We start from the raw sequence: 52,772 nt of genomic DNA, 5'->3' as shown, positions 1-52,772 counted from the left end.
CTGCCGGTGACGGCGCTGGTCGACCAGTTCTACAAGGACGTGCAGAACATGGGCGGCGGCCGCTGGGACACGTCGTCGCTCTTTGCGCGGCTGCGCAAGCTGGGCTGAGGGCTTTCGCCGGGCCTCCGGCCCGCCGACCCGCCGGGAGAGGCTCTGCCTCCCCCGGACCCCCTCCGAGGTACTTGAACCAAGATGAAGGGCGCTTGCGGCGCGGCGGCGATGGCTGACCGGCCCCGTGAGTCTTTGACCTTCATCTTGGCGCAAATACCTTCGGGGGTCCGGGGGCGAAGCCCCCGGCGTGTCGGCGCGCGTCAGCGCGGCGAAACTCAGGCGGGCAGCGCCTTTGCGATGACATCCTCGAAATCCGCGGCGGTCCGGACGCCGGACATGTCGGAGGCGTCGACGGTGATGCCCCATTTGGTGGCCATGCTCTCGTAGAGCGGCTGGCGGTGGGCCAGGGCCTGCGCGTAGGTCCAGCGGATGAAGGCGTCCGGGTCGACCCTGTCTTCGCTCTTGCCGGTTTCCCCGAGGTAGCGCGTCCAGGCGCCGGCGAGGAAGTCGGGGCGGTAGGCCATGGGTTTCGGTGCGCGGTCGAAGCGGCGGATGAGGTCTTCGGTATGGGCGTCGGAGCCACGGACCCAGACCATCAGCGCAACCGAGGAGAGCGCGGTCAGGATCGGGTCATCGGCATCGTCCGGGTCCACCCATTCGCAGATCGAGCCGCCGGTGTCGCAGACGAAGTGCGGGTAGCCGTAGAGGTCCTGGGCGCGGTCGATGAAGTACTCGGTGTCCAGCAGCGCCAGCCGTTCGGCGCGTTCGAACTGGGCCTGGCGGCGGACGTATTCGTGCATGGGCAGGCCGCCGCGTTCCGCATTGCCGGGCTTGCCGAGGTAGGTGGAGACCGGCGTGAGGTTGTTGAACGAGATGTTGGAGCCGATGTAGATCGAATCCGACAGCAGGAGGTCGCGCAGGAAGGGCACCTGCATGGCGTGCCGCTTGGCGTTGTCGACGATGTATTCGCCCATGTAGCGGGTGCCGATGCGGTAGTCGACGGAGTAGTGGAACCAGCCGCCGTCCTGCCTGAGGATGTTGGACACATGGGTCTTGCCCAGGCCCGACATGGCGAACAGCACGACACGTTTGTTCGGCGCGTCGCGCCAGGCCTGGGCAGTGGGGTAGAGCATCGTGGGTCCTTCGCGCCGGTGTTCCGGCCCCGAGGCTTACGCGCGGCGCGAGGGCGCGTCAAACCCCAAGACCCTGCCGTCCAGCACCATCAGCCCCGCCGCGAGAAGGCCGAGGCCGGCGTAGGCGGTGGGGGCCAGGGTCTCGTCCCGGGCCCATGCGCCGAGGACGATGGCCACGGGCGGGATCAGCAGGGTGACGAGCAGGAGGTTCCCGGCGCCCGCCATGGCCAGCACGCGGTAATAAAGCAGGTAGGCGAAGGCGGTCGCCACCAGCGCGTAGTAGAGCACGCCGGTCCAGCCTTTCGCGGTGAGGGCGAGGTCCGGCATGCCCTCGGCGGCGAGCGCGAGCGGGCCCATGACCAGCGTCGCGCCGGTCAGCATGCCGCAGGCGTTGACCAGCGGCGGCAGCTTGCCGAGCCTTGCCCGTGCCCAGGCGGACGCGCAGGCGTAGGACAGCGTGCCCGCCACCACGGCCAGTTGCGCCAGCGAGCCCGGGTCGATCTTCAGCAGGTCCTGCGGGCCGATGGCGGTGACGACGCCGGCGAAACCCAGGGCCACGCCCGTGGCCTTGCGCGCGGTCAGCCGTTCGTCGGCAAAGACCAGTGCCGCGACGAGGACGCCGAAGATCGCGGTGGTGGCGTTCAGGATCGAGGTCAGCCCGGTGGGGATATGCAACTGCCCCCAGGCCATCAGCGAGAAGGGGATGGCGTTGTTGAGGCAGCCCATGACCAGGAGCGCCCCCCAGGTGCGGGCGTTGCGCGGCAGCGGCAGGCGGCGCCAGAGCACCACGGGCCAGAGCACGGCGGCTGCAAGGCCGGTGCGCAGGAGGACGGAGGTGAGCGGTCCGATCTCGTCCAACGCGGTGCGGATGGCGAGGAAGGAGCCGCCCCAGATCAGCGCGAGGAGCAGGAGTTCGGCCCATGCGCGGGTGGAGAGGGAGGTCTGGGTCATGCCTCCTGCCTAGCGGCAGGCGGGCGTGGCCGCGATCCGAAGCTTGCTCAAAACGGGTATGACCGGGGCATGCGGTCGCGGGGATCGGGGCGCCTGGTGTCTGGTTGCTGCGGTTTTTTGGGCCAGAGGCAGGCGTTGTGTGCGGAGGGGTGCGGTGACGGTTGAAGGGGTGCGTTTGCATTGGGGCCTTGGTTCTTTTTGGCTGTGCTCTGTTGGGTGCGGCATCGGTAATCGTGGAAAAGGAAAGGAGAGACGCTTGAGTGAGAGGTTCATCCTGCTGACGGGCTGTTCGGGCGGCGGGAAGTCGACGCTGTTGGACGCCCTTGGCGAGGCGGGTTTTGCGACCGTGCCGGAGCCGGGGCGGCGCATCGTGGCGGAGGAGATGGCGGGCGACGGGAGGGCCTTGCCCTGGGTCGACATGAAGGCCTTTGCCGGGCGGGCGGTGGCGATGGCGCGGGCCGACCTAGAGGCCGCGCGCCACCTCGACGGGACGGTCTTCTTCGACCGGGGGCTGGTCGACGCGGCGGTTGCGCTGGCGCATGCCGGCGGTCCGTCCGTGCGGGAGACGCTGGGCGACGCGCAGGCCTATGCGGAGCAGGTGCTTGTCGTGCCGCCCTGGCCGGAGATCTTTGCCGGAGATGCCGAGCGCCGGCACGGGTTCGATGCGGCGGTGGCGGAACATGAGCGCATCACCGGCGCCCTCGGCGATCTTGGGTACAGGGTGCTTGAGGTGCCGCGCGTGCCGGTGCCGGAACGGGTGGCGTTCGTGCTGCGGGTGTGCGGGGCGGATCAGGAGTGAGCTGCCGGATGTGCCGCCTTGGGACCGGGCAGATACGGGCGTGGACACGCGTCGGACGCGAACCCGATCCGGGGGCGGACATGAGGAACGTCCCCGGCAGAGGCGTGGCGCAAAAGGAAGGCCCGGAGCGCGGGACGCTCCGGGCCTTTTTCATGTGCGTGACATACCGATCAGAAGGTCAGCTTGGCCGAGATGCCGATGCCCACCGCGTGGTTGTCGGAGAAGTTCGCCACGGGACGGCCTGCGACCTCTGCGGTGGCGTCGCCCAGCCAGGAGTAGTTGACCCCGCCCGAAACCTGCAGCGCGCCGTCGGTCCAGCGGCCGCCGAGCGAGATGCCCTTCAGCCCGTTGGTCGGCCCGAGGGGGGAGACGAGGTCTCCGGTCTCCGGTTCGTAGATCAGCGTGGCGGAGCCCGCCAGCTTGTCCGAGAAGCGGCGCGCGACGCCAAGGGTGTAACGCTCCTGGTCGTCGAGGTTCACGAGGTCGGACTGCAGGAAGGTCGGCACGAGATCGACCGCGGAATACTCAACCCAGCGGTAGGAGGCGGTCAGCAGCGTGCCTTCGGCGATGCCGGTCTGCGCCTCGAGGTTGAAGCTGCGCGGCGTCACGAATTCGACCGTTCCGTTGGTGGTGATGCCGTAGACGCTCTCCACCGTGTCGGCCTCGTGCTCGGTCTCGAAGCGGTAGGTGCCGGAGACGCGCAGGCCGATTTCCGGGATCTCGTAAGCGGCGCCGATCAGGTAGTTCGGCTCCGTCGTGGCGTCCATGTCGAAGCTGTAGCCGCCGGTGGCGTTGAAGCCGCCCACGGCGGAGGCGAAGCTCGACACCAGCGTGTTGCCGGCGGTCGGGTTGCCGGTGGCCGCGTAACGCGCGTTGAGCGCGGCAATCGGCGCGAAGTTCCCGGCGTTGGCGGCCGCGGCGGCGCCGCCGACCTCCTGTGCGGTGACGGGCTGCAGGCCGGTTCCGGCGATCGCCCCGTTGAAGACGCGCGCGGTCCCGGCGGCAGAGATCGCCTGCGCATAGGCCTGGCCGTTCAGGTCGACGGAGGCGTCGATGCGCTGCACGCCCATGCCCGCGAAGACGCTGATGCGGTCGCTGATCTTGTAGCGCCCGACGAAGGTGGCCGCGACGGAGTTCAGGTCGGCGGTGGTGCCGCCCAGCATCGTGGTCAGCGGGTCGCTGTCGTAGTCGATGTCGACGCCATACGGATGATCGAAGATCACCGAGAAGTTGAACTTCTCGCCCGCGTCCTTGGTGAAGGTGACGCTGCCCTGCGAGTAGGTCACGCCGGCGTCGTAGCTGCCGCCTCCGGAGATGTCCTTACCGGACAGGTGCGGTACGACGACGCCGAAGCTGAGCGTCGTGGTCCCGTCCGCGTCGAAGATCGACGAGATGCCCTGGTTCGAGCGGTCGAGTCCGGCTGCGTATGCGGATGTGGTGCCGAGGGCCAGCAAGGCTGCCCCGGTTGCGAGTGTTTTCATGTGTCTCCTCCTCCCAGAGTGCGGGAAGTCCCCTGTGAAGACGGTAGTCAGGGGGGGAGCCTTCAATCAATCAGTGACGGAACGTCACATAATCCGTGGCGCACGCAGCGTCACGAATATGTAACAGGTCCGTGGGTTGAAAATCGTTAACGGCGATGGCGCAAAGGGTTAACCGGGGGCGCGGCTCACGGCCTCGGCGCGGTTGGCGCGCGTTTCGTAGCGGATGTTGAGGTAGTTGGCGCTGAAGATGATCGCCGCGCCGATCAGCACGAAGGGATCGAGCGGCTCGGCATAGAGCAGCGCGCCGACCAGCGCGATCACCGGCAGGCGGGCGAAGTCGATGGGCATGACGACGGTCGCCGGTGCCAGCGACAGCGCGGTGGTCAGGCAGAAGTGCGCGACGAGCCCTGCGCAGGCGATGACCACGACCCAGGGCCAGCTTTCGGCCTGCGGGAAGGAGATGTCGCCGTCGAAGCCCGCGCAGACGAGGCCGAACACCGCCTGCATCACGGTCAGCCAGAAGAGGATGCAGGTGATGCTTTCGGTGCGGGTCAGCAGGCGGGTGAAGACCGCCGACCCGGCAAAGCCTATGGCGGCGAGTGCCGCGGTGAGCTGGCCGAACTGGAGCGTGTCGGGCGCCGGGCGTGTGACGATCAGGATGCCGATGAAGCCCGCCGCGGCGGCGAGGATGCGGTTCTTCGTCAGCCGCTCGCCCAGGATCAGCGGGCTCATGAGCATGACCCAGAACGGCAGGGTGAACTCCAGCGCGAAGACCTGCGCCAGCGGGATCACGGTGATCGAGTAGAACCACAGGTTCTGCCCGGCGAAGTGGCAGACGTTGCGCACGGCGTGCAGGTGCATCGACCGGGTGGTGATCTGGTGGCGGGTGCGGGCGAGGCTTGCGACCGACAGCACGATGACGATGCCGATCACCGACCGGAAGAGCATGATCTCGAAGGTGTCGAGGTCGAGGCTGACGGCGCGCCCGGCGACGGCCATGGTCGTGAAGGAAGCGATTGCCCCTGTCATCCAGAGGCAGCCGCGCAGTGTATCGTTCATGGAAGCCTCCCGGGACCTTGCGCGCATCTGTGCAGAGTGCGGCGGGATTGTCCATGCCCCGGGGGAGGTTATGGGATGTGGAGGGCGGTGCGCCTGCGTGCCCGGCGCCTAGGCTCAGCCGGCGCGGCGGCAGGCGGGGAGCGCCGCGTCCGGCCGGGCGTCGACCCGCGCGTCGAGCGACCAGAGGTCGTGTGTGGTTCGGCGGAGCGGCGCGGGGTTCACGATGGCGCGGCGGATGTCGGCGGCGGCGAGCGCAAGCTGCACCGCGTCCGGCGCGCCGATGTAGAGCGGCCGCCAGCGCGGCGCGAAGCTGGCCTTGAAGCGGGTGAGCCCGGCGCAGTCCTTCAGCCGTCCCGGCAGCGCGGGATGGGGCAGGGCGGCGAGGCTCACCTCTGCAATGGCTTGGGCGCGGGCGTGGGCGATGACCGCCTGCACCAGCCCGTGCATGGTGCCCTGCGGGGTCTCGGCCTCGTGCCGGACGAGGTCGAGGCTGAGCGCGCCGCCGGTCTGCAGCCAGCTGGTGAAGGCGATGAGGCGGCCCTTGTGCCAGGCCCCGAAGAGCGGCTTGTCCGACAGGTATAGCGGGCAGAAGCGGCCCATGGTCAGCCCGCGTTCGGCGCCGTGGCTGTCTTCCCAGGCGCAGTGGATCTCGGTCAGGCGCGCCCAGTCGGGGGCGGTGATCGGGCCGAAGGTCAGCCCGGCGCCCTCGGCCTTGCGCAGGAAGCGGCGGAGCTGGCGGTGATCGGGGCCGGAGAGGTCGTGGCGGGCAGTGTCGATCACCGCCTCCACGGCGAAGGCGGCCATCTGCCAGCCGGCGCGGCGGGCGGTCACCGCGTCGCGGGCGGTCAGCTTGTAGAGGCAGGGCAGGCGGTTCTCGTCCCGGGCGGCGCGGCGCAGCGCCGGCAGGAGCGGCGCCAGCGGCCCCTCCACCGCGCCGAGGAACAGGGTCAGCGTCTGCGGCGTGCGCAGGGCTGTGCCCTCGGACTGGAGCGTGGCGATGGCGCGGTGGTCGGCCTGCGCGGCGATGGCCAGTTCCGCCCGGGGTCCAAGCGACAGCCGGGGCCTGAGGGGCACGGCGGCGCGCTGGCGCTGCGGCGGGGACAGCAGCGCATAGCCGGCGCCGAGGATGCAGGGCACGGCGTAATAGACCATGCGGAAGGCGATCAGCGCGGCGGCCAGTTCCGGCGTGGCGGTGCCGGGCAGGAGCGTCACCAGCGCCAGCTCGAACGGGCCGACGCCGCCGGGCGTGCCGCCGATCATCCCCGCGCCGAGGGCGAGGGTGAAGGTGGCGATCAACACCGGCAGCGGCGGCGCGATCTCAGGCGGCAGCATCAGGTCCAGCGCCAGCCCGGCAAAGAACACGTCGCAGCCCGCGAGCGCGACCATGTGCAGGAAAGCCGGGATGCTCGGCAGCTCGACCTGCCTGCCGAACAGGGCCAGGCGCGGACGGGTGAAGAGCAGGGCAGAGACGGCGGCCAGCGCCAGCGGCAGGAGGAGAAGGCCCAGCAAGGCCCGCCCGGCCAGCACCGGCACGGCCAGCGTCAGCGCGATCACCCCCCAGGCCGCGAAGAAACCCAGCGTGACGAAGCCGGTGATGCGCAGCACGGTGCCGCGCCCGAGGTCGGGCATCAGCCGCCAGCGCAGCGCGGCGCCCACCGCAGGCCCGAAGCCGGTGGTCTGGCCCACGGCGATGGCGGTGGCCCCGGCGCGCCGCGCGGCCCGGTCCGGGCGCCCGGTGCGGAAATGCCGGTGTGCGGTCACGTCGTACTGCGCCACGGCCCAGAAACTCACGGCGGCGGCCAGCGCGGCCCCCACCCAGCGCCAGGGCGCGATGGAAGTGAAGGCCTCGCTGACGGCGGCCCAGTCCAGCGACTGCGCCTTCTGCCAGAGCACCCCGGCCAGCACGAGGCCCAGGACAAGGGGAAGTACCCGGCGCACCGCATCCGGTGCGCGCAGAAAGATGCTGTTCACTGTGCCTGCTCCACTCGCCCCCGGTGTCACGCTGGCAACGGTGCTAGGCGCAAAACCTTAACGCAGGCTTCGGAATATCGCCATTCGGGTGAATTATCGCGCGCGTCGTGAACGGGGCCTCGTCAGGAGGCCATGGCCGGGCTCGGTGCACCCCAGCGACAAAAGAAAAGGGCGCGCCGGCCGGAACCGTGCGCGCCCCTGAAATCCGCCGGAAAGCCGGGGACCGGCCGTCAGTCGGCCTCTTTCATGATCTGGTCCTTGGCGACGGCCACGAGGGCGGAGCGCTTGGCGCGGATCTCGTCCTCGGTCGCCTTGTCGCCCAGATCGGCCACGACCTTGCGGATCACGTCGTCATGGCCCGCTTCCTCGAAATCCGCCTTCACGACCTCGATGGCATAGGCATTGGCGTCGTCGCCGGTCTTGCCCAGAAGTTCCGCGGCCCAGAGGCCCAGAAGCTTGTTGGTGCGCGCCTCGGCCTTGAACTGCATCTGCTGGTCGTGGGCGTACTTGTTCTCGAACGCGTTCTCGCGGTCATCGAAGGTGGTCATGGCTCTCGCTCCCTTGGGGAAAGTGGGTCGGGAACGGGTATGCCGTCCCGCGTGCCCCGGCGCAAGCGGCAGTTGGTCCCGCAGGCGCCGGTTTTGCGCTACCGACGGCGATCCTGCGCGGAAAACCCCGGCCTGACGCAAGCGATCCGGCGGCGCGCCCCGCGGCGCACATCCTGTCCCGGCACCGGCCTCCGGCCCTGTGCCCCGGGCGGGGCGGCGGCGCGTGGAACGCCCCGTTCGCGACGTGGCGGCACTTGCGGCGCTGGCGCGGGCGTCGTATGACGACGGGCAAGCACCGCGCCCCGAGCGCGGTTTTCCCGTTTGTGAAAGGGGCCCCATGGCACGCCGCAAGAAGATTTACGAAGGCAAGGCGAAGATCCTGTACGAAGGCCCGGAACCGGGCACGATCGTCCAGTATTTCAAGGACGACGCCACCGCCTTCAACGCGCAGAAGAAGGACGTGATCGAGGGCAAGGGTGTGCTGAACAACCGCCTGAGCGAGTTCTTCATGACCGGCCTCAACAACGTCGGTGTGCCCACGCACTTCATCAAGCGGCTCAACATGCGCGAACAGCTCGTCCGCGCCGTCGAGATCATCCCGCTCGAGATCATTGTGCGCAACTACGCCGCGGGCTCGCTCTCGAAGCGCCTCGGCATCGAGGAGGGCACGGCCCTTCCCCGTCCGATCGTGGAATACTGCTACAAGGACGACAAGCTGGGCGACCCGCTGGTCACCGAAGAGCACATCGCCGCCTTCGGCTGGGCCAGCCAGCAGGACATGGACGACATCCTCGCCCTTGCTCTGCGGGTGAACGACTACCTTTCCGGCCTGATGTACGGCGTGGGCATCAAGCTCGTCGACTTCAAGATCGAGATCGGGCGGGTCTACGACGGCGATTACCAGCGGCTGATCGTGGCGGACGAGATCTCGCCCGATTCGTGCCGTCTGTGGGATCTCGAAACCGGCCAGAAGCTCGACAAGGACGTGTTCCGCCAGGACCTGGGCAACCTTGCCGACGCCTACACCGAGGTGGCGCGCCGTCTGGGTGTCATGCCGAAGCAGAGCACGCACATGGCAAAGCCCAAGCTGATCAACTGAGGCAAGGGCGCGCAGGCGCCCGCGCCCCCGCCGCGCCGCCGCGCCAACAGCGGACGGCCCGGCCAAGGGACCAAGGACAGAAGGCGGCCCGCAAAAGGGCCGCCTTTTCCATGCCCGCCAGCCGGGGACCCCCGCTTCTTTGCTTCGGAAATACTCCGGGGGTCCGGGGGCAGCGCCCCCGGCGGATCGCTGCCGCAGGCAGCGAAACCGCACGCGCCACACCCGCCACGCAACACCCGGTATTCATCCCTTGGCCGCGCCACGTACCTCGGGTTAGCCTTCCCGCAGCCATTTTCCCGCAACCGCATTCACAGGCCCGTTCCCATGCCGCAGATCGCCCGCCGCGCCGCCGCCCTCTGGCTCCTCCTCGCGGCCACGGCCGTCCCGGCGCAGGAGGGGCCCGCCGCCTTCGATCCGGCGGACTTCGGGCGCATCGTGATCCAGCCGCGGCAGAGCGCGGGCGGCCCGGTGCTGGAACAGGCCTTCGGCAACTACCAGAACGAGCCGGTGATCGGATACGGCGCCGCCAGCCCGGTGGTGCGGCTCGGACGGCCCGTGGGGCGGCTCGACATGAAGTTCCGCGATGGCAGGACCGGCTTCTGCACCGCCTTCCTCGTCGGCGGCGGGCATATCCTGACCAACCACCATTGCGTGCCGGGGATGGACGGCGATCCGGCGGGGGCGGACAGCGGGCTCGAGGCGGCGCAGCTCGTGCTGGGCTACGTCGACCCCGGCAACGTCGAGCAGGTGGAACTGTTCGAGGTCGCCCCGGAGATCGTGGAGACCAGCCGCGCGCTCGATTACTCCGTCCTCACGGTGCGCGGCGCGCCCGAAGACCGTTACGGCATCATGGAGCTGGCCGATGCCGATCCCGAAAGCGGCGAGTTCCTCTGGATCATCGGCCACCCGCAGGGGCAGGCGCAGCACATCTCGCGCGAGGGGTGCGCGGCGGCGACGCCAGCGGTGTCGCGCGAAGGCAAGCTCATGCACTCCTGCGACACGCTCGGCGGCAACTCCGGCTCGCCGGTCATGCGGCTGACCGACAAGCGCGTCGTCGGGCTGCACCACGCGGGCGACAGCCGCAGCGGTTATAACATGGCGATCCCGATGCGCGCGATCCTTGCCGCCAGCACGGTGCTGCGCGCCGCGGACGGCACAGGCACGCCGCAACCGCCCGCCGCGCCGGACGGTGCACAGTGCAGCACTCTCTGGCAAGAGGCGCGCAGGGTGGGCTGCGCGGGTTACGAGGCTTATCTGGATGCCTGCGGCGGCCATGTCTTCGCCGGGATGGCGCGGCAGCAGGCGGCGCGGGAGTGCACGCAGGCCGCGCCTGCGCGGACGCCCGAGGCCCCCGGTGCGCTGGTGGTCGATGCGGCGGGCGGCGGTGGCTACACCGATCTTGCCCAGGCCCTCCGCGCCGCCTCCGACGGTGCGGTGATCGAGCTTTACCCCGGCACCTACCGCGGAGGCATCAAGGTCTCCCGCCCGCTCTCCATCGTCGGGCGGGGCGCGCCGGGCGAGGTGGTGCTCCTCGCCGAAGGCGGCCCGGCGGTGGTCTGGACGGCCACGGGCGGCGGCATGGACGGCATCACGATCCGCCACCGGGACAGCGCCTCGGCGGCGGTGGAGGTGACGCGCGGCGCCCTGACGCTGGAGCGCACGACCATCGACAGCGACGGTCTGGCAGCGGTGCGCCTGCGCGACGACCGGGGTTCGGTCCTGCGCCGCAACAAGGTTCTCGCGGGCGCGGCGCGCGGCATTCTCGTGGAGGGCGGCGCGCCCGTAATCGAGGATAACGAGGTACGGGGCGCAAGCCTTGCGGGGTTCGAGGCGGGCCGCGACGCCCGGCCGGAGGTGCGCGGCAACGCCTTCCTCGACGGGCGCGGGTCCGGCATCCTCGTGACCGCAGGCGGCGGCGGTGTTTACGAGGACAACCGGATCGAGGGCAACGGGCTTGCGGGCATCGAACTGGTGGCGAGCGCCCGGCCCGATGTGCGCGGCAACGTCATCCGCGGCGGCGGGCAGAGCGGCATCATGGTCACCGAAGGCGCCACCGCCCGGATCGAGGGCAACCGCATCTCCGGCACCGCCATGGCCGGGGTGGAGATCCGCGAGGGCGCCGCACCCGAAGTCTTTGGCAACGACATCCGCGACGGCGCGCAATCGGGCATCTACGTGCATTCCGGCGGCGGCGGCGTTCTTCAGGACAACCATCTGGACGGCAACGCCTTTCACGGGCTCTCGGTCAAGGGCAGGGGCCGGCTGATCGTGCGCGGCAACACCTTCCGGGGCAATGTCCACGCCGCGATCCGCATCCGCGAGGGCGGCGGCGGCACCTATGAGGCCAACGATCTGGCTGGCAACGCGGGCGGCGGTTTCGTCATCGAACCCGACGCAGGGACCGTCCTGCGGCAGGGCAACCGCGAATGAGCGCCTTTCCTGCTTGCATTTCCGCCCGCGATGTCGTTCCACCCCCCGCAAGGCCGGACGGGGTCCGGGCCATGACCACATGAGGGGATGACCGAGATGAAGGTGCGCGTGTTCGTGATGCTCAAGACCGGGGTTCTGGATCCGCAGGGCGAGGCGGTGCGCCACGCGCTTGGCGCCCTCGGCTTCGACGGCGTGCAGGGCGTGCGCCAGGGCAAAGTCATCGAGCTGGAGCTGGCCGACGGCACGTCCGGGGCGACCGTGACCGAGATGTGCGAGAAGCTGCTCGCCAACACGGTGATCGAGAGCTACCGCATCGAGATGCTCTGACCCGGGCGCGCCGTTCCGGGCGCGGTCCATTGGGTCGATCTGACTCGATTTTTTCGAATTTTGTCGGCGCCGGAGAGGGGCCGGCAACCTGCGCTTAAAGGTTTGCGTGCAATCCAGCCATGGCATCCACCAGGCTGGAGACAGACATGCGCAGGCTTAGCAAATCCCTGAGAATCACCCTGGCCGCGGGTTTCACCGCGCTGCTTATGCTGGTCTGCGGGGGGCTTTTCTTCGCCTTCGAGATCCAGAGCCGCAACAGCACGGTGGAGGCGGCGCAGACCCGGCAGAATGCCTCCCTGCGGGTGCTGGTCTTCGAGTTCATGGACCATTTCCCGGGGATCGACGTGGACCTGGCCGAGGACGGCAGCATCGCGGCGGTGCGCTGGGACGGGCTCACGGTGCCCGAAACGCACGACCTGATCGACACGGTGGGCCGGATTTCGGGCGAGACGGCGACGCTTTTCGAATGGGTGCCGGAAGAGGGCGACTTCATCCGCCGCACCACCAACATCGTGAAGCCGGACGGATCGCGCGCGGTGGGCACGTGGCTGGGCAAGGACAACCCGGTGCACGCCCGCATGCTTGAGCGGCAGACCTTCCGGGGGGAGGCGGTGATCCTCGGCAAGCCCTATTTCACGGTCTACCAGCCCGTTCTCGACGCCGATGACAACGTGATCGGCATCCTTTACGTGGGCGTCGACCGCGGCGCGGTCGAAAAGAAGGTGACGGAGCGGATGCTGATCGGCCTCGGGGCCTCTGCGCTGGCCGTCGTCGGCGGCATCATTGCGATGCTGATGATGCTGGGCTGGGCCCTGCGCCCGATGTCGCAGATCACCGCGCGGCTCGAATCGATGGCCGATGGCGAGCTGGAAGAGCCGGTGCCGCACACCGACCGCCCCGACGAGCTGGGCACCACGGCGCAGGTGGTCGAGGATTTCCGCCAGCAGCTGAAGGACGCCCGCGCCGCAGAGGCCCGCAGCGCGGAGGCGCGCGTCATCCAGGACCGCGTCGTGGCCGCCATGCGCAAGGGGCTGGAGACGCTGTCGAAGCGCGATCTGACCGCGCGGATCGAGATGGATTCGGTGCCCTCGGAATACGCCGCCCTCCGCCGCGACTTCGACAACGGCATGAAGAGCTTGGCCGACGCGCTCCAGCAGGCCGATGGCGTGGCGGCGAACGTGCGCTCCGCCGCGTCGGAGATCGGCACCACCTCCGATGAACTGGCCCGCCGGGTCGAACTGCAGGCGGCGACGCTGATGCAGTCGGCGGAGGCGCTGAACAGCCTGACCTCCACCAGCCGCGAGATCGCCGACAACGTGGAACAGGCGAACGGCCTGGCCGCCCGGTCGCGCGAGTTGTCGGACGAGAGCGGGCAGGTGGTGCGCGACGCCATCGCCGCGATCAACCGGATCGAGGAGGCGTCGGACAAGATCAACCAGATCATCACCGCTATCGACGACATCGCCTTCCAGACCAACCTTCTGGCGCTGAACGCGGGTGTGGAGGCGGCGCGCGCCGGGGAGGCGGGCAAGGGCTTTGCCGTGGTCGCCTCCGAGGTGCGGGGGTTGGCCCAGACGGCGGCCAATTCCGCGCAGGAGATCAAGGCGCTGATCCTCGCCTCGGGCGCGGAGGTGAGCGAGGGCAGCCGTCTGGTGCAGAAGACGGGCACATCGCTCAGCGAGGTGCAGGAGCAGGTGGAAAGCCTTGGCCAGCTGATTTCCAATATCGCCGGGGCGGTGCGCGTGCAGGCGGACGGGCTGGCTGACATCAACGAGGGCGTGCAGCGGCTGGAAGGTGCCACGCAGGAGAACGCCGCCATCGTGGAGGAGCTGAACGCCGCGGGGCAGAGCCTGAACATCGAGGCGGAGCAACTGTCGGAGAGCATGGGGCTGTTCCATCACGGCGGCCCGCGGCTGGGCGGGCAGTCCGGCGGGATGGCCAGCGTGGCTGTGTCAAAGCCGAAGGCGGCGAAACCGGCGGTGGTCGAGGCCGGGACTTCCGGATCGTGGGAGGACGCGGCGCCGCAGGCCCCGGAACGCCCCGCGCCCGAGGTTCGCAAGGTGGCGGTGAACGAACGGCCCGCGCCCAAACACGCACCGGCACCAAGGGGCGGTGTCCCCACGAGCCAGGGCTGGGAAGAGGAATTCTGACGCATCCCGAGGCAGCCTGACGATGCCGCAGGCCCGGGACGCGCACAGCCTGCGTCCCGGGCATTCCATTGTCCGGCAATTGTGCTAGGAAGCGCGCGAACCAGAGTGGCCGGACCGCCGAGTCGGTGCCGTGCCCTGTCTCTCAGACGGGTCCCTGCGCCGGACCCGGCCCCGCGTGGAAAGGACTGCCGATGAAAGCCGCCGTGATCGTCTTCCCGGGATCGAACTGCGACCGCGACATGGCCTGCGCCTTCGAGAACGCCGGCCTCTCGGTCGAGATGGTCTGGCACAAGGACACGGCCCTGCCGCAGGGCGTCGACATCGTCGGCGTGCCGGGGGGCTTCTCCTTCGGCGACTACCTGCGCTGCGGCGCCATCGCGGCCAATGCCCCGATCATCGGCGCGGTGCGCGCGCATGGCGAGCGGGGCGGCTACGTGCTGGGCGTCTGCAACGGCTTCCAGGTGCTGACGGAGACCGGCCTGCTGCCCGGCGCGCTGCTGCGCAACGCCGGGCTGAAGTACATCTGCCGCACCATCGGCCTGAAGGTCGAGGGCGGGAGCGTCTACACCGACGGCTATGGCGCGGACAGCACGCTGGCGCTGCCGATCGCGCATCACGACGGCAACTATTTCGCAGACGACAAGACGCTCGACATGCTGGAGGGCGAGGGCCGCGTGGCTTTCCGCTACACCGACAACCCGAACGGGTCGGCCCGCGACATCGCGGGGGTCCTGTCGGAGAACCGCCGCGTGCTGGGCATGATGCCGCACCCGGAGCGGGCGGCGGAAGCCGCCCACGGCAACGAGGACGGTGCGCGCCTTTTCGCCCATCTGACCGGTGCCCTGACCGCGGCCTGACTTGAGCGCACAACCGCGTCAGCCTATCCTGCGGGGCATGGTCGCCAAGGACACTTCGCCAACGTTGCGCCGTGCGGGCCCGTTTTCGGGCCGCGCGCGGATCGCCCTCGTGCTGCTGCTCATGGGGGCGGTCGGCACTGTCTGGGTGACCAACTGGCTGCTGACCGAGCGCTTCACCGAGACGACGCGCAACCGGGCGGAGCTGCGGCTGGCGCTCTATTCCGGCAACCTGATCTCGGAACTGCGGCGGAACGCCATCGTGCCGGAGCTTCTGGCCCGCGACAAGGCGCTGATCGACGCGCTCAATGCGCAGGATTATGCCCAGTCCTCGCAGCGGCTGATCTCTTTCGTGGACGAAATCGGCGCCGCTTCGCTCATGCTTCTGGACCGCGAGGGGCGCAGCGTGGCCGCGACGGACCGCAACCGGCTGGGCGAAAGCCACCGGACGGCGCCCTATTTCCTCGATGCGGTGCGCACCAACGCGACCGTCTTTACCGAGATCGAGCGCGAGGCCGGCGGCTTTCGCTTCACCTATTCCCGGCGGATGGAATCGGGCGGCGACACGGTGGGCGTGATCGTGGTGGAGGTCGACCTGGCGAAGTTCGAACGCGCCTGGGCCGGGATCTCGGACGCGGTCATGGTGACCAACTCCAGCGGCGTGATCGTGCTGGCGACAGAACCGCGCTGGCGCGGCATGACCCCTGAAGAGGCGCTGGAACAGCAGAGCGACGACGGCGCCATCGAACGGGCCATCGCGGCCGCCGCCGACTGGACCGCCAGCACGGCCGACGCCTACCTGCGCGGCGACGCGGTGCTCAGGATCGACGGCCGCATCCCGTTCCGTGGCTGGACGTTGTCGACCTTCACCACCTATTCCAGCGTCCGCGAACGGGTGAACGCGGTTTTGGCGTTGGAAATCATGGGCTTCGCGATCCTCGCGGCGCTGGTGTTCTACGCGCTCTCGCGCAAGACGGCGCTGCGGATGGCGCTGTTCCAGCGGGACGCGAACGAGCTGCGGGCGCTGAACGCCCGGCTCCAGCGCGAGATCGCGGAGCGTGAGAAGGTGCAGAAGAACCTGGCCGTGGCGGAGCAGTCGCTGGCGCAGTCCTCGAAGCTTGCCGCGCTTGGCGAAATGTCGGCGGCCGTCAGCCACGAATTGAACCAGCCGCTCGCCGCGATGAAGACCTACCTTGCGGGCGCGCGGCTGCTGCTCCGGCGCAACCGGCCCGACGAGGCGCTGACCGCCTTCCACCGGATCGACGACTTGATCGAGCGGATGGGCGCCATCACCCGGCAGCTCAAGGGGTTCGCCCGCAAGGGTCAGGAGACCTTCAGCCCGGTCGACATGGGGGAGGCGCTGGCCTCGTCGTTGTCGATGATGGAACCGCAGCTGAAATCGCGCCGGGTGAAGATCACGCGGCTGCTGCCGGACTCGCCCGTGAAGGTCATGGGCGACCGGATGCGGATCGAGCAGGTCCTCGTGAACCTCTTGCGCAACGCGCTGGATGCCACCAAGTCAGTGGACGATCCGCAGGTCGAGATTATCTTGGCAGCAGGAGAGACCGCGACATTGAGCGTGCGGGACAACGGCGACGGGATCGAGGATCTCGATGCCCTGTTCGAGCCGTTCTATACGACCAAGGCCCCGGGCGACGGGGTCGGGCTGGGTCTGGCGATCTCGTCGGGAATCGTGTCGGAACTGGGCGGACGCCTGACCGCGCGCAACGGCGAGGACGGCGGCGCGGTGTTTGAAATGCAATTGCCCGTTCTGAACGCGGCATCGGAAGCAGCCGAATGACGGGCCACCCGTCATCGGCATTTGAAGTGAGGTGTACATGGCCAACGCGATGAAGATCGCCATCGTGGACGACGAACAGGATATGCGGCAGTCGATCAGCCAGTGGCTGGCGCTGTCGGGCTATGACACGGAGACGTTCGCCTCTGCCGAAGAGGCGCTGGGGTCGGTCGGGGCCGATTACCCGGGCATCGTGATCTCCGACATCAAGATGCCGGGGATGGACGGCATCCAGCTGCTGAAGAAGCTGATGGGCACGGATTCCTCCCTGCCGGTCATCATGATCACCGGCCACGGCGACGTGCCGATGGCGGTGGAGGCGATGCGCATCGGGGCCTTCGACTTCCTCGAGAAGCCGTTCAACCCGGACCGCATGTCGGAACTGGCGAAGAAGGCGACGAACGCGCGGCGGCTGACGCTGGACACGCGGCAGCTGCGCCGCGAACTGGCCGAGGGCGGCCAGATCATGAAGAAGCTGATCGGCGCGAGCCCGGCGATGGAGCGGCTGCGCGAGGATATCCTCGACCTGGGCCAGGCCGACGGCCATGTGCTGATCGAGGGCGAGACCGGCACCGGCAAGACGCTGGTGGCACATGCGCTGCACGCGGTGGGCGCCAAGGCCGGCAAGAAGTTCACCCTGATTTCCTGCGGCGCGCACGACGAGGACGCGCTGATGAAGCGGCTCTTCGGCCCGATGCAGCCCGACGACGTGCGGCTGCCCGCGATGGAAGAGGCGCGCGGCGGGACGCTGGTGCTGGAAGACATCGAGGTGCTGTCGGACGCGGCGCAGGCGCGGCTCCTGTCGGTCATCAACGACCAGGGCACCCCGCCGGAAACGCGGATCGTCGCGATCTCCAACCTTCAGGAAGAGGGGCGCACCTGCGAGCAGGCGCTGCGGCCCGACCTCTATTACCGTCTTGCGGCGCTGAAGATCACCGTGCCGCCGCTGCGCGCGCGCGGCGAGGACATCCTGACGCTGTTTACCCGCCTGTCGGAGCAGTTCGCCGACGAATACGGCTGTGACGCGCCGAAGGTGTCCGCGCAGGAGGCCGCGCAACTGTTGCAGGCGCCCTGGCCGGGCAACGTGCGCCAGCTCATCAATCTCGCGGAACGCGCGGTGCTGCAGTCGCGGCGCGGGCAGGGCACGATTGCCTCGCTTTTGATGAGCGACCACGACCAGATGCAGCCGGTGATGACCACCGAGGGCAAGCCGCTGAAGGAATACGTCGAGGCGTTCGAACGGATGCTGATCGACAACACCATGCGGCGGCACAAGGGGTCGATCGCCTCGGTGATGGACGAGCTCTGCCTGCCGCGCCGGACCCTGAACGAGAAGATGGCCAAGTACGGGCTGGCGAGGGCCGATTACCTTTGAGCGGCATCGCCGACTATTTCGAGGGCCACGCGCCATGGGCGGCCGAAAAGGCCGCCTACCGCGACATGCTTCTGGAGGCGGGGCTGGAAGAGACCTGGAAATGGTCGCAGCCCTGCTACGTGCACGCCGGCGGCAACGTGGCGATCATCGCCGCGATGAAGGAAAGCTGCGGGCTGTCGTTCTTCAAGGGCGTTCTGCTGGATGACCCGGACGGCCTGCTGGTTGCGCCCGGAGAAAACTCCCGCTCGGGCCGCTGGTTCAAGGCGACCTCGGTCGAAGAGATCGCGGCGGCCAAGGACGGCCTGAAACGGCTGATCGCGCAGGCGATGCAGAACGAGGCGGAGGGGCGGACGGTCGATTTCGCCAAGGACGACCTCGTCTATCCCGATGAGCTGATCGCGGCTCTGGACGCGGATTCGGCGTTCAACACGGCATGGTACGGGCTGACGCCCGGGCGGCAGCGCGGCTACGTGCTGCACTTTGCCGGTGCCAGGAAGGCCGAGACGCGGGAGGCGCGGATCGAGAAGTACCGAGAGCGCATCCTCAACGGCCTCGGGATGCACGACAGACCCTGAAGGTCCGGGCCGAAGTCACTGGCCTGTCTGGAAAATCTTCCCGAAAAGTCGATGAGCGGGTGTTGCCTTTGCCGGATCGCGGGCGCAGTCTCCGCGCGCGGTAAAAGGGGGCGTTCGGTATGGAGTTCGCAGAGGCGCATCTGGTGGGTTTGCTCTGGGCGGCGGCGGCGCTGGCGCTTGGCGGCATTCTGAAGGGGGCGACGGGCGCGGGGGCGCCGATTGTCGCGGTGCCGGTGATCGCGCTCTACTTCGACGTGCCGACCGCGGTGTCGGTCATGGTGCTGCCGAACTTCACCACCAACCTGATCCAGTCGTGGAAATACCGCGCTTCGCTGCCGGAGGGCGGGTTTCCGTGGCTCTTTGCCGGGGGCGGGTTCCTGGGCGCGTGGCTGGGCACGATCATGCTGGCCCATGCGGCGCCAAAGCTGCTTCTGGCGATGGTGGCCTGCGTGGTCTTCCTCTATATCGCGTTCCGCCTGATGCGCCCGGACTGGGCGCTGCCCATGGCGGCGGCGCGCCGCGTGGTGCTGCCGGTGTCGACGGTGGCGGGCGTGTTGCAGGGCGCCACGGGCGTCAGCGCGCCGGTGTCGATCACCTTCCTCAACGCGATGAAGCCGGAGCGGTCGGTCTTCGTCGCGACGATCTCGCTCTTCTTCCTGTCTATGACGCTGGTGCAGATCCCGGCGATGATCTGGTACGGGTTGCTGACGCCCGAACGCGCGGTGGGCAGCGGTCTGGCGCTGGTGCCGCTGCTGGCGGCGATGCCGGTGGGTGCGGCGCTGGCGCGGCGCCTGCCGAAAGAGGTCTTCGACAAGGCGATCCTTGCCCTTTTGGCAGTCGTTGCGGCGCGGCTGGCGTGGAGCGCGCTGGCCTGAGACATCACGGGGCTGGCGTCCGCCGATTGCGGCGTTAGGGTCGGGCGCAAGGCAACGAACGGAGGCTTCATGACCATTGCTCTCGAACCCGATCTGGAGGACCGGCTGGTCCGCTACTGCGCCGTCGACACGCAGAGCGACCTGGACAGTCCGACAACACCCAGCACCGCATGCCAGCTCGACCTGTCCCGGATGCTGGTGGCCGAACTGGAGGCGATGGGCGCGGAGGACGTGGTGCTGACCGAATACGGCGCGGTGCTGGCGACGGTGCCGGGCAACGCGCCGGGGCCGACCATCGGTTTCCTCGGCCACGTCGACACCGCGCCGCAGTTCAACGCGACGGGCGTCAAGCCGCGTGTCATCCGGGGCTACAACGGCGGAGAGATCACCTATCCCGACGATCCCGCGCTGGTGCTCTCGCCGGAGGTGGACAGCTACCTCGGCAAGAAGGTGGGCGAGGACATCGTCTGCGCCTCGGGCCTGACGCTTCTGGGGGCGGACGACAAGGCGGGCGTCGCCATCGTCATGTCCGCCGCGCAATACCTGCTGGAACACCCGGAGGTGCCGCGCCCGACGCTGCGGCTGGCCTTTACGCCGGACGAGGAAATCGGGCGGGGCGTGCATGGCGAACTGCCGACCGACCTGGCGGTGGACTTCGCCTATACGTTCGACGGCGGGGTCGAGGGCGAGATCGTCTACGAAAGCTTTTCGGCGGACCAGGCGGACGTGGTGGTGAAAGGCGTGTCGATTCACCCGGGCTATGCCACCGGGCAGATGGTGAACGCCGCCTACCTTGCCGCGAAGATCGTGCAGGCGCTGCCGCTGTCCACGATGACGCCCGAGACGACCTCGGGGCGGGAGGGATTCCTGCATGTGACGAACATGGAGGGCGGGTCGTCGGAGATGCATATCCGGCTGATCCTGCGCGACTTCGAGCGCGAGGGGCTGGCGGCCAAGGGCGATCTGCTGCGGCAGGTCTGCGCCGCCGTCCAGGCCGGCGAGCCGCGCGCGAAGATCGAGGTGGAGATCACGCCGACCTATCGCAACATGCGCTACTGGCTGGAGGACGACATGACCCCGGTCGAGCTTGCGCGCGAGGCCTGTCGCGGCATCGGGATCGAACCGTTCAGCCAGCCGATCCGCGGCGGGACGGACGGATCGCGCCTGACGGAGATGGGCGTGCCGACGCCGAACCTGTTCACCGGCATGCGGCAGATCCACGGGCCCTTGGAGTGGGTGTCCGTGCAGGACATGGGCAAGGCGGCGCAGCTCATGCTCGGCATCGTCGGGCTGGCCGTGCAAAAGGACGCCTGAAAACCGAAAAAGCGCCGTCAAATGACGGCGCTTTCCCCGGTTCGTGCCTTGAACGACCGTTTCAGTGCAGCAGGCGCCCCATGGCACCGGCCACGTCGGCCATCCGGGCGGAGAAGCCCCATTCGTTGTCGTACCACGCCATGACGCGCACCATCCGCTTGCCCACGACCTTGGTCTGGTCGGGCGCGAAGATGGAGGAATGCGTGGTGTGGTTGAAGTCGATGGAGACCTTGGGCTCCGGATCGTAGGCCAGAACCGCGCCCATGCGGCCCGCGGCGGCCTCGGCCACGACCTCGTTCACGTCGGCCAGCGTTACGTCGCGCGAGGCGTAGAAGGTCAGGTCCACAGCCGAGACGTTCGGCGTGGGCACGCGCACGGCAGAGCCGTCGAGCTTGCCCTTCATGTTGGGCAGCACCTCGCCCAGGGCCTTCGCGGCGCCGGTCGAGGTCGGGATCATCGCCATGGCGGCGGCCCGTGCACGATACAGGTCCTTGTGGCGACGATCGAGTGTCGGCTGGTCGCCGGTGTAGCTGTGGATCGTCGTCATGATGCCGCTTTCGATGCCGATCCCCTCGTCCAGCACCTTCACCAGCGGCGCGAGGCAGTTGGTGGTGCAGGACCCGTTGGAGATCATCACGTCGCCCTTCACCAGGTCGCGGTGGTTGACGCCGTAGACCACGGTGCGCTGCACGTTCTTGGCGGGCGCCGAGATCAGCACCGACTTTGCGCCGCGGGCGAGGTGGGCGTTGGCCTTGTCGCCGTCGTTGAACTGGCCGGTGCATTCCAGCACAACGTCGCAGCCGCCCCAGTCGAGCTCCTCGAGGTCGTAGGAGGACATCACGTCGATCGGGCCGCGCCCGAGGTCGATGGCGTTTTCCCGGACCTTCACCTCGCCGGCGAAACGGCCGTGCACGCTGTCGTACCGCAGAAGGTGCGCGTGGGTTTCGATCGGGCCGGGGGCGTTGATCTTGACCACCTGGACATCGTTGCGCGCGGATTCGGCGATGTGTGCAAGCGTGCAGCGACCGATGCGGCCGAAGCCGTTGATGCCGACGGTGACGGTCATGGACTACTCCTGAAAAAGCCAGTGTTGTGGCTCGTATACGAAGGGATGCCGACTCGGGAAAGGTTGAAATACCTTTTCTGTCAGTATGTTAGCGATAAAGTTGCCCGGTGGCGCTAACGCTTGCCGCTTGTTTGCGTTAACGATCTGAAAGCGCTGTGAACGGAGGCGGGAATGGAACGAGCAGAGGCCCTGGCGACCCTTGTGGGGCGGCTCCTGATCGCGGCGCTGTTCCTCGGCGGCGCGGTGCAGAAGGCGATGGACCCGACGCAGGTTACCGAGATGCTGCGCGGCTGGGGGCTGCCCGGCGGGCTGGTCTGGGTGGCGCTGGTCTACAACGCGCTGGCGGCACTGGCGCTGATCGCCGGGGTGGGCGCGCGGCTGGCGGCGCTGTCGCTGGCGGGCTATTGCGGGCTGACCTCGTTCTTCCACCTGATCCCGGACGACCCCTGGCAGATGACGATCTTCGTGAAGAACTGGGCGATTGCGGGCGGCTGCCTGATCCTCGCCGTGCACGGGCCGGGCCGCTGGTCCTTGCGAAATCGCACAACCGGGTTAGCTTCTGAGCGGCGCAGATATGGGACGGATGAATGAGCGGACTTCTTGCACTTCTCGACGACGTGGCGGCCATCGCCAAGGTGGCGGCAGCGTCGATCGACGACATCGGTGCGGCGGCCATGCGCGCCGGGTCGAAGACGGCCGGCGTGGTGATCGACGACGCCGCGGTGACGCCGAAATACGTGCACGGGTTCGAACCGGCGCGCGAACTTCCGATCATCTGGCGGATCGCACGCGGATCGGTGATCAACAAGCTGGTGTTCCTGATGCCCGCGGCGCTGCTGATGTCGGCCTTCGCGCCATGGCTGGTCTGGCCGCTGCTGATCCTCGGCGGCTGTTACCTCAGTTTCGAGGGAGCCGAGAAGATCGTCCACGTGTTGATGCCACATGACGAGCATTCAGGCGGGCCGGACGGCAGTCACGACGTGCAGGACCCCACGCACCTCGAAGAGGCGAAGGTGAAGGGCGCGATCAAGACCGACTTCATCCTGTCGGCCGAGATCATGGTGATCCTGCTGTCCAACCTCGATCTGCCGAATTTCTGGATGCAGGCGGGCGCGCTGGCGATGGCGGCCGTGGTGATCACGGCGGCGGTCTACGGCGCTGTGGCGGTGATCGTGAAGATGGACGACGTGGGCCTCTGGCTGTCGCAGAACGCCAACCTCGGCATGACGCGGGCGCTGGGGCGCGGGATCGTGCGCTTCATGCCGTGGCTCCTGAAGGCGTTGACCATCGTCGGCACCGCCGCGATGCTCTGGGTCGGCGGGTCGATCATCGTGCATTCGCTGGCCGAGATGGGCTGGCACCTGCCGGAAGAGACGATCCACCACTGGGCGGTGGCCGTGGGCAAGGGCAACGCGGCGCTCGAATGGGCGGTGACCGCGGGGGTCGACCTGGTGCTGGGCTTCCTGGTCGGACTGGTGCTGATCCCCATCGGCACGAAGATCGTCGCGCCCATCTACGGCAGCCTCTTTGGCGGCAAGGCGGAGGCGCACTGAGCGCCGCCACCGGACTTTCAAGCATCGTTTCGGTCGTTCAAAGCAAAAAGGCGCGCCCCGGGGCGCGCCTTCTGCATTGAAACGGGTGTGCGCCGCTTACTGCGCGTATTCCTGCGCCGCGTCGAAGGCGGCGGTGAAACCGGCCAGCGACATGTCGACGGTCACCTTCTGGTCGGGCGCCAGCGCCGGAACGATGGTCACCTGCGCCTTGGCACCGGCCTTGAAACGGGCGATGTCCTCGGCGGTGAAGCCGACGCGCGCGTAGCAGCCGATCTGGGCGCAGAAGGAGAAGTCGTACTGCCGGGCGGAGCCGCCGTCGACGGTCACGGTCAGCTTCTGGGTCAGCAGGGTTTCGAGCGGCACGATGAAGGTGCCGCCGGCCACGGCCTGGCCGCCGTTCTCGAGCCGGAAGATGCTGACCTCTGCCACGCTGGCGCCCTGGCCGTCGGTCAGAAGCTGGTACATCTGGCAGATCTCGTTCTCGCGCTGCGGGACCTTGATGCACTGCATCGCCCAGTCGGAGAAGGTTTCCTTGATGTAGGGCTGCGGTTGCTGCTGTTGCTGCTGCCCGGCGGTGGCGGCGTCACCGGTGCCGAGGTCGAGATCCCCGCCGACGGCGGGGGCGGAGGGCTGTTCCTGATCCGTTTCCGCGGCCGGTGCTTCGGCGGCAGGCGCTTCGTCGGGACCGGCGGTGTCGGTGGTCTGCGCATAGGCAGGAGCAGCCGCGAGCGCCGCGATCAGGGACAGGAGAAGAGCCGGGTTTTTCATGGAATTCCTCTGGAAATCGAACATAGCTGGGGTTCGCTTAACACGAGCCGGAGACAGTGTCAGGGAGGAATTCCAGCCTTGTGATGGCAGATGAGCGATTTGCTGCAGGCTGCCGTCGCGGGGTGATCCGGGCCGTGGACAAAGGAAAGGGGCCAGACGGCCCCTTTCCATTTCACTCCCTGTCGGACCGGCCGACTTTGTCATTGGTCAGGACGCTACGAAAAGGAAACGCCGCGGTCAACAGGGTTTTAAGTGTATTTTCGTTCTGCCTGCGCGGGGCGGTGAAGGGATACCGTTCGCGCACAAGCGGGCCGCGGCGAACGGTGGAAAACCCGGCCTTCGGCGCCGAAAAAAGCCGCGCCCGAAGGCGCGGCCAGTCTGACAGGGAGGAAGTCTGCCCGGGGCAGGAGAGGACATGACGCCCCGGACCGAGAATGACTATGGCATTGATTAGTTAAGGATGTATGGTCAGCCGCGCGGAAAAGGGAAGAACACATGGCGACTGATCTGTTTGTTGGCGGCGGCGGCCCGGATTACGGCGAAAAGCAGCATCTGGCGCTTGGCTATGCCAACCGTCACGGGCTGATCGCGGGCGCCACGGGGACGGGCAAGACGGTCACCCTGCAGATCCTCGCGGAGGGGTTTTCCAACGCCGGCGTGCCTGTGTTCATGGCCGACGTGAAGGGCGATCTGTCGGGCATGGCGAAGGCCGGAAGCGAGGCCTCGAAGCTGCACGGCGCCTTCACCGAGCGGGCGGCGAAGATCGGGTTCGAGGACTACGCCTACCAGGATTTCCCGGTGTGTTTCTGGGATCTCTTCGGCAATCAGGGCCATCCGGTGCGCACCACCGTGGCCGAGATGGGGCCGCTGCTTCTGGCGCGGCTGCTGGAGCTGTCGGAGGCGCAGGAAGGCATCCTCAACATCGCGTTCCGGCTGGCGGACGAGGAGGGAATGCCGCTTCTCGATCTCGAGGACCTGCGTTCGATGCTGGTCTGGCTGGGCGAGAACCGCGGCGAGCTGTCGCTGCGCTACGGCAACATCTCGGTCGCGTCGATCGGCGCGATCCAGCGGCGGCTTCTCGTGCTGGAGAACCAGGGCGGCACGGCCTTCTTCGGCGAACCGGCGCTGGACCTGAGGGACATGATGCGGGTGGACGGCGCGGGGCGCGGGCAGGTGAACGTACTGGCGGCGGATGCGCTGATGGGTGCGCCGCGGCTATATGCGACCTTCCTGCTGTGGCTGCTGTCGGAGCTCTTCGAGGAGCTGCCGGAGGTGGGCGACCCGGAGAAGCCGAAGTTTGTCTTCTTCTTCGACGAGGCGCACCTGCTGTTCGACGACGCCCCCAAGGCGCTGATCGACAAGGTGGAGCAGGTGGCGCGGCTGATCCGGTCGAAGGGTGTGGGCGTCTATTTCGTCACCCAGTCGCCGGACGACGTTCCCGAGGACATCCTTGGCCAGCTGGGCAACCGCGTTCAGCACGCGCTGAGAGCCTTCACCGCGCGCGACCAGAAGGCGCTGCGGCTGGCGGCGGAGACCTACCGCGAGAACCCCGCCTTCGACATCGAGACGGCGATCCGCGAGGTCGGCGTGGGCGAGGCGGTGACCTCCTTCCTGCAGAAGAAGGGCGTGCCCGGGATGGCGGAGCGGACGCTGATCCGGCCGCCGTCCTCGCAGCTTGGCCCGATCACGCCCGCCGAGCGCGGCGGGGTGATCGGTGCCTCCGACCTTCGGGGCAAGTACGAGACGCGGGTCGACCGCCGCTCGGCTCACGAGATGCTGCGGGAGCGGGCGGAGGCCGCCGCGACGGCGGCGGAGGCCGCGGAGCGGGAGGAAGAGGAAATGGCAGCGCAGGAACGGGAGTATCGCTCCGCCCGGCGGTACACCGGGACGCGCGTGACCCGCTCGACCTCCGGCGCGTCCACGCGGCGCGACCGGGAGAGCCCGAGTTTCGGCGAGGCCATGGGCAAGATGGTCATGAAGGAGCTGACCGGCACCACGGGGCGGCGGATCGTCCGGGGTGTGCTGGGCGGGTTGTTCAAGGCGCGCTGAGGGGGCGACGATTTTTCGTCGAAAAATCGTCCGTGCCCGTCGGGTGGACAGGTCCGGCATGGCGTGAACGGGTGGGGCGGGGAAGATTTTTCGTCGAAAAATCTTGGCCCCCCTCAGGCCGTGGCGCGGCGGGTGGCGCGGCCCAGCACCGGGGCCAGGGCTGCGATCATCAGGGCGACGCAACCGACCATGAGGAAGGACGCCCGGAGCGACGTGGCCTCGGCCACGAAGCCGATGGTCGGCGGCCCCATGAGCATCGCGCCGTAGCCCAGCGTCGCGACGGAGGCGATGGCCTGTCCGGGCGGGACCTCCGGATCGGCGGCGGCGCGGCTGAAGGCCAGCGGGATCACCGCGGCGTAGCCCAGGCCCATCAGCACGAAGCCGGCGAGCGCCGTTGGCAGCGTGGCGAAGGCGGTGGCCAGCAGGTAGCCCGCGGCGGCGGTTAGCCCGCTGAACCGGGCGACGGTGACCGCGCCGAAGCGGGTGATCAGGCGGTCGACGTTCAGCCGCATCGCCACCATGGTGACGGAAAAGACCGCGTATCCCAGCGCCGCCTGCGAGGGCGTGGCCTGGATCACGTCGGCGAGGAAGACCGCGCTCCAGTCCGCGGCGGCGCCTTCGCCCAGGCCCGCGCCCATGGCGATCAGCCCGACCAGCACCAGTGCACCGCGCGGCAGGGCAAAGACCGGGCCCTTGGCCTGCGGCGCGGTCCGGGCCGAGGTCCAGCGGGTGTGCATGAGCGGGCCGAAGATCACCAGCGCGACAAGAGCCGTCACGGCGAAATGCGCGTCGATGGGCAGCGCCTGGCGGGAGGCCAGCCAGCCGCCCGCGGCGCCGAGGCCAGCGCCAAGGCTCCACATCGCGTGGAAGGAGGACATGATGGACCGGCCGGAGTGACGCTCCACCTCGGCGGCCCAGCTGTTCATCGTCACGTCCATGGCGCCGTGGCCCACCCCGAAGAGGAAGAGCGCCATGGCCAGCACGGTCGTGTCGGGGGCAAGCCCGATGGCGACGATGGAGACGAGGTAGACGCCCGCCAGCACCTTGGTCACCGGGAAGGCGCCGAGCCGGTCGGCCAGCCGTCCGGCCAGCGGGAAGGACACGAGCGCGCCGATCCCCATGACCAGCAGAAGGAGGCCCAGCGTGCCTTCGGACAGGTCGAAGCGGTCGACCACGGCGGGCACGCGCGAGGCCCATGCGCCCAGCAGGATGCCGTTCAGGGCGAAGGCCGCACTGACGGCGAGGCGGGGCGAGGGGAAGGACTTAGACATGGCGGATCTCCAGCCCGGAAGCGGCAAGCGGGGCGGTCAGGTCGGTTGTGGCATCGGTGATCAGAAGGTCGAGGGCGGTGCAAGGGGCGACGCGGTGGCGCGCCCGCAAACCCAGCTTTGCGGCGCCGGTCAGCACAACGGCGCGGTGGGCGGAGGCGATCATCGCCCGCTTGACGTGCGACTCGTCGGGATCGTCGGCGGAGAGGCCGAAGCCCGCCTCGAGCCCGCAGACCCCGATGAAGGCGAGGTCGGCGGCGATGCCGTCGAGCGCGGTCACCGTTTCATGGCCCACGGCGACGGCGCCGAAGCCCGAAAGACGTCCGCCCACGAGGTGCGTGGGGATGCCCGCGGCCAGCGTCGCCAGCGCCACGGCGGGCGCCGGTGTCACCACGAGGCAGTCGGGCAGGTGCGGCAGCCCCTGCGCCAGCGCCAGCACCGACGTGCCGCCGTCCATCATCAGCACCATGCCGTTTTCGATCAGCGGCAGGGCGGTGGCGGCCAGCGCCGCCTGCTCTGCGCTGCTCTGGCCCAGCCGGTCGAGCGTGTGGGCGGCGGGCCGGGTGACGGGCAGCGCGCCGCCGCGGATGCAGCGGGCGTGGCCCTGTGCCTCCAGCGCCTTCAGGTCGCGGCGGATGCTGTCGGTGGAGACGCCGAATTCCTCGGCCAGCGCGGCGAGGTTCAGCGGCAGACCGCGGTCGAGGCGCAGGCGCAGGGCGTCCTGCCGCGCCTCCGGGCTGTTGGGAAGGAAGGTCATGGCTGCGATTCCGTGTTTTGCGGAAAGTTGCAGCAAGTTGCGACATTTTGCAATACGAGTTTCGGGCGTCCGGCGGATCGGTGCCATGGCGTCCCTGTGCAGGTCACGGTGGCCTGCCGTCAAGCCGGCCCGGCAACGGAAAACGCCCGGGGTCGCGGGGACCCCGGGCGCCTGTCAGCCTTGAGCAGGGAGGAGGTTACTCGGCCGACGCCAGTTCCTTCGGCAGGCGGAACGTCCAGACCATGCCACCCTGGTTGAGGTAGTTCACCTTCTTGGCGACTTCGCCGCCCCAGAGCGGAACCGCACCACCCCAGCCGGACACGACGGAGACGTACTGTTCGCCGTCCTGTTCCCAGGTGATCGGCTGGCCGACGATGCCGGAGCCGGTCTGGAAGGACCACAACTCTTCGCCGGTCTCGTCGTCGAGCGCGAGGAACCTGCCCTCGGGCGTGCCGAAGAACACGAGGCCGCCGGCAGTGGTCATCACGCCACCCCAGAGCGGCGCGTCGTTCTTGTATTCCCAGACCCATTCACCGGTGTCCGGGTCGATCGCCTTGAGGCTGCCGATGTGGTCCTCGTAGTTCGGCTTGATGGTGAAGCCGGAGCCGAGGTAGGCGGCGCCCTTCTTGTAGGTGATCGGCTCGTTCCAGATGTCCATGCCCCATTCGTTCGAGGGCACGTAGAAGTTGCCGGTCTTCTGGCTGAACGCCATGGGCATCCAGTTCTTGCCGCCGAGGAAGGACGGCGAGGAGAAGACGACTTCGCCCTTGGCGCCATCCGCCGCCGCCGCCGGGTTGCCCGGGCGGTTGGCCTCGTTGAAGATCGGGCGGCCGTTCTCGTCGATGCCCTCGGCCCAGGTGATGTCCTTGACGAAGGGATTGGCCGAGACGAAGCCGCCGTCCTCGGCGTTCAGCACGTAGAAGAAGCCGTTGCGGTCGGCGGTGGCGAGACGCTGGTTGCCCTCGCGGTCGTTGTAGGCGACCACCTCGTTCACGCCGTCATAGTCCCAGCCTTCGCGCGGCGTGGTCTGGAAGTGCCACTTGATGTCGCCGGTCGCCGGGTCGATGCCGATCCGCGAGGCGGCATAGAGGTTGTCGCCCGAGCCGTCGTTCTTCTCGCCCGCGTCGCGCAGCCAGGAGTTCCAGGGCGCCGGGTTGCCCGCGCCGAAGATCAGCGTGTCGGTGCGTGCGTCGTACGACCCGCCCAGCCAGGTCGCGCCGCCGCCGGTCTTCCACATGTCGCCCGGCCAGGTCGCGTTCAGCGTGCCGGTCATGGTGGATTCCTGGCCGTTGAGCGTGCCCATGTGGCCTTCGATCACCGGGCGGGTCCAGACGAGCTCGCCGGTGTCGACGTTGCGCGCCTGCACTTCGCCGACGATGCCGAATTCGCCGCCGGAGTTGCCGGTCACCACGAGGTCGCCCACGATCAGCGGGGCGGCGGTGTAGGAGTAGCCGGCCTTGTAGTCGGCGATCTTCTTGTTCCAGACCACGTCGCCGGTCTTGGCGTCCAGCGCCACGAGACGGGCGTCGAGCGTGCCGAAGATCACCTTGTCGCCGTGCATCGCCGCACCGCGGTTGATGACGTCGCAGCAGGGCAGGATGCCTTCGGGCAGACGTGCGTCGTACTGCCAGAGCTCCTTGCCGGTTTCGAGGTCGATGGCATACATCCGGGAGTAGGAGCCGGTGATGTACATCACGCCGTCATAGACCAGCGGCTGGGTTTCCTGCCCGCGCTGCTTTTCACCGCCGAGGCTGAACGCCCATGCGGGGACGAGGTTCTTGACGTTGTCCTTGTTGAGGGTGTCCAGCGGCGAATAGCGCTGCAGATCCCGGCCCATGCCATTGGTGACAACCTGGTTGGTCATCGTCTGGTCGTTGGCCAGCATGTCTTCGGTCACCTCGGCCTGCGCACCGATGGCGAGCAGGGACAGGGTGACGGCGGCGACGAACTTGTTCATCAGTCTCCTCCCATGAACGGTTTAGATGGTCGTTCCCCCGGCGCCTGGCGGGTGGCCTCTGCGCCGTCTGGATCGAAGTATAGAAATCGGAGTCCGGGCCGATAGACGGCCAAAGTCGTACGACCATCGGCGTCTTGACAGGCGGGCCGCGGCGGCCTCCGGATTCGCCGCGGCCCATCTTCCGGTGCTGTGGCCGGGCGCGGTCACTCGCCGTCGATGGCGGTGTTGTCCTGCGGGCTGATCGAAGCGAGATAGGCGAGGATGAAGTCCTGCACGGTGCGGTCCTCGATGCCGACGTGGCGCATCTTGGTGCCGGGCATGAAGCCGTCGTTGTCCTCCATCCAGGCGCGCAGCGCGGCGGGCGTCCAGACGATGCCGGAGGCCTCGAGCGCAATGGAATAGTCGTAATTCTCGACACTTCCGGCAGCGCGGTGCAGCACGTTCTCGAGCGGCGGACCATAGGACGGGTCGGTGGCGTTGGGGGCGTGGCAGCGGCGGCATTCCGCGTCGAAAAGCGTCTTGCCCGCCGTGACCTTCACCTCCTCGAAGGTGTCGGCGCAGGCGGGGGCGGCTGCGAGCAGCAGGGCGAGGGTGGGTAGAATGCGGGCCATGTCGGTCTCCTTTGCACGGTTCGGAGACAGGGTAGGGCCGCGCCTGAGGGCCGGACTTGATGCACGTCAACCGGAAGGGGTGCGGCGTCTCGTGCTTTGGTCGTACGACCTTTTGCGCGCCGGGGCCGCGATCAGAAGGCGGGCGCGTATTTCCAGTCGTCGGCGTCCGGCGTGACCTCGGCCGGGTCGTAATCCGCCGCCGCCAGCCGCTGTGCCACATCCAGTCCCTGCGCCGCCGCCATGTCGACCAGCGCCCGGCCGCGCGCCTCGTCCCGCGCGATGCCATGGCCGCGGAGCAGGTCGAGCCCGTGGTTGAACTGGCCCACCGGATCGCCGGCCTCGGCCGCGCGCCGGTCCCATTCGGCGGCCGCATCCGGGTTGTATTCGCCGCCCAGCCCGTTGTTGTCGAGCTGGCTCATCCAGGTCATCGCCCCGGTCCAGCCCTGGTTGGCGCAGTTCTCGAACAGCGCGCGCGCCGCCGCGTGTTTGCCGGACTTCGTCAGCATGTAGCCCGAGGCACAGAGCACCATGCCCGTCTCGCCGCGTTCGGCGCGCTCCAGCATGCTGCCCCATGTCATCTCGTCGGGGTTCAGCGTGCCGTATTCGTCTGCCAGCGCGGGCGTGGCAAGCAGGAGGGCAAGGGCGGTGGCGCGGATCATGTCTGGGTCTCCTCGAAGGGGTCAGGACTTGCGTCGGATCAGCCCGCGCGCCGGGTCGTACCCCCAGAGCGCGAGCACGGTGAAGACGGCGGTGGCGACCAGCGTCCACAGGAGCGCCCATGGCGAGAAATCGACATGCAGCGCGAAGCGGATCAGTTCGACAGCGTGGGTGAAGGGGTTCAGGCGGCAGATCCAGTAGAGGATTTCCGAGGATTCCTGCATCTTCCAAAGGGGATAGAGCGCGGAGCTCAGGAAGAACATCGGGAAGATGACGAAGTTCATCACGCCCGCGAAGTTCTCGAGCTGCTTGATGAAGGACGAGAGCGCCAGCCCGAGCGACCCCAGCATCAGCCCGGCCAGCACGAGCGCCGGAAGGATGGTCACATAACCCAGTGGCGGATGGTCGATCCCGAAGAGCGCTGCGATGGCCAGGAAGGCGTAACACTGCAGGATGCCGATGAAGGTCGCCCCGCAAAGCTTTGAAAACAGGAGATACCATCGCGGCAGGGGCGCAGTCAGCAAAAGCCGCATGGACCCCATCTCGCGGTCGTAGACAAGGCTCAGCGACGATTGCATCCCGTTGAACAGCAGGATCATCCCGCAAAGGCCGGGCACGATGTAGGTCTCGTAGGTGATGTAGGTCTGGTAGGGCGGGATGATCGACAGCCCCAGCGCCGCGCGGAAGCCCGCGGCAAACACCAAGAGCCAGACAAGCGGACGCACGAGGGCGGCCAGGAACCGCTCTCTCTGGTGCACGAACCGCAGAAGCTCGCGCGCGGCGATGGCGCGGAAGGCGGGCCAGAGCGGGATGCGGGACGAAGCGCTCATGCCTCCACCCCGGTGGCGTTCAGGAACCAGTCCTTCAGCGACGCGCCAGCAGTCAGCTCGTCGGCCCGGCCGCGCGCGCGGATCTGGCCGCGGTGCAGCAGGATCACGTCGTCGGAGGGCCGCACCTCGTCGGTGAGATGGGTGGCCCAGAGCACGGTCAGCCCGTCCGCTGCCAGGTCATGCACGTGATCGGTGATGGCCGAGCGCGCCTGCGCGTCCAGACCGACGGTGGGCTCGTCGCAGAGCAGCACGGCGGGATCGTGCACAAGCGCGCGGGCGATCTCCGTCCGCCGCCGGTGGCCGCCATTCAGCGCGCGCACCCGCTCGCCCGCGCGTTCCAGCATCGAGAGCCGGTCGAGCGCCGCCGAGATCCGCCCGTCGGCGTCCTTGCCCGAAAGCCCGTGCAGCGCCGCGAAATACGCAAGGTTCTGCCGCACCGTCAGGTCGAGGTCGAGCGTCGGCTGCTGGAACACCACGCCCATCTTGGCCAGTGCCGCGCGCGGCGCCGCCGCCATGTCGTGCCCCGCGACGGAGATCCGCCCGCTCGGGGAGGTGAAGAGCCGGGTCATCAGCGCAAAGAGCGTCGACTTGCCCGCGCCATTCGGGCCGAGGAGGGCGGTGAACCGCCCCGGTTCGGCCGAGAAACTCACGGCGTCGAGCGCCTGTTTCGCACCGTAGGAGAAGGAAAGATCGGAAACGGTCAACATGATGGGCAGAATGATAGCGTCATGCACCGGGTTGCAAGCGCGACCCTCGTATCACTCCGACGCATCCCTGCCTTCATCTTGGCAAAAATACCTCGGGGGAGCGCCGAAGGCGCGGGGGCAGCGCCCCCTCCGCCCCGTCCGTCTGCCGCACCGGCCAGTCTGGCAGCAATCGCGGGCGCGGGCAGCGCCCGCGCCGGGGCGACGGACGGCAGTCCGGCGCAACCTTCCGCCGCAGGCTTCACTCCGTGGGCCGGAAGGCCGCGCCCCAGGGGAAGCGGCCCACCTTGATGGTCTTCAGCGCCTTGCGCTCCGCCACGTCGACCACCGTCACGTCGCCCGAGACGCCGTTGGTGGTGAACAGCAGCGACTTGTCCGCGTTGAACGCCATGTGCCAAACCCGGCGGCCGACGAGGATATAGTCCTCGACCTCGTAGGTCTCGGCGTTCACCACGGAGAGGTGGTTCGACGGTCCCAGCGCCACGAAGGCGTGGCTGTCGTCGGCGGTCAGCTCGAAGCCCACGGGCTGGACCTTGTCGGGGTGCACACCCTTGATCTCGAAGCCGAACTTGGCCTTCTCGGTCTGCGTCGCCACGTCGAAGACCGACACGGTGCCGCCGATCTCGGCGCTGACCCAGAGCTCGGTCCCGTCCTTGACGAATTCCGCGTGCCGCGGCCGGGAATCGACCAGTGTGTTGGCAAAGAGTTCCTGCGTCTCCGTGTCGATCCAGTGCGCCATGTTCGTCGTCTCGGAGGTGGTGATGGCGATCTTGCCGTCGGGCGAGACGGCCATGCCCTCGGGCTCGATGCCGACATTGATCTGGGCCACGACAGTGCGGGTTTCGGTATCGACGACCGTGGTGATCGCGTCGTCCTCGTTGGCGATGTAGAGGTGGCGGTTGTCGGGGTGCAGGACGAACTGTTCCGGGTCCTCGCCCGAGGGCAGGTCGTGCAGGATCTCGCCCGAGACCGGGTCCATGACCTGCACCGCGTCGCTGTCCGAGGCGCAGATGTAGACCACGGAATAGTCGTGGCTGAAGGTGATGCCGCGCGGGCGCTCTCCGGTCGGGATTGTGCGGGTGACTTCCATCGTCCCGATATCGATCACCGACACGGTGTTGTCCTTCTCGTTCGTCACCCAGATCTCGTCCGCCGTGGCGGCGTGGGACAGCAGGAGGGCTGCGAGGAGCGGTGTGTATTTCATGGTCGTGTCCTTGCGGTGTCTGCGGGGGCCGGGTGCCCTTGCCGGTGGCGTGCGCCCCGGCGGGGGCGTGGCATTTCAGGTATTTGGGCCAAGATGAAGGTCAGGGTCCGGGCCGGGATGGCGAGTGTGTCGCGGCGGGTCAGCCGGCGAAGGCGGTGCAGCCGCTTTCGGGGGCGTCGAGGCCCAGCGTGTCGAGTTCCGAGACCGGGTGCAGGAACCCTTCGAGCGGGGCGTCGGCGACCAGTGCGCCGCGGTGGGTGAGCGGGATGGACTGGCGCAGCTGGCCGTTCCACGGCCGGAAGGTCAGCGGCCGGCCCTTGAAGCCGCCGAGTTCGAAGGCGTCGCCCAGCATGTAGGCCCTGAGGTCCGGCGCGGCGGTCGCGCCGGAGCGGGTGACCGCCTCGCCGATGGCGCGGACCGCGGCCCAGGCGGCATAGTCGCGGGGCAGCATCTCGCGCCCCGTGGCCCTGGTGAAACGTGACTGGAGCTGGGCCGCGCCCCATTGCTCGACCGCAGGCGACCAGGCGGCGGGCATCAGCCCCTCGCTGCCCGCGACCGGGCGCGGCATCCAGGTGTTGTAGGGGATGTAGCGGGCGAAATCGTTCGTTTCGTCCGCGGCGATCAGCACGTCGTACTTGCCCAGTTGCTGGGTCAGCAGCGGCACCTCGGCGGCGGCGCTGCGGCGCAGGTCGGCGTCGAAGGTCCATTCGGCGGTGCGGCGGATCGAGAGGCCGAACTTCTTTGCCGAGGCGCGGTAGCTTTCTGCCAGCGCCTTGTCGCCGGGTTTCGGGCCCTCGATCATCACCAGCGCGGTCCAGCGTCGCATCACGAAGAACTGCATGAGCGCGTCGGTCAGCATGGCGCGCGAGGGCAGGGCGTGCAGCACGTTGGCGCGGCAGTCGGCGCCGCGCAGCGCGGTTTCGGGCGCGGCGGTGTTGAAGAGGAGCGCACCCGCGGTGTCGGGCATGTCGGCGGCCTGCAGGAGCGTGTCGGCGGGGGCGTCGATCACGAGGAGGTCGGTTTCGGCCAGAGCCGCCTCCACCGCGCCGGCGAAGTCGCCGTCCGGCGCCACCGAATGCTCGGTCAGCGTCCAGGTCTGGCCCATGAAGGTGCCGGTGGTGGCGTTGTCGGCGATCCCCAGGCGCGCGCCTGCGATGCCGAGGTCGTCGGGCACGGGGTCGAGGTTCGACAGGGTCGGGGGCAGCTCGACCTCCTGCCGGAGCCAAGCAACGCGGATCTCTGCCGCCCAGATCGGGCTTGCCGACAGCAGCACGGCTGCCGCCGCCGCTAGGATCGTGCGCATCCTGTCCTCCCTCAGCCGCTCACCCGGAAAGGATCGGGGTTGCGGGCCGCGCCCTCAATACGACCAAGGTCTTGCGGGGCCGCCCGTCGCGCCACGAAAGTCCAATGGTGCGGCGGCGCGGCGCTGGCTTATCACCATCGGCAGACGCGATGAGATCACCCCGGACGGGAGGAGGAAACGATGAAGACCTTTGCGATGACGGCCCTTGTGAGTGTGCTGCCGGTTCTGGCTCTGGCCCATGGCGACGTGGCGCCGCAGGCGGTGGACACCACCGGCCTGCCGGAGGTCGGCGAGGAGTGGCTGACAGAGAACCCCTACCGTGCGGAGGCTGCGGGAGAGGAAGTCTGGGACAAGGCGGTGAAGATCGGCGCCTCCGGCTACAACCAGAACTGTGCGCGCTGCCACGGGCTCGAGGTGATCTCGGGCGGGCTGGCGCCCGACCTGCGCTTCCTGGAGGCGGAGGAGTACGGCGACGAGTGGTTCATCGAGCGCTTCCGCCACGGCTACACCCAGAACGGCACCACCAAGATGCCGGCCTTCGGCGAGCTTCTGGGGCAGGAGGCGGCATGGGCGATCCGCACCTACGTGGAGACCCGCCCCGACGACGATTCCATGGCCGGGGTGGCCGACGAGCTGAAGGGCCTGCGCGACCAGCTGGACGCGCTGTCGACCGGATCTGGCGATGCGGACGGCGAGGCGATCAAGGCGGAGCTGACCGAGATCGCCGCCGGGATCGAGACCATGTCCGGCGCGCCGGTGGCCGACAGTGCCGCCAGCCGGGCGGCGGCCTTCATCGACGGGACCGAGGAGGGCTATCGCCACGCGGCAGAGGCCTTGACCATCGGGCTGTCGGCTGCACACTGAGCGCGAACGGCCTTCGGGGAGGAGTGGCATGGTTCGACATGCGGGTGTTCTGAACACCGTCGGCAGGGGGCTGCGCGCCCTTTTGCCCGCCCTGGTACCGGGTGTGGTGGCCGGCGCGCTGCTGGCCGCCGGCACCACCGTGGCCCGCGCCGCCGATCCCTGCGCCGACTACGTGCCGCAGCCCAAGCCGCAGAACGCAGGCCGCGACATCGTCGGCCAGGACCTCGACACGATCCGCGAGCGGGGCTCGATGACCTTTGCGGTCTACGAGGATCATGCGCCTTATTCCTGGGAAGAGAAGGGCGAGGCGAAGGGCATCGATGTCGACGTGGCAAAGCTGGTGGCGGAGTTCATCGGCGTGACGCCGGTGATCCGCTTCGTCGCCGCTGGAGAGAACCTCGACGCCGATCTGCGGCACAACGTCTGGCAGGGCGGCATCGTCGGCGGGGCGGTGTCGAACGTGATGATGCGCGTGCCCTACGACTCGGCCTTCCGCTGCCGGGTGGAGCAGGTGGTCTTTCCCGGCCAGTACCAGGAGGAACACATCGCCATTGCCTACCGCGCGGCGGAGTATCCCGACGGCGGGCCGGTCCCGGCCTACTTCCGCTTCGACACGGTCGCGGTGGAGAACGATTCGATCTCGGACTTCTACCTGACGAGTTTCGCGGGTGGCCAGACGGCGGCAGGCGTGCGACGGTATCCCACGATGGAGGCGGCGATGGCGGCGCTGAACGCGGGGGAGACGATGGCGGCGATGGGGCCGCTGGCCCAGCTCGAGTTTTTCCGGGGTGAGGGCGTGGCGATCCACGAGCCGCCGCTGGCGGGGCTGGCAAAGGCGCACTGGCCAATCGGAACGGCGGTGCATTTCGCGTGGCGGCCACTGGGATACGAAGTCGAGGACGCGATCTCTGCGGCGATGGCCGACGGCCGGATCGCGGGGATCTTCGAAAGATACGGACTGACGCACAATCCACCGGAATGGTGATGTTATCAATTGGTCTAATATGCCCGACGGGCGCTGCGCGCCTAGGCTGGCGCCGGAGAGAGAGGACAAACCCATGCAAATGAGCGATTCCCGTACGATCAAGGCCCCCCGCGAGGTGGTCTGGGAAGCGATCCTGAACCCCGAGGTGCTGAAGGCCTGCGTGCCCGGCTGCACCGAGATGTCCGGCTCTGCCGAGGAGGGGTTCGAGGCGACCGTGGTCCAGAAGGTCGGCCCCGTGAAGGCGACCTTCAAGGGACAGGTGAACCTCGAGGACATGGATGCGCCGAACACCGTCAAGCTGGTGGGTGAAGGCAAGGGTGGTGCAGCGGGCTTTGCCAAGGGCAGCGCCGTGGTGAAGCTGGAAGAGGCCGAGGACGGCACGCTTCTGACCTACGACGTGGACGCCAGCGTCGGCGGCAAGCTCGCGCAGCTTGGCAGCCGGATCATCGACGGTTTCGCCAAGAAGATGGCCGACCAGTTCTTCTCCAACTTCCAGGAGGCGGTCGAAGGCCCCTCCGATCCCGACGCCGCGCCCGAGACGGAGGCCGACGACGGCAAGAAGAAGGGCTGGTTCAAGCGGATGGTGTCCAACTGATCCGCCGATCAAATCCGCACTCCGGGGTGGGTGCATTCTGTGACAAACGATTTTCCAGGGAGGGAAACGATGGTTGAAGTGACGATGAAGGTGAACGGCAAGTCCGTCACCAAGTCGGTCAAGGGCAACACGCTCATGACGGAGTTCCTGCGTGAGGAGCTGCGCCTGACCGGGACCCACGTGGGCTGCGACACCTCGCAATGCGGCGCCTGCACGATCCACGTCAACGGGCTGCAGGTGAAGGCCTGCACCATGTTCGCCGCCGAAGCCGACGGCGCCGAGGTCGGCACGATCGAGGGGCAGGCGGCCCCGGACGGGACGCTGAACACGATCCAGCAGGCGTTCCAGGACTACCACGGGCTGCAGTGCGGTTTCTGCACGCCGGGCATGGTGATGGCTGCGGCTGCGCTGCTGAAGGACAACCCGAAGCCGACCGAGGCCGAGGTGCGTCACCACCTCGAGGGCAACATCTGCCGCTGCACCGGCTACCACAACATCGTCCGCGCCATCCTCGCGGCCTCCGGGCAGGACGTGCCCGCGGTCGCCGCCGAGTGATTTCGGAAGGTGCGTGTGAACACGCACCCTGCACCTGAACAATTTCCGTAGGGTGCGTGATTTCACGCACCATTCCCAGGGAGGAATAAATGCCGAAGGATCATGGCATCGGCGCAAGCCAGAAGCGGCGCGAGGACGTGCGCTTCCTGACCGGAGCCGGTCAGTACACCGACGATATCAACGTCTACAACCAGGCGTATGTCTATTTCCTGCGTTCCGACGTGGCCCACGGGAAGATCAATTCGATCAACACCGAGGCCGCCGCCGGCATGCCCGGCGTCGTCCGCATCTTCACCGGTGCCGACTTCGAGGGCGTCGGCGGTCTGCCCTGCGGCTGGCAGGTGACCGACAAGCACGGCGAAGTGATGAAGGAGCCGCCGCACCCGGTGCTGGCGCAGGGCAAGGTCCGTCACGTCGGTGACCCGATCGCCGCGGTCGTGGCGGACACGCTGGAGGAGGCGCGCACCGCCGCCGAGGCCATCGAGCTCGACATCGAGGAACTGCCCGCCGTGGTGAACATGGCGGCCGCGCTGGAGTCCGGTTCCGCCAAGGTGCACGACGAGCTGTCGGACAACCTCTGCTACGACTGGCAGTTCGGCTCCGACCCGGCAGAGACGCAGGCGGCCTTCGACAGCGCCGCGCATGTGACGACGCTGGAGCTGACCAACAACCGCCTCGTCGCCAACCCGATGGAGCCGCGCGTGGCCGTGGGCGAGTACAACCGCGCCAACGACGAATCCACGCTCTACACCACCTCGCAGAACCCGCACGTGATCCGCCTGCTGATGGGCGCCTTCGTCCTCGGCATCCCGGAGCACAAGCTGCGCGTCGTGGCGCCCGACGTGGGCGGCGGCTTCGGCACGAAGATCTTCCACTACGCCGAAGAGGCCTTTGTCACCTTCGCCTCGCGGCAGCTGAACCGCGCGGTGAAGTGGACCTCCTCGCGCTCCGAGGCGTTCATGTCCGACGCCCATGGCCGCGACCACGTCACGACCATCGAACTGGCGCTGGATGCGGACAACAACTTCACCGCCGTGCGCACCAACACGATGGCCAACATGGGCGCGTACCTGTCGACCTTCTCGTCGTCGGTCCCGACATGGCTGCACGGCACGCTGATGGCGGGCAACTACAAGACGCCGCACGTGCTGGTGAACGTGAAGGCGGTCTTCACCAACACCGTGCCGGTCGACGCCTACCGCGGCGCGGGCCGCCCGGAGGCAACCTACCAGCTGGAGCGGATCATCGACAAGGCCGCGCGCGAGCTGGGCGTCGATCCCATCGCGCTCCGCCGTCAGAACTTCATCACCGAGTTCCCGTACCAGACGCCGGTGGCCGTGGTCTATGACACCGGCGACTACGTCGCGACGATGGACAAGATGGAAGAGCTGATGGACCTCGGCAACTTCGAGTCGCGCCGCAAGGAAAGCGAAGCGAAGGGCAAGCTGCGCGGTCTGGGCGTCAACTGCTTCATCGAGGCCTGCGGCATCGCGCCGTCGAACCTCGTGGGGCAGCTCGGCGCTCGTGCCGGTCTGTACGACGCTGCCACCGTGCGGGTGAACGCAACGGGCACCATCTCGGTGCTGGTGGGCGCGCACAGCCACGGGCAGGGGCACGAGACCGCCTTCCCGCAGGTCGTCGCCGAGATGCTGGGCATCGACGAGAACATGATCGACATCGTGCACGGCGACTCCGCCAAGATCCCGTTCGGCATGGGCACCTACGGCTCGCGCTCCATCGCGGTCTGCGGATCCGCCATGGTCCGCGCCACCGAGAAGATCATCAACAAGGCCAAGAAGATCGCCGCCCACCTGCTGGAGGCCGCCGAGGCGGACATCGAGCTGAAGGACGGTCAGTTCTCGGTCGCGGGCACCGACAAGTCGGTCGCCTGGGGGGATGTGACGCTCGCCGCCTACGTGCCGCACAACTACCCGCTCGAGGACATCGAGCCGGGTCTCGAGGAGACGGCCTTCTACGACCCGTCGAACTTCACCTATCCCGCGGGCGCCTATGCCTGCGAGGTGGAGGTCGATCCGGAAACCGGACTGGTCACCATCGAGAAGTTCGTGTCCGCGGACGACTTCGGCAACGTCATCAACCCGATGATCGTCGAGGGCCAGGTGCACGGCGGGATCGCGCAGGGCATCGGGCAGGCGCTGCTTGAGAACTGCGCCTACGACGAGAACGGCCAGCTGCTGAGCGCGTCCTACATGGACTACGCGATGCCGCGCGCCGACAACCTGCCGATGCTCGACAGCTATCTCGTGGACCACTCCTGCCAGACGCCCTGCACCCACAACCCGCTGGGCGTGAAGGGCTGCGGCGAGGCCGGGGCCATCGGCTCTCCGCCGACGGTGGTGAACGCGGTGATCGACGCGCTGCAGTCGGGTGGCCACAAGGTGGAGCACATCGACATGCCGGTGTCGCCGGGCCGCGTCTGGGCCGCGATCAACGGCTGAATGGAGAGCGCCGGGGGGCTGTCTGCCCCCCGGACCCCCCGAAGGTATTTTTGCCAAGATGAAGGTGGATGGCCTTCATGAGCGGCAGAGGAGGAAACAAGATGTATTCATTCGATATCGTTCGGCCGACGTCCGTGGCCGATGCCGTGTCGGCGCTGGGGCAGGAGGACGCGCAGCCGCTGTCCGGCGGCCAGACGCTGATCCCGACACTGAAGCAGCGGCTGGCGATGCCGTCCGTGCTGGTGAGCCTGTCGGCCATCGACGAGCTGAAGGGCGTGTCGTCGGACGGCGGCGTGCTGACCGTCGGCGGCGGCACCACCCATGCGACGGTGGCGGCAGAGGCCGGGGCCTATCCGGCGCTGGCGTCGCTGGCCGGCCAGATCGGTGACCCGGCGGTGCGCAACCGCGGCACCATCGGCGGGTCTCTGGCCAACAACGATCCCTCGGCCTGCTATCCGGCGGCGGCGCTGGGGTCGGGGGCGACGATCGTCACCAACACCCGCGAGATCGCGGCCGACGACTATTTCCAGGGCATGTTCACCACGGCCCTCGAGGAGGGCGAGCTCGTCACCGCGGTGAAGTTCCCGATCCCGGAGAAGGCGGCCTACATCAAGTTCCAGCAGCCCGCGTCGAGGTTCGCGCTGGTCGGCGTCTTCGTATCCAAGGGCGCGGATGGGGTGCGGGTGGCCGTGACCGGGGCCTCCGAGGAAGGCGTGTTCCGCTGGAGCGAGGCGGAAGAGGCGCTGTCGGGCGACTTTTCGGCCAGCGCGGTCGAGGGGCTGTCGGCGCCGTCGGGCGAAGGGATGATCTCTGACCTGCACGGCAGCGGTGCCTATCGTGCGAGCCTGGTGAAGACCCTGACGAAGCGGGCGGTGGCCAAGGCCAACGGCTGATCCTATCGGGTTCGAGTTCTGGAAGCTCCCGGTCCTGCGGCCGGGAGTTTTCTTTTTTAGTGGGGTTCAGAGCGTGCGGAGGTTGCCGTCCCTGTCCACCAGCGTGATGCGGAGGAGGTCGGCGTCGGTCCTGAGCTTTTCGAGGCGCGGGACATCCATGAAGACCGCCGCGGTGGAGAGCGCATCGGCGGTCGTGGCATCGCGGGCCTCGATGCTGACGGTGGACCAGAGGGGGTCTTGCCCCTGCGGCCCGAGGATGTGCGCGTTGGCACCGAGGCGCAGGGCGCCGGGGCTGGAGGTGGCGCGGGCGGCGTTTTCGAGCGTCAGGTGACCCAGAGATCCGTGGTCCGGATCTTCGAGGGAGAGCCGGAAGGGTCCACCGATGGCCGCCTGTTCGCCGATGTCGATCAGCGCTTTTGTGAAGCCGCGCCCGGCGAGGGAGGCGCGGATCAGGTCGGTGGCGAAGCCTTGGGCGATGCCGTTCAGGGTGAGTTGCTGACCCGGGTCCAGACAGGTGCCCTGTGCCGTGCGGCGCACTCGGTGCCAGCCGAGGAGGGCGCGGGCGGGCGCGGTTTCGCGGCCTTGGGCCAGGGCCTGCCAGAGCGGTTGCACCGTCGGATCGAAGAGGCCGTCCGTCAGCGTATGCGCCCTGTCGCAGGCGTCAATCAGCGCATCGAAACGGGCGTTGGGTGCAAGAAACCCGCCTCCGTTCAGGCGGAAGAGGGCCGAATTCGGGCGGTAGAGGCTGAAGAGGCTTTCGATCTCGTCGAGTTGCGCGGGGAGGTCGGCCAGGGCCGCCTGTGTCTCCGTGCGCGGGCCGGTCAGGGTGACGGAAACCTCGGCTCCGAGGGCGCGGCCCTGCCATGTGGAGGCGAAGGCGTGGCGCGGCGCGCAGGCGAAGGCAGCGGCGAGGGTGAGGACGCGGCGGCGGCTGAGAAGGGGCAGGGTCATTCGGCGGGCACCTCGTTGGGATGTCCGGTGACGCGCGGCGGGCGCTTGGTGGAACGGGCCTTCAGGATCAGCGGAACGCATTGTCGCGCATCGTCGTGGATCGTCACGCAGTCGAGGCACTGGAAACACTCGTCATACTGGATGGCGCCGGTCTTTCGGATGGCGCCGTAATTGCATTTCACGGTGCAGAGCTGGCAGGGAGAGCCGCATTCGACCCGGCGCGGAATCCAGCGGCGCAGGCGCAGGGTGCCACCAATCGCCATGAGCGCGCCGAGCGGGCAGAGGTAACGGCAGAACCCCTTGAAAGTGAAGAGTGCGAGGAACAGCCAGAAGGCGGCGTAGGCAACGTAATACCATTCACGCAGGAAGAAGGTGGTGATGGCGGTCTTGAAGGGCTCGATCTCGGCCGCCTTGTCCATGTGGCCGGGGACGATCACGGTCACGGCGACGAGCCCGGCCAACGCCACGTATTTCAGTTTCTTCAGCCGGTGGTCCCATGTGCGCGACGGTTCCAGGCGCGGAAGATGCAGGAAACGCCCGATATGATGCGCGAACTCCTGCAATGCACCGAAGGGGCAGAGCCAGCCGCAGAAGAGCCCACGGCCCCAGAGGAGGAATCCGAGGATCACCGCCCCCCAGATCATCAGCGAGAAGGGGTCGTAGAGCAGGAAGGCGAAATGCCGGGTGGAGAGCGCCGCCTGCAACGTGGCAAGCGGCGTCACGATGGAGAGCTGCCCCTGTCCCCACCAGCCGATGAATCCCGTGACGAAGGCGAGGATGGTCAGCCGGACGGGTGTGAAGACACGCAGCCCGGCGAGGCGGCTTTGCGCGAAGAACAGGACGGGCAGGAGGAGCGCCAGGAAAGCCGCCAGAACCATCAGGTCGTCGGCGCGGTTGCGGATCGCCTCTTCGAAGGGGGACAGGCGCCGCGTCTGGCCGGGACGGACAAAGAACCGCTCATCGGTTGTGACCTGCGCCTCGATCGTGACGGAGCCGACCTGCGGCTGGAAGACGCCATGCTCGCGGATGGCCTGCACCGTAAAGGTCCACGGCGCGGCCGGGTTGAAGCCGAGCCGTCGGTCGGTGCGCAGGATCATCGCGGTGCCGTCGTGCAGCGCCTCGGGCACCTGATCCGACAGCTGTACGAAGAGGTCGGCGTCGCGCAAGGCCACGGGGAAGCCGTTCTGGTCCGCGCCCAGCCAGTCGGGCGCGGTGTTGCGGACGAAGTCGGGCGAGACGAGGCCGTGGCGCGCGGTCTCGACCACCAGGATCGGTTCGTCGAAGGTGGATATCTCGCGGAAGCGGTCGAGCTCGCGCAGCGTGCCCTCGGACAAGAGCGCGCGGGCGATGGAACGCGGACCCAGATCGGCGATCCAGAGATCGAGGTAGGGCGCGTCGGGATCGGCGCTGGCTTCGGGATCGTCGTTGGCCCAGAGCGTGCCCTCGAACAATGCCTCGATTTCCCCGTTGGTCAGGGTTTTGTGCGTCAGAAGCCCGTTTTCGTTCAGCGAGTCCCACGTCAGGTCCTCGTCTATGTCGGGGTTGGGATAGGCGGGCGGCCCGGAACTGATGCCGCCCATCTTCTCGCGTGCGACCTGCAGCGCGGCGGCAAGGATCGATTCGTGCGCGATGCGGACCGATGCGGTCGCCTTCGTCACCCCGTCGAGGTAGACCAGACCGCTGCCGTCAGACGCGCCGCCGTAAGGCGTGCCGACCACGAGGCTGTCGGAAATGGAATGGCCGCGGTACTGCTCCATGAAGGCGTGGAACGGCGCCTCGCCCAGGCCGGAGACGAAGATCGGCTCGTTGTGGGTCAGGAGTTGCACGTCGAGAAAACGGCCCTCGAGATCCAGCACCACGAGCGCGTTGATCGGCGCGCCGGAGAAGCCGGGCAGGGGGGCCATCGGTTCCGTCTGGAAGACATAGCCCGCCTGCGCGCCGCCGGAATTCAGCAGCTCATAGACGCCGTTGTCGGAGATCTGCGCACCCATCGACATGGGCGCACGGATATGCGTGGCGAGTTCCTCGGGCGAGAGAACCTCGGCCAGAGCGATGACCGCGCTGGCAAGCCAGAGCGCGGCGGCGATGATGAAACGTCCTCCCATGGGCGGCACGTTAGGCGCGGCAAGGGACGTGCGGAATTCGACCTTGGTGGGGGGCTTTGGCAGGGGAATGTCTGGTAGGCCCGGCAGGATTGCCAGTTCCTATTCTCTCCAATCGCTTAGCAAGGTGAACCGCCAAAAATCGAGTATTGAAACCATTGGCGAAATTCATTCTGCGGCGAACCTGAAACCCACTGGTAAGGCAAGGAAAAACCCCGGTGCGCTGGCGGGCGCGACCGAGGTTTCAAAGGCTTACGAAGCAGGTCAGCTTCCCCGGAAGAATACCCCGAAAGGCACCCGCGTTGCAATCGTCAAAGCGGCCCGAGCCATTGCCAAGGCGCTTGTCGTAGGCATCAGCGCAGAGCGCGCGGCTGGGCTGGTCACGATCTTCTCGGCCCGTTTGGACGAAGATCAGAAGGCAGGCATCGCCTACGCGGCCCTGCGCAGCATGAGCAGCCAAGAAACCGCCTATCAGGTGGCGTCTCTGGCTGTCTTCGGCCCCGTCCAGGCGGAGGTAGCGCAATGACCTACCACTGCCCTGCCTTCGCGCCTGCTGACGAACTTGAGCGTCTTCTCTTCCACATGCCGACCATTGCCGAGAAATCGGAGAACCAATGGCCGCGCAGCTTTGCGCAATCCATCGTCCGCCAGTCCAGGCGGCGCGGCTGGAAGCCTTCCACGAAGCAACTGTCCATGATGCGCCGCTTGGTCTCCGACCTGTTCGTGCATGGCTACGAAGGGGGCGACACCGACGTGCTGGAATAGCCGTGTGCATGGTGCGGTGCTGAGGCCCCGCGCCATACCATTATAGGTTTATGCGCGGTTTTCTCCTGTCACGTCACGCAATGAGCATGACGCCAAAAAAGACCATGCCACGGTTTGCCGCCTTCCCGTGCCAAAGGTGGCTATTTGCCGGGGACTCACCCGACCCGCTCTCCATCCGGCTCCGTCTAGGGGAGGGCAGAAACGCGACTACGATACCCACCGGCGGTCAATGCGACCGGGGACTGGGGCAAGGGCAACCCGTCTCGCCTAGTGCTGGACGCCTTGTCACCGGGGCAGGTTCAAATCCTGCGGGGAAGCGGCTGGCCCCCGAGACAGGGCATCGCGTGGATACGGCAAAGGAAGCGACGGGCCTTTCCCTGCATGACGGGGGGAAGGAGCGGGTGGCGGACGTGTGCCTTGTGAAAAAAGAGGCATCGATCTGTCGAAACGAGGACGCAGACGTTTGCTTTGTAAGGGAAATCTGATATGATCTTTCTTGCTCGAAGGGACGCAGCGCAGGCGAATGCCGCGCATCACGCGAAACCCACCGAAGCGCGAATGATACCCGCCCGCAAGGCCGAGCCTGCGGAAAGGGACGCCCGACCAGGGCATGACAACCGCGCAAATTCGGTGATCTTCTCATGAGCAACCAACACGAAACAAAATTCCTTTGCGCGAAGATCGCGCCAGATCCCGATACAGGGTCAATCTCTGGCTACGGGGCGATTTTCGGCAACAAGGACCAAGGCGGGGATATCGTCGCCGCGGGCGCATTCCGGGCAAGCCTTGCCGCAGGACGACCGGTCAAGATGCTCTGGCAGCACGACCCCAACAAGCCCATTGGCGTTTGGGACGAGGTGTCAGAAGACACGCGCGGCCTGAGGGTCAAAGGGCGCGTCATTACCGAGACCGAGGCGGGCCGGGAAGCCATGGCGCTTGTACGCGCTGGAGCGATCAACGGCCTGTCCATCGGTTACAGAACCAAGATGACGCAGCGCGGCACTGACGGGGCACGGATCATCACCGAGGCGGAGCTCTGGGAGGTGTCCCTCGTCACGTTCCCGATGAATGAGCAGGCGACCATTACGGATGTGAAGCGGCTCACCTGCCAAGCGGACGTGGCACGGCTCCTGAAATCTTCGGGACTGCCAAACCGTGCTGCCGAGAAGATCGCATCGGGCGGATGGCCTGCCCTGCGCGGCGATGAACTCACAGAATCCGAAACCAAGAACATCGCGGCGTTGCTGACGCGCGCGGCAAGCAATCTGAAAGGTTGAACCGATGGAAACCAACGAACTGATCACTGCCGTCGAAGGCATCAAGACCGCTACCGATGGCTTTGGCAAGAAACTGGCCGAACTGGCCGAGATCAAGAGCAGGATTGAACGGATGGAAACGGCTATCAATCGCCCTGGCGGCGGCGTTCCGGGCCGCGTGCACGACCCGCGCAGCGATGCCAAGGCGCAGATGCTCCATTTCATGCGCACCGGCAACGGCCTTGAGGCAGTCGATACCAAGCAGCTGCAGGGCAATATCGGGGCATCCGGCGGCTTCGCCGTCCCGGAGCAAATTGACGCAATGATCGTTGACCAGATTGCGAACATCTCGCCCGTGCGGCGCGTGTCACAGGTCGTTTTGACCTCCTCGCCCGACTATGTGAAGTTGATCGGTGTACGCGGCACCGGCACCGGATGGACCAACGAGACCGGGACCAGGAGCGAGACGGCAACCCCGCAGATGGCGGCGGTTCGGCCCTCAATGGGCGAAATCTACACCTACGGCACCGTGACCCGGCACCTGCTGGAAGACGCGGCCTTCAACATCGAGGCTTGGCTGATCGAGAACATCGTGACTGAGTTCGCGGTGGAAGAAGGCGCGGCTTTCGTAACTGGCAACGGGGTGAACAAGCCCACCGGCTTCCTCGCGGGTGATGCGCCTGTGGCCGATGGAGACGCAACCCGCGACTTTGGCGTGCTGCAATACATCCCGACCGGGGCAAGCGGTGCGTTTGCGAGCAGCAACCCGGACAACGTGCTGTACGACGCTATCGCGGCGCTCAAGCCCGGATACCGGGCGGGCGCGGTGTGGATGATGAACAGCACAACCGCCGCAGCGGTGCGCAAGATGAAGGACGCAGACGGGCGCAGCCTGTGGGCTGACAGCCTGGCCGAGGGGCAGCCCGCGCGCCTGCTGGGCTATCCGGTAGAGATTGCGGAGGACATGCCCGACATTGGCGCAAACTCCCTCGCTATCGCCTTCGGCAACTTCACGCGGGGATACCTCATCACCGACCGTGCAGGGATGACCATGATCCGGGACGAGGTGACGCGCCCCGGCTTCGTGAAGCTGTACGCGGCCAAGCGAGTGGGCGGTTCCGTATCGGACAGCAATGCAATCAAGCTGATCAAGTTCGCGGGCAGCTGATGAAATCCGCGCAGGCGATTTTTCCTTTTTCCCGCCTGTGTCGAGCGGATCGGAACTTGTTCCGGTTCGACCAAGCGGCGGCGCTTCTCGTCCAGAGCGCCGCCGCCACCTATCAACCACGGGGGGGGCGGGGCAGTCTCCACAGCCTTTGGCCGAGGGACCGGCGGGGGGAGCCTTTTTCCCGCATTCACAATTCAGGAGGTTTGACCATGGCACGACCTAGGATACCTAAGGCAGTCGCCAAGATCACCGGCGCAGACGAACGCAGCCCGGGCCGCTTCAAGGATCGAAGCGAGCCGGAGGTTTCCGGGCTCGGGCCTGCACCGCAACGTTTGACGGATGCGCAGCGGGAGATCTGGGACGAGTTCAAGGCTGATTTTCCGTGGCTTGGCCGGTGCGACCGTTCCCTTGTGGAAAGTGCTGTTCACCTCTTGGGCCTGCTGCGCGAGCTGGGGCGGGAGGCACCGATCAGCCTGCACGCGCAGCTCCGCCTTTGTCTCAGTTCGATGGGTGGCACGCCGGTTGACCGAGGCAGGGTGTCGCCGTTGGCAGATGATGACGAAGACCCCGCAGGCGAGTTCATCAACTGACCCACAAGCCAAGAAGGACCGGCGGCATGGCCAACGAGACATACATCGCAGCGGCAATCTCAAACGTCGCTCAAGAAGCTGTGGACTTTTCCCTGCAGCAATGCAGGGCGACAGGCAGCGACCCCATAATCGCGCTCATTGGCCTTCGAGACACGGCGGAGGAAATGGTGCGTTGCGCGACTGAGGCGATCCAGCACATCGAGAAGGAGCGCCGAAAATGACGGTCACCGTTGGTGATATCGCTGTCTCTGTCTCTGCCGATATCGGCCCGCTGCAACGTGGCCTTCATAGAGGCGGGCAGAGCGTCAAGAAGTTCGAGCGTGACTTTGACGCCATGGGGGCGCGGATCGCTAATGTCGGCGCTATCGTCGCGGCCAGTGTTGCTGCAGTTGGCGCGGGCGTTCTGCATATGTCGCAGCAGGCCGCGCAGGCCGCCAAGGAGATCCAGACCCTTTCAAACGTCGCCGGGATTGGAACAACCGAGTTCCAAAAGCTGGCGGTAGCGGGCGAGGCTGTTGGCTTCTCCGCCGAGAAGATGGCCGACGTTTACAAGGACGTGAACGACAAGTTCGGCGACTTCATGGCGAACGGTGCCGGGCCGCTCAAGGACTTCTTCGAGAACATCGCGCCGGCTGTCGGAGTGACGGCTGAACAGTTCGCCCGGCTTTCCGGTCCAGAGGCTTTGCAACTCTACGTGTCCTCGCTTGAAAAGGCGGGCCTCACGCAGCAGCAGATGACCTTCTACATGGAGGCTCTGGCAAACGACGCGACGGCCCTACTCCCGCTTCTGCGGAATAACGGTCAGGCGATGCGCCAGTTGGGCGACCAAGCCGAGAAGACCGGGCGCATTCTCTCGGAGGACATGATCCGCAAGGGCGCGGAGCTGGATCGCAAGTTTCAGGAGCTTTCCAGCACGATCCGCACGCAGGCGCTTTCCGCCCTTCTGGACTACAGCGACGAAATCCTGACCCTTGGCCGTTGGGTTTCGGATGTCGCAATCCCGGCGATCACTGGATTTGGTGAGGAATTTGGACGTTTCGCAAAAGCTGTTGCCCCGGCCATTAAGGCGCTTAAGGATTTTATGGCCCAGATCGACAGCGCGCTTTCAAAGGCGTCGGAGTTCCCTGGCTTCGATGCCGTAAAAAACGCCGCGCTTGACGGCATGAACCCGTTCCGACGCGCTAGGCGCGCCATGAATAGCATTACCGAGGTGTTCGGTGGCGGTGGCGGTGACGACGAGGTTCTTAATCTGTCGCTGGACGATGACGGAAACTGGACGGACGACACTTCACCTTCAATCGTTCTTGGTGATCCTCCACCGACTACCCCTCCGGGTTATGTTTACAAGCCGCCCCCAGAGCGTGGCGGCGGCTCCAAGAAAAAAGGCGGCGGGGGCGGCAAGAAGGGCGCAACCCTTTCGCGCGACGATTTCGAGGACTTCGCCAATCAACTCGCGTCTCAGACGGAACAGCTAGAGGCGTGGCGCAAAGACGAGTTGGAGAAGCTGCGCGAGTTCCGCGATGCCAAACTGGCGACGGAACAGGAATACAGCGAAGCTGAGGCCGCGATCATGGCCGAATATTCCGACAAGAAAAAGAAGATCGCGGATGCAGAGCGCGCCGCACTGGTGCAGGCCATGTCTGGCATGTTCGGCGACCTTTCTTCGCTGATGCAGTCCGAGAACAAGAAGCTGTTCAACATCGGCAAGGCGGCGGCGCTTGCGAAGGCCGCAGTTGATGGAGGCGCGGCGGCGGTGGCCGCGTGGGACAAGGGCATGGACATTGGCGGGCCGGGTATGGCCTTGGCATTCTCGACCGCCTCCCTCGCAAAAACCGGCTCACTGATCGCGGGTATCCGTGCGCAACAGATCGGCGGCGGCGACGGAGGCGGATCATTCGGTGGTGGCGGCGGTGGATTCGCTGCCAATGCGGCGCAGCCCCAAGCGCCGCTCCAGGTATCCATGCAGGCCATTGACCCGAATGCGCTCTACTCGGGCGCAGCACTCCAAACCCTGTTCGACCAACTGACGGACGAGGCGGGCGCGCGAGGGCTGCAATTCGTGGGCGTGGCCTGACCAGCTTGAAGAAGTGGCAAAACGCATCCTCGCGCGCAATGCGGAGGGCTGGGGAGCTGCTGAAACACGTGGAGCCGTCCAAAGGTGGGCGCCCATCGGTAGCGATATCAGTTTTACCCGCAAGTCAGTTGCTGAAATGCTGGCCAAGCTGGTGGTCCGCAACGCGATGGGCGCGCCGATCTTGCAACGGTAGAGGGAAAATTAGAAGCCAGCGGCTTAAGACTTGGCGACCTCTCCACCAAAGCTTTCCGGTTCTTCAAAATTTAGAGCAGAAAGTTTCTGTTCTTCTGTCAGAAGAGCGTACAGTCCCAACATCGGTAGGGGAGGTGCTTTCAGCACTTCAGGTTCAGATGCTGGCCTCGCCTGCATCCTAGCCATTCTCTTACCAAATTTCACAACCTTACCCATGTAGTAAGTCATGACAGGCCTCTCTTAAGAACAGGTTCACCGCTTCCGTCGGTACCATCAACAAAACCGAACTTGCTGCGATAAAGTTCCGCCAAATCTCCGTTCAAAGGCTGAAGATGGATTTCTTTTCTACCCAGACGTTGCCCATATGTAGCAGCCAAATCAAGCATTAGTAAGGCCCTGCTCCCCTTAATGTGACAATCTGGCCTCGGGTCTCCTTCAAGGAAGCGTACCAATACCCTACTGGATGACATCTTGATGAGCGACAAGGCGGACAACCTCTCGTTCACATACAGCGCAACAACCTTGTCTTTAACTTCGCGGTGGCGTCTGGCGATCTCTGCCCAGTCCCAGCCTCCATCACTATGCCGATCCTCGTTAACCCATTGAGAAATAAAGTCTTCCTCGACTGACCTCGACCAGAGCCTAAAAGTGTACTTTGCCTTGATGTGAGGCATCATGTTTTTGTAAGAGGACTGCACCGCATCCGTCCAAGCGGTTGCAGCCCTTGCTTTCGCTCTCGCGACCTCACTGCCCAATTCATCATCTCCAACGCACGCCGAATCTATCGGAGTTCCGATCTAGCACCGATCGAGCGTTGACTGATCGTCCTTCTTGTGGGACACATGATCTTGCATAACGTCGCTGCTCGACAGCGATTATCTTTACGGGGCCCGCTATGTATAGTGGGCCCCGCTTTAGTTGGTACAACGATTTTGATTCGGAGTCTACAGATTGGACGCCAACTGGCACCAGTTGAGAACCACCTTCAGCTTCCCGCGCGATCCTTCTGGCCCTTGACGGCGCTTCGCTCCCCAAGCAACTTGACGCCCTTGGAAACGCGCCGTGTAACCTCCGTCACCATCCGCGAATTGGTAAGACCAACTTCACTTCCTCAGCCTTACCCCTGCGCCGCCACCGTTCTCAGGGATGAACTCGACCCCGGCGGCTTCGAGGGCGTGGCGGATCGCAGCAATGGCCGCATCGGACGCCTTGGTTTGGCCCGCACCCTCCGCACGCTTGACAGTTGGCACAGATACCCCCGCCGCCTCTGCCGTCATAACCTGCGACCATCCAAGCAAGGCGCGAGCCGCCTGTATTTGTCTGCCGTCCATCTCAACCCTTGATCCCTAAGGATCAATGTGCATATTGATCCCTACGGATCATACCACAATCGGAGAACACGACAATGACCAATCAACCCGCCAGCGGGAACAATACCGCCCGCCCTGAAATCCTCGGATACATCGCAGCAAGGCAGACGGAGGTGATGATTCTGCACGATATGCTCTCCGCTCTGGAGTACCTGGACAACGAAGGAGCCTGCAAAAACGAGTGCACGTCACTGATCATGACGGCCCGTCGCATGGCCCATGACTTGAATGTAGCTCTGGACTCGGTGAATTTGCCGGACGTGGAGGCCACGAAATGACGCCCTATCACAAACTGTGTGACCTGCCACGGGATTTTTCCTCCACCGTCGATTAGAGTCCGGCCCAACCTGAGGACGGACAATGAAGCGAACGAGATTCACGGACGAGCAGATCATCGGCATCCTGGCCGAGCATGAGGCCGGCGCGAAGTGCGCCG

At 67.0% G+C, this 52,772-nt stretch carries 50 protein-coding genes and 1 pseudogene; 29 read left to right on the top strand and 22 right to left on the bottom strand.

Annotated elements, in window-relative coordinates; all coding sequences use genetic code 11:
• Window positions 1-108: pseudogene (locus ACU0DV_RS02690) on the top strand (oxidoreductase); the annotation flags it as partial.
• 218 nt (window positions 109-326) lie between these two features.
• Here the strand turns inward: ACU0DV_RS02690 and ACU0DV_RS02685 are convergent.
• Both ACU0DV_RS02685 and ACU0DV_RS02680 read right to left on the bottom strand, forming a co-directional pair.
• Window positions 327-1,184 carry an ATPase gene (locus ACU0DV_RS02685; protein WP_446243023.1) on the bottom strand — a complete coding sequence of 286 codons (858 nt, stop codon included), beginning with the start codon at window positions 1,182-1,184 and terminating at the stop codon, window positions 327-329.
• Between the two features lie 36 nt (window positions 1,185-1,220).
• Window positions 1,221-2,135 carry a DMT family transporter gene (locus ACU0DV_RS02680; RefSeq protein WP_446243024.1) on the bottom strand — a complete coding sequence of 305 codons (915 nt, stop codon included), beginning with the start codon at window positions 2,133-2,135 and terminating at the stop codon, window positions 1,221-1,223.
• A gap of 256 nt (window positions 2,136-2,391) precedes the next feature.
• Here ACU0DV_RS02680 and ACU0DV_RS02675 point away from each other — a divergent pair, with 256 nt between their 5' ends.
• The gene (locus ACU0DV_RS02675) at window positions 2,392-2,934 is read left to right on the top strand and encodes an AAA family ATPase (RefSeq protein WP_446243025.1); all 543 of its coding nucleotides are present in this window, start codon (window positions 2,392-2,394) and stop codon (window positions 2,932-2,934) included.
• 170 nt (window positions 2,935-3,104) lie between these two features.
• Here ACU0DV_RS02675 and ACU0DV_RS02670 read toward each other — a convergent pair whose 3' ends face one another.
• The 4 genes from ACU0DV_RS02670 to ACU0DV_RS02655 form a co-directional block, all read right to left on the bottom strand.
• Entirely contained in the window at window positions 3,105-4,415 is a 1,311-nt protein-coding gene (locus ACU0DV_RS02670) for an outer membrane protein transport protein (protein WP_446243026.1), read from the bottom strand.
• Between the two features lie 168 nt (window positions 4,416-4,583).
• The gene (locus ACU0DV_RS02665; RefSeq protein ID WP_100930722.1) at window positions 4,584-5,474 is read right to left on the bottom strand and encodes a DMT family transporter; all 891 of its coding nucleotides are present in this window, start codon (window positions 5,472-5,474) and stop codon (window positions 4,584-4,586) included.
• A 114-nt stretch (window positions 5,475-5,588) separates the two neighbouring features.
• A complete protein-coding gene (locus tag ACU0DV_RS02660; protein WP_446243027.1) occupies window positions 5,589-7,445 on the bottom strand; it encodes a phosphatidylglycerol lysyltransferase domain-containing protein in 1,857 nt (618 codons plus the stop codon).
• A gap of 230 nt (window positions 7,446-7,675) precedes the next feature.
• Entirely contained in the window at window positions 7,676-7,993 is a 318-nt protein-coding gene (locus ACU0DV_RS02655; RefSeq protein ID WP_100930720.1) for a DUF1476 domain-containing protein, read from the bottom strand.
• Between the two features lie 337 nt (window positions 7,994-8,330).
• Here ACU0DV_RS02655 and purC point away from each other — a divergent pair, with 337 nt between their 5' ends.
• The 10 genes from purC to pepT all read left to right on the top strand — a co-directional run bounded on the left by purC (window position 8,331) and on the right by pepT (window position 20,790).
• Window positions 8,331-9,092: a phosphoribosylaminoimidazolesuccinocarboxamide synthase gene (gene purC / locus ACU0DV_RS02650; RefSeq protein WP_100930719.1), complete on the top strand. Its 762-nt coding sequence runs from the start codon at window positions 8,331-8,333 to the stop codon at window positions 9,090-9,092.
• Between the two features lie 324 nt (window positions 9,093-9,416).
• Complete coding sequence (locus tag ACU0DV_RS02645) at window positions 9,417-11,522, top strand: right-handed parallel beta-helix repeat-containing protein (RefSeq protein WP_446243028.1); 2,106 nt, start codon at window positions 9,417-9,419, stop codon at window positions 11,520-11,522.
• 96 nt (window positions 11,523-11,618) lie between these two features.
• Entirely contained in the window at window positions 11,619-11,849 is a 231-nt protein-coding gene (gene purS, locus ACU0DV_RS02640) for a phosphoribosylformylglycinamidine synthase subunit PurS (RefSeq protein ID WP_446243061.1), read from the top strand.
• Window positions 11,850-11,995: 146 nt separating this feature from the next.
• Entirely contained in the window at window positions 11,996-13,999 is a 2,004-nt protein-coding gene (locus tag ACU0DV_RS02635) for a methyl-accepting chemotaxis protein (RefSeq protein ID WP_446243029.1), read from the top strand.
• 191 nt (window positions 14,000-14,190) lie between these two features.
• On the top strand, window positions 14,191-14,856 hold the full coding sequence (purQ, locus tag ACU0DV_RS02630) for a phosphoribosylformylglycinamidine synthase subunit PurQ (RefSeq protein ID WP_446243030.1): 666 nt from the start codon (window positions 14,191-14,193) through the stop codon (window positions 14,854-14,856).
• A 37-nt stretch (window positions 14,857-14,893) separates the two neighbouring features.
• Window positions 14,894-16,654: a sensor histidine kinase gene (locus tag ACU0DV_RS02625; protein ID WP_100930716.1), complete on the top strand. Its 1,761-nt coding sequence runs from the start codon at window positions 14,894-14,896 to the stop codon at window positions 16,652-16,654.
• A 37-nt stretch (window positions 16,655-16,691) separates the two neighbouring features.
• Window positions 16,692-18,026 (top strand): sigma-54-dependent transcriptional regulator, encoded by a 1,335-nt coding sequence (locus ACU0DV_RS02620; protein ID WP_100930715.1) that lies wholly within the window; start codon window positions 16,692-16,694, stop codon window positions 18,024-18,026.
• Entirely contained in the window at window positions 18,023-18,601 is a 579-nt protein-coding gene (locus ACU0DV_RS02615; RefSeq protein ID WP_446243031.1) for a YdeI/OmpD-associated family protein, read from the top strand. Before ACU0DV_RS02620 ends, ACU0DV_RS02615 begins: the two co-directional genes overlap by 4 nt.
• A gap of 119 nt (window positions 18,602-18,720) precedes the next feature.
• The gene (locus tag ACU0DV_RS02610) at window positions 18,721-19,476 is read left to right on the top strand and encodes a sulfite exporter TauE/SafE family protein (RefSeq protein WP_283983211.1); all 756 of its coding nucleotides are present in this window, start codon (window positions 18,721-18,723) and stop codon (window positions 19,474-19,476) included.
• A gap of 69 nt (window positions 19,477-19,545) precedes the next feature.
• Window positions 19,546-20,790, top strand: coding sequence for a peptidase T (gene pepT / locus ACU0DV_RS02605; protein WP_100930713.1), 1,245 nt, complete (start codon window positions 19,546-19,548; stop codon window positions 20,788-20,790).
• Window positions 20,791-20,851: 61 nt separating this feature from the next.
• Here the strand turns inward: pepT and gap are convergent, their stop codons facing one another.
• Window positions 20,852-21,856, bottom strand: coding sequence for a type I glyceraldehyde-3-phosphate dehydrogenase (gap, locus tag ACU0DV_RS02600; protein WP_100930712.1), 1,005 nt, complete (start codon window positions 21,854-21,856; stop codon window positions 20,852-20,854).
• 171 nt (window positions 21,857-22,027) lie between these two features.
• On the opposite strand from gap, the gene ACU0DV_RS02595 reads away from it, so the two are divergent.
• Together ACU0DV_RS02595 and ACU0DV_RS02590 are read left to right on the top strand one after the other, a co-directional pair.
• Window positions 22,028-22,447 carry a DoxX family protein gene (locus tag ACU0DV_RS02595; protein WP_370311739.1) on the top strand — a complete coding sequence of 140 codons (420 nt, stop codon included), beginning with the start codon at window positions 22,028-22,030 and terminating at the stop codon, window positions 22,445-22,447.
• Window positions 22,444-23,409 carry a DUF808 domain-containing protein gene (locus ACU0DV_RS02590; RefSeq protein ID WP_283983213.1) on the top strand — a complete coding sequence of 322 codons (966 nt, stop codon included), beginning with the start codon at window positions 22,444-22,446 and terminating at the stop codon, window positions 23,407-23,409. The genes ACU0DV_RS02595 and ACU0DV_RS02590 overlap by 4 nt, the downstream gene beginning before the upstream one ends.
• Before the next feature lie 96 nt (window positions 23,410-23,505).
• Here ACU0DV_RS02590 and ACU0DV_RS02585 read toward each other — a convergent pair whose 3' ends face one another.
• Window positions 23,506-24,177: an invasion associated locus B family protein gene (locus tag ACU0DV_RS02585; protein ID WP_446243032.1), complete on the bottom strand. Its 672-nt coding sequence runs from the start codon at window positions 24,175-24,177 to the stop codon at window positions 23,506-23,508.
• A gap of 495 nt (window positions 24,178-24,672) precedes the next feature.
• Between ACU0DV_RS02585 and ACU0DV_RS02580 the strand changes: the two genes are divergently transcribed.
• Window positions 24,673-26,226, top strand: a complete 1,554-nt coding sequence (locus ACU0DV_RS02580; RefSeq protein ID WP_446243033.1) for a helicase HerA-like domain-containing protein — start codon at window positions 24,673-24,675, stop codon at window positions 26,224-26,226.
• 113 nt (window positions 26,227-26,339) lie between these two features.
• On the opposite strand, the gene ACU0DV_RS02575 is transcribed toward ACU0DV_RS02580, so the two are convergent.
• The 9 genes from ACU0DV_RS02575 to ACU0DV_RS02535 form a co-directional block, all read right to left on the bottom strand.
• A complete protein-coding gene (locus tag ACU0DV_RS02575; RefSeq protein ID WP_446243034.1) occupies window positions 26,340-27,497 on the bottom strand; it encodes an MFS transporter in 1,158 nt (385 codons plus the stop codon).
• Entirely contained in the window at window positions 27,490-28,251 is a 762-nt protein-coding gene (locus ACU0DV_RS02570) for a DeoR/GlpR family DNA-binding transcription regulator (RefSeq protein WP_446243035.1), read from the bottom strand. Before ACU0DV_RS02570 ends, ACU0DV_RS02575 begins: the two co-directional genes overlap by 8 nt.
• A 196-nt stretch (window positions 28,252-28,447) precedes the next feature.
• Window positions 28,448-30,208 (bottom strand): PQQ-dependent methanol/ethanol family dehydrogenase, encoded by a 1,761-nt coding sequence (locus ACU0DV_RS02565; protein WP_100930705.1) that lies wholly within the window; start codon window positions 30,206-30,208, stop codon window positions 28,448-28,450.
• Between the two features lie 203 nt (window positions 30,209-30,411).
• Window positions 30,412-30,819: a c-type cytochrome gene (locus ACU0DV_RS02560; protein WP_370311735.1), complete on the bottom strand. Its 408-nt coding sequence runs from the start codon at window positions 30,817-30,819 to the stop codon at window positions 30,412-30,414.
• 131 nt (window positions 30,820-30,950) lie between these two features.
• Window positions 30,951-31,478 (bottom strand): tetratricopeptide repeat protein, encoded by a 528-nt coding sequence (locus ACU0DV_RS02555; RefSeq protein WP_370311734.1) that lies wholly within the window; start codon window positions 31,476-31,478, stop codon window positions 30,951-30,953.
• Between the two features lie 21 nt (window positions 31,479-31,499).
• Window positions 31,500-32,306: an ABC transporter permease gene (locus ACU0DV_RS02550; RefSeq protein WP_446243036.1), complete on the bottom strand. Its 807-nt coding sequence runs from the start codon at window positions 32,304-32,306 to the stop codon at window positions 31,500-31,502.
• Window positions 32,303-33,013 carry an ABC transporter ATP-binding protein gene (locus ACU0DV_RS02545; RefSeq protein WP_446243037.1) on the bottom strand — a complete coding sequence of 237 codons (711 nt, stop codon included), beginning with the start codon at window positions 33,011-33,013 and terminating at the stop codon, window positions 32,303-32,305. The genes ACU0DV_RS02550 and ACU0DV_RS02545 overlap by 4 nt, the downstream gene beginning before the upstream one ends.
• A 238-nt stretch (window positions 33,014-33,251) precedes the next feature.
• A complete protein-coding gene (locus tag ACU0DV_RS02540) occupies window positions 33,252-34,214 on the bottom strand; it encodes a YVTN family beta-propeller repeat protein (RefSeq protein WP_446243038.1) in 963 nt (320 codons plus the stop codon).
• 139 nt (window positions 34,215-34,353) lie between these two features.
• Window positions 34,354-35,517, bottom strand: coding sequence for an ABC transporter substrate-binding protein (locus tag ACU0DV_RS02535; RefSeq protein ID WP_446243039.1), 1,164 nt, complete (start codon window positions 35,515-35,517; stop codon window positions 34,354-34,356).
• Window positions 35,518-35,697: 180 nt separating this feature from the next.
• Here ACU0DV_RS02535 and pedF point away from each other — a divergent pair, with 180 nt between their 5' ends.
• From pedF to ACU0DV_RS02505, 6 genes are all read left to right on the top strand, one after another.
• The gene (pedF, locus tag ACU0DV_RS02530) at window positions 35,698-36,381 is read left to right on the top strand and encodes a cytochrome c-550 PedF (RefSeq protein ID WP_100930698.1); all 684 of its coding nucleotides are present in this window, start codon (window positions 35,698-35,700) and stop codon (window positions 36,379-36,381) included.
• Window positions 36,382-36,409: 28 nt separating this feature from the next.
• Window positions 36,410-37,366, top strand: coding sequence for a substrate-binding periplasmic protein (locus tag ACU0DV_RS02525; protein ID WP_283983221.1), 957 nt, complete (start codon window positions 36,410-36,412; stop codon window positions 37,364-37,366).
• A gap of 73 nt (window positions 37,367-37,439) precedes the next feature.
• The gene (locus ACU0DV_RS02520) at window positions 37,440-37,961 is read left to right on the top strand and encodes a CoxG family protein (protein ID WP_446243040.1); all 522 of its coding nucleotides are present in this window, start codon (window positions 37,440-37,442) and stop codon (window positions 37,959-37,961) included.
• Between the two features lie 69 nt (window positions 37,962-38,030).
• Window positions 38,031-38,516 carry a (2Fe-2S)-binding protein gene (locus ACU0DV_RS02515; RefSeq protein ID WP_100930696.1) on the top strand — a complete coding sequence of 162 codons (486 nt, stop codon included), beginning with the start codon at window positions 38,031-38,033 and terminating at the stop codon, window positions 38,514-38,516.
• A gap of 89 nt (window positions 38,517-38,605) precedes the next feature.
• Window positions 38,606-40,975, top strand: a complete 2,370-nt coding sequence (locus tag ACU0DV_RS02510; RefSeq protein WP_446243041.1) for a xanthine dehydrogenase family protein molybdopterin-binding subunit — start codon at window positions 38,606-38,608, stop codon at window positions 40,973-40,975.
• Window positions 40,976-41,076: 101 nt separating this feature from the next.
• Complete coding sequence (locus tag ACU0DV_RS02505; protein ID WP_446243042.1) at window positions 41,077-41,868, top strand: FAD binding domain-containing protein; 792 nt, start codon at window positions 41,077-41,079, stop codon at window positions 41,866-41,868.
• 66 nt (window positions 41,869-41,934) lie between these two features.
• Here the strand turns inward: ACU0DV_RS02505 and ACU0DV_RS02500 are convergent, their stop codons facing one another.
• The gene (locus ACU0DV_RS02500) at window positions 41,935-42,819 is read right to left on the bottom strand and encodes an FAD:protein FMN transferase (protein WP_446243043.1); all 885 of its coding nucleotides are present in this window, start codon (window positions 42,817-42,819) and stop codon (window positions 41,935-41,937) included.
• Window positions 42,816-44,924 carry a 4Fe-4S binding protein gene (locus ACU0DV_RS02495; RefSeq protein ID WP_446243044.1) on the bottom strand — a complete coding sequence of 703 codons (2,109 nt, stop codon included), beginning with the start codon at window positions 44,922-44,924 and terminating at the stop codon, window positions 42,816-42,818. The genes ACU0DV_RS02500 and ACU0DV_RS02495 overlap by 4 nt, the downstream gene beginning before the upstream one ends.
• Between ACU0DV_RS02495 and ACU0DV_RS02490 the strand changes: the two genes are divergently transcribed.
• The 7 genes from ACU0DV_RS02490 (at window position 44,872) to ACU0DV_RS02460 (ending at window position 50,774) form a co-directional block, all read left to right on the top strand.
• Window positions 44,872-45,447, top strand: a complete 576-nt coding sequence (locus tag ACU0DV_RS02490) for a hypothetical protein (protein WP_446243045.1) — start codon at window positions 44,872-44,874, stop codon at window positions 45,445-45,447. The two genes, ACU0DV_RS02495 and ACU0DV_RS02490, sit on opposite strands and share 53 nt — an antisense overlap.
• Window positions 45,444-45,686, top strand: coding sequence for a hypothetical protein (locus ACU0DV_RS02485; RefSeq protein WP_446243046.1), 243 nt, complete (start codon window positions 45,444-45,446; stop codon window positions 45,684-45,686). The genes ACU0DV_RS02490 and ACU0DV_RS02485 overlap by 4 nt, the downstream gene beginning before the upstream one ends.
• A gap of 641 nt (window positions 45,687-46,327) precedes the next feature.
• Complete coding sequence (locus ACU0DV_RS02480; protein WP_446243047.1) at window positions 46,328-46,963, top strand: HK97 family phage prohead protease; 636 nt, start codon at window positions 46,328-46,330, stop codon at window positions 46,961-46,963.
• A gap of 4 nt (window positions 46,964-46,967) precedes the next feature.
• Window positions 46,968-48,110 carry a phage major capsid protein gene (locus ACU0DV_RS02475; RefSeq protein WP_446243048.1) on the top strand — a complete coding sequence of 381 codons (1,143 nt, stop codon included), beginning with the start codon at window positions 46,968-46,970 and terminating at the stop codon, window positions 48,108-48,110.
• Between the two features lie 209 nt (window positions 48,111-48,319).
• A complete protein-coding gene (locus tag ACU0DV_RS02470) occupies window positions 48,320-48,700 on the top strand; it encodes a hypothetical protein (protein ID WP_446243049.1) in 381 nt (126 codons plus the stop codon).
• Window positions 48,701-48,726: 26 nt separating this feature from the next.
• Window positions 48,727-48,921, top strand: a complete 195-nt coding sequence (locus ACU0DV_RS02465; RefSeq protein WP_446243050.1) for a hypothetical protein — start codon at window positions 48,727-48,729, stop codon at window positions 48,919-48,921.
• Window positions 48,918-50,774: a hypothetical protein gene (locus tag ACU0DV_RS02460; protein WP_446243051.1), complete on the top strand. Its 1,857-nt coding sequence runs from the start codon at window positions 48,918-48,920 to the stop codon at window positions 50,772-50,774. Before ACU0DV_RS02465 ends, ACU0DV_RS02460 begins: the two co-directional genes overlap by 4 nt.
• A 216-nt stretch (window positions 50,775-50,990) precedes the next feature.
• Here the strand turns inward: ACU0DV_RS02460 and ACU0DV_RS02455 are convergent, their stop codons facing one another.
• The 3 genes from ACU0DV_RS02455 to ACU0DV_RS02445 all read right to left on the bottom strand — a co-directional run bounded on the left by ACU0DV_RS02455 (window position 50,991) and on the right by ACU0DV_RS02445 (window position 52,297).
• Window positions 50,991-51,194, bottom strand: coding sequence for a hypothetical protein (locus ACU0DV_RS02455; RefSeq protein ID WP_446243052.1), 204 nt, complete (start codon window positions 51,192-51,194; stop codon window positions 50,991-50,993).
• Window positions 51,191-51,721 (bottom strand): hypothetical protein, encoded by a 531-nt coding sequence (locus ACU0DV_RS02450; RefSeq protein WP_446243053.1) that lies wholly within the window; start codon window positions 51,719-51,721, stop codon window positions 51,191-51,193. The genes ACU0DV_RS02455 and ACU0DV_RS02450 overlap by 4 nt, the downstream gene beginning before the upstream one ends.
• 348 nt (window positions 51,722-52,069) lie before the next feature.
• Window positions 52,070-52,297, bottom strand: a complete 228-nt coding sequence (locus ACU0DV_RS02445; RefSeq protein WP_446243054.1) for a helix-turn-helix domain-containing protein — start codon at window positions 52,295-52,297, stop codon at window positions 52,070-52,072.
• Between the two features lie 74 nt (window positions 52,298-52,371).
• Between ACU0DV_RS02445 and ACU0DV_RS02440 the strand changes: the two genes are divergently transcribed.
• Window positions 52,372-52,614: a hypothetical protein gene (locus ACU0DV_RS02440; protein WP_446243055.1), complete on the top strand. Its 243-nt coding sequence runs from the start codon at window positions 52,372-52,374 to the stop codon at window positions 52,612-52,614.
• The last annotated feature ends 158 nt before the right edge of the window (window positions 52,615-52,772 follow it).

It is taken from the genome of Sagittula sp., from assembly GCF_052825245.1.
This window is presented reverse-complemented; position numbering and strand designations above follow the sequence as displayed.

Excerpts from the sequence above, each read along its gene's own strand:
- ACU0DV_RS02685 (WP_446243023.1), bottom strand. The coding sequence starts at position 1,184 with ATGCTCTACCCCACTGCCCAGGCCTGGCGCGACGCGCCGAACAAACGT.
- ACU0DV_RS02680 (WP_446243024.1), bottom strand. The coding sequence starts at position 2,135 with ATGACCCAGACCTCCCTCTCCACCCGCGCATGGGCCGAACTCCTGCTC.
- ACU0DV_RS02670 (WP_446243026.1), bottom strand. The coding sequence starts at position 4,415 with ATGAAAACACTCGCAACCGGGGCAGCCTTGCTGGCCCTCGGCACCACA.
- ACU0DV_RS02665 (WP_100930722.1), bottom strand. The coding sequence starts at position 5,474 with ATGAACGATACACTGCGCGGCTGCCTCTGGATGACAGGGGCAATCGCT.
- ACU0DV_RS02655 (WP_100930720.1), bottom strand. The coding sequence starts at position 7,993 with ATGACCACCTTCGATGACCGCGAGAACGCGTTCGAGAACAAGTACGCC.
- purC (WP_100930719.1), top strand. The coding sequence starts at position 8,331 with ATGGCACGCCGCAAGAAGATTTACGAAGGCAAGGCGAAGATCCTGTAC.
- ACU0DV_RS02645 (WP_446243028.1), top strand. The coding sequence starts at position 9,417 with ATGCCGCAGATCGCCCGCCGCGCCGCCGCCCTCTGGCTCCTCCTCGCG.
- purS (WP_446243061.1), top strand. The coding sequence starts at position 11,619 with ATGAAGGTGCGCGTGTTCGTGATGCTCAAGACCGGGGTTCTGGATCCG.
- ACU0DV_RS02635 (WP_446243029.1), top strand. The coding sequence starts at position 11,996 with ATGCGCAGGCTTAGCAAATCCCTGAGAATCACCCTGGCCGCGGGTTTC.
- purQ (WP_446243030.1), top strand. The coding sequence starts at position 14,191 with ATGAAAGCCGCCGTGATCGTCTTCCCGGGATCGAACTGCGACCGCGAC.
- ACU0DV_RS02625 (WP_100930716.1), top strand. The coding sequence starts at position 14,894 with ATGGTCGCCAAGGACACTTCGCCAACGTTGCGCCGTGCGGGCCCGTTT.
- ACU0DV_RS02620 (WP_100930715.1), top strand. The coding sequence starts at position 16,692 with ATGGCCAACGCGATGAAGATCGCCATCGTGGACGACGAACAGGATATG.
- ACU0DV_RS02610 (WP_283983211.1), top strand. The coding sequence starts at position 18,721 with ATGGAGTTCGCAGAGGCGCATCTGGTGGGTTTGCTCTGGGCGGCGGCG.
- pepT (WP_100930713.1), top strand. The coding sequence starts at position 19,546 with ATGACCATTGCTCTCGAACCCGATCTGGAGGACCGGCTGGTCCGCTAC.
- gap (WP_100930712.1), bottom strand. The coding sequence starts at position 21,856 with ATGACCGTCACCGTCGGCATCAACGGCTTCGGCCGCATCGGTCGCTGC.
- ACU0DV_RS02595 (WP_370311739.1), top strand. The coding sequence starts at position 22,028 with ATGGAACGAGCAGAGGCCCTGGCGACCCTTGTGGGGCGGCTCCTGATC.
- ACU0DV_RS02590 (WP_283983213.1), top strand. The coding sequence starts at position 22,444 with ATGAGCGGACTTCTTGCACTTCTCGACGACGTGGCGGCCATCGCCAAG.
- ACU0DV_RS02585 (WP_446243032.1), bottom strand. The coding sequence starts at position 24,177 with ATGAAAAACCCGGCTCTTCTCCTGTCCCTGATCGCGGCGCTCGCGGCT.
- ACU0DV_RS02580 (WP_446243033.1), top strand. The coding sequence starts at position 24,673 with ATGGCGACTGATCTGTTTGTTGGCGGCGGCGGCCCGGATTACGGCGAA.
- ACU0DV_RS02575 (WP_446243034.1), bottom strand. The coding sequence starts at position 27,497 with ATGTCTAAGTCCTTCCCCTCGCCCCGCCTCGCCGTCAGTGCGGCCTTC.
- ACU0DV_RS02570 (WP_446243035.1), bottom strand. The coding sequence starts at position 28,251 with ATGACCTTCCTTCCCAACAGCCCGGAGGCGCGGCAGGACGCCCTGCGC.
- ACU0DV_RS02565 (WP_100930705.1), bottom strand. The coding sequence starts at position 30,208 with ATGAACAAGTTCGTCGCCGCCGTCACCCTGTCCCTGCTCGCCATCGGT.
- ACU0DV_RS02560 (WP_370311735.1), bottom strand. The coding sequence starts at position 30,819 with ATGGCCCGCATTCTACCCACCCTCGCCCTGCTGCTCGCAGCCGCCCCC.
- ACU0DV_RS02555 (WP_370311734.1), bottom strand. The coding sequence starts at position 31,478 with ATGATCCGCGCCACCGCCCTTGCCCTCCTGCTTGCCACGCCCGCGCTG.
- ACU0DV_RS02550 (WP_446243036.1), bottom strand. The coding sequence starts at position 32,306 with ATGAGCGCTTCGTCCCGCATCCCGCTCTGGCCCGCCTTCCGCGCCATC.
- ACU0DV_RS02545 (WP_446243037.1), bottom strand. The coding sequence starts at position 33,013 with ATGTTGACCGTTTCCGATCTTTCCTTCTCCTACGGTGCGAAACAGGCG.
- ACU0DV_RS02540 (WP_446243038.1), bottom strand. The coding sequence starts at position 34,214 with ATGAAATACACACCGCTCCTCGCAGCCCTCCTGCTGTCCCACGCCGCC.
- ACU0DV_RS02535 (WP_446243039.1), bottom strand. The coding sequence starts at position 35,517 with ATGCGCACGATCCTAGCGGCGGCGGCAGCCGTGCTGCTGTCGGCAAGC.
- pedF (WP_100930698.1), top strand. The coding sequence starts at position 35,698 with ATGAAGACCTTTGCGATGACGGCCCTTGTGAGTGTGCTGCCGGTTCTG.
- ACU0DV_RS02525 (WP_283983221.1), top strand. The coding sequence starts at position 36,410 with ATGGTTCGACATGCGGGTGTTCTGAACACCGTCGGCAGGGGGCTGCGC.
- ACU0DV_RS02520 (WP_446243040.1), top strand. The coding sequence starts at position 37,440 with ATGCAAATGAGCGATTCCCGTACGATCAAGGCCCCCCGCGAGGTGGTC.
- ACU0DV_RS02515 (WP_100930696.1), top strand. The coding sequence starts at position 38,031 with ATGGTTGAAGTGACGATGAAGGTGAACGGCAAGTCCGTCACCAAGTCG.
- ACU0DV_RS02510 (WP_446243041.1), top strand. The coding sequence starts at position 38,606 with ATGCCGAAGGATCATGGCATCGGCGCAAGCCAGAAGCGGCGCGAGGAC.
- ACU0DV_RS02505 (WP_446243042.1), top strand. The coding sequence starts at position 41,077 with ATGTATTCATTCGATATCGTTCGGCCGACGTCCGTGGCCGATGCCGTG.
- ACU0DV_RS02500 (WP_446243043.1), bottom strand. The coding sequence starts at position 42,819 with ATGACCCTGCCCCTTCTCAGCCGCCGCCGCGTCCTCACCCTCGCCGCT.
- ACU0DV_RS02490 (WP_446243045.1), top strand. The coding sequence starts at position 44,872 with ATGACCGCGCTGGCAAGCCAGAGCGCGGCGGCGATGATGAAACGTCCT.
- ACU0DV_RS02495 (WP_446243044.1), bottom strand. The coding sequence starts at position 44,924 with ATGGGAGGACGTTTCATCATCGCCGCCGCGCTCTGGCTTGCCAGCGCG.
- ACU0DV_RS02485 (WP_446243046.1), top strand. The coding sequence starts at position 45,444 with ATGACCTACCACTGCCCTGCCTTCGCGCCTGCTGACGAACTTGAGCGT.
- ACU0DV_RS02480 (WP_446243047.1), top strand. The coding sequence starts at position 46,328 with ATGAGCAACCAACACGAAACAAAATTCCTTTGCGCGAAGATCGCGCCA.
- ACU0DV_RS02475 (WP_446243048.1), top strand. The coding sequence starts at position 46,968 with ATGGAAACCAACGAACTGATCACTGCCGTCGAAGGCATCAAGACCGCT.
- ACU0DV_RS02470 (WP_446243049.1), top strand. The coding sequence starts at position 48,320 with ATGGCACGACCTAGGATACCTAAGGCAGTCGCCAAGATCACCGGCGCA.
- ACU0DV_RS02465 (WP_446243050.1), top strand. The coding sequence starts at position 48,727 with ATGGCCAACGAGACATACATCGCAGCGGCAATCTCAAACGTCGCTCAA.
- ACU0DV_RS02460 (WP_446243051.1), top strand. The coding sequence starts at position 48,918 with ATGACGGTCACCGTTGGTGATATCGCTGTCTCTGTCTCTGCCGATATC.
- ACU0DV_RS02455 (WP_446243052.1), bottom strand. The coding sequence starts at position 51,194 with ATGACTTACTACATGGGTAAGGTTGTGAAATTTGGTAAGAGAATGGCT.
- ACU0DV_RS02445 (WP_446243054.1), bottom strand. The coding sequence starts at position 52,297 with ATGGACGGCAGACAAATACAGGCGGCTCGCGCCTTGCTTGGATGGTCG.
- ACU0DV_RS02440 (WP_446243055.1), top strand. The coding sequence starts at position 52,372 with ATGACCAATCAACCCGCCAGCGGGAACAATACCGCCCGCCCTGAAATC.